Annotated in this window: 40 protein-coding genes and 1 pseudogene (2 of these 41 only partly in view); 15 read left to right on the top strand and 26 right to left on the bottom strand. The window is 61.4% G+C overall.

Going from position 1 to position 57671, the window contains the following annotated elements; all coding sequences use genetic code 11:
* Positions 1 to 427, top strand: the 3' portion of a protein-coding gene (locus tag G5V57_RS33675; RefSeq protein WP_165173605.1) for a cupin domain-containing protein. Its footprint begins 56 nt before the window's first position; the window shows 427 of its 483 coding nt (coding positions 57-483); its start codon lies off the left edge, out of view; its stop codon occupies positions 425 to 427.
* Positions 428 to 690: 263 nt separating this feature from the next.
* Here the strand turns inward: G5V57_RS33675 and G5V57_RS33670 are convergent, their stop codons facing one another.
* Genes G5V57_RS33670 through nthA form a run of 3 tightly spaced genes read right to left on the bottom strand, consistent with a single transcriptional unit; the run spans position 691 to position 2377 of the window.
* A complete protein-coding gene (locus G5V57_RS33670; protein WP_165173604.1) occupies positions 691 to 1098 on the bottom strand; it encodes a nitrile hydratase accessory protein in 408 nt (135 codons plus the stop codon).
* Positions 1095 to 1754 (bottom strand): nitrile hydratase subunit beta, encoded by a 660-nt coding sequence (nthB, locus tag G5V57_RS33665; RefSeq protein WP_165173603.1) that lies wholly within the window; start codon positions 1752 to 1754, stop codon positions 1095 to 1097. The genes G5V57_RS33670 and nthB overlap by 4 nt, the downstream gene beginning before the upstream one ends.
* Positions 1751 to 2377 carry a nitrile hydratase subunit alpha gene (gene nthA / locus G5V57_RS33660; protein WP_165173602.1) on the bottom strand — a complete coding sequence of 209 codons (627 nt, stop codon included), beginning with the start codon at positions 2375 to 2377 and terminating at the stop codon, positions 1751 to 1753. Before nthA ends, nthB begins: the two co-directional genes overlap by 4 nt.
* A 310-nt stretch (positions 2378 to 2687) precedes the next feature.
* Here nthA and G5V57_RS33655 point away from each other — a divergent pair.
* Positions 2688 to 3448 (top strand): IS5 family transposase gene (locus G5V57_RS33655; RefSeq protein ID WP_206530147.1). Its coding sequence is split into 2 segments (ribosomal slippage): positions 2688 to 2793 and positions 2793 to 3448, totalling 762 coding nucleotides; the frame shifts between segments, so codons are not numbered across the junction.
* A gap of 237 nt (positions 3449 to 3685) precedes the next feature.
* On the opposite strand, the gene G5V57_RS33650 is transcribed toward G5V57_RS33655, so the two are convergent.
* A complete protein-coding gene (locus G5V57_RS33650) occupies positions 3686 to 4642 on the bottom strand; it encodes a transcriptional regulator GcvA (protein WP_165173601.1) in 957 nt (318 codons plus the stop codon).
* A 433-nt stretch (positions 4643 to 5075) separates the two neighbouring features.
* Here G5V57_RS33650 and G5V57_RS33645 point away from each other — a divergent pair, with 433 nt between their 5' ends.
* From G5V57_RS33645 to G5V57_RS35500, 3 genes are all read left to right on the top strand, one after another.
* On the top strand, positions 5076 to 5441 hold the full coding sequence (locus G5V57_RS33645; protein WP_165173599.1) for a hypothetical protein: 366 nt from the start codon (positions 5076 to 5078) through the stop codon (positions 5439 to 5441).
* A gap of 21 nt (positions 5442 to 5462) precedes the next feature.
* Entirely contained in the window at positions 5463 to 7409 is a 1947-nt protein-coding gene (locus tag G5V57_RS33640; protein WP_165173597.1) for a pyrroloquinoline quinone-dependent dehydrogenase, read from the top strand.
* A 125-nt stretch (positions 7410 to 7534) separates the two neighbouring features.
* Positions 7535 to 7963: an alpha/beta hydrolase fold domain-containing protein gene (locus G5V57_RS35500; protein ID WP_165174383.1), complete on the top strand. Its 429-nt coding sequence runs from the start codon at positions 7535 to 7537 to the stop codon at positions 7961 to 7963.
* 87 nt (positions 7964 to 8050) lie between these two features.
* Here G5V57_RS35500 and G5V57_RS33630 read toward each other — a convergent pair whose 3' ends face one another.
* The 12 genes from G5V57_RS33630 to G5V57_RS33575 form a co-directional block, all read right to left on the bottom strand.
* Positions 8051 to 9454 carry a hypothetical protein gene (locus G5V57_RS33630; protein WP_165173595.1) on the bottom strand — a complete coding sequence of 468 codons (1404 nt, stop codon included), beginning with the start codon at positions 9452 to 9454 and terminating at the stop codon, positions 8051 to 8053.
* A complete protein-coding gene (locus G5V57_RS33625; RefSeq protein WP_165173593.1) occupies positions 9451 to 10584 on the bottom strand; it encodes a DEAD/DEAH box helicase family protein in 1134 nt (377 codons plus the stop codon). The genes G5V57_RS33630 and G5V57_RS33625 overlap by 4 nt, the downstream gene beginning before the upstream one ends.
* 122 nt (positions 10585 to 10706) lie before the next feature.
* Positions 10707 to 12047, bottom strand: coding sequence for an FAD-binding oxidoreductase (locus G5V57_RS33620; RefSeq protein ID WP_165173591.1), 1341 nt, complete (start codon positions 12045 to 12047; stop codon positions 10707 to 10709).
* A 52-nt stretch (positions 12048 to 12099) separates the two neighbouring features.
* On the bottom strand, positions 12100 to 13269 hold the full coding sequence (locus tag G5V57_RS33615) for an acyl-CoA dehydrogenase family protein (protein ID WP_165173589.1): 1170 nt from the start codon (positions 13267 to 13269) through the stop codon (positions 12100 to 12102).
* Between the two features lie 15 nt (positions 13270 to 13284).
* Positions 13285 to 15438 carry an acetate--CoA ligase family protein gene (locus G5V57_RS33610; RefSeq protein WP_165173587.1) on the bottom strand — a complete coding sequence of 718 codons (2154 nt, stop codon included), beginning with the start codon at positions 15436 to 15438 and terminating at the stop codon, positions 13285 to 13287.
* A 141-nt stretch (positions 15439 to 15579) separates the two neighbouring features.
* On the bottom strand, positions 15580 to 16542 hold the full coding sequence (locus G5V57_RS33605) for a LysR substrate-binding domain-containing protein (RefSeq protein ID WP_165173585.1): 963 nt from the start codon (positions 16540 to 16542) through the stop codon (positions 15580 to 15582).
* 187 nt (positions 16543 to 16729) lie between these two features.
* Positions 16730 to 17287: a cupin domain-containing protein gene (locus G5V57_RS33600; protein WP_206530146.1), complete on the bottom strand. Its 558-nt coding sequence runs from the start codon at positions 17285 to 17287 to the stop codon at positions 16730 to 16732.
* On the bottom strand, positions 17274 to 18383 hold the full coding sequence (locus tag G5V57_RS33595; protein WP_165173581.1) for an ABC transporter ATP-binding protein: 1110 nt from the start codon (positions 18381 to 18383) through the stop codon (positions 17274 to 17276). Before G5V57_RS33595 ends, G5V57_RS33600 begins: the two co-directional genes overlap by 14 nt.
* Complete coding sequence (locus G5V57_RS33590; RefSeq protein ID WP_165173579.1) at positions 18380 to 20017, bottom strand: amidohydrolase; 1638 nt, start codon at positions 20015 to 20017, stop codon at positions 18380 to 18382. Before G5V57_RS33590 ends, G5V57_RS33595 begins: the two co-directional genes overlap by 4 nt.
* Positions 20018 to 20038: 21 nt before the next feature.
* On the bottom strand, positions 20039 to 20836 hold the full coding sequence (locus tag G5V57_RS33585; RefSeq protein WP_165173577.1) for an ABC transporter permease: 798 nt from the start codon (positions 20834 to 20836) through the stop codon (positions 20039 to 20041).
* Positions 20833 to 21654: an ABC transporter permease gene (locus G5V57_RS33580; protein WP_165173575.1), complete on the bottom strand. Its 822-nt coding sequence runs from the start codon at positions 21652 to 21654 to the stop codon at positions 20833 to 20835. The genes G5V57_RS33585 and G5V57_RS33580 overlap by 4 nt, the downstream gene beginning before the upstream one ends.
* Before the next feature lie 147 nt (positions 21655 to 21801).
* A complete protein-coding gene (locus tag G5V57_RS33575; protein WP_165173573.1) occupies positions 21802 to 22902 on the bottom strand; it encodes an extracellular solute-binding protein in 1101 nt (366 codons plus the stop codon).
* Between the two features lie 277 nt (positions 22903 to 23179).
* Here G5V57_RS33575 and G5V57_RS33570 point away from each other — a divergent pair, with 277 nt between their 5' ends.
* Positions 23180 to 25126 carry an autotransporter assembly complex family protein gene (locus G5V57_RS33570; RefSeq protein WP_246737464.1) on the top strand — a complete coding sequence of 649 codons (1947 nt, stop codon included), beginning with the start codon at positions 23180 to 23182 and terminating at the stop codon, positions 25124 to 25126.
* 2 nt (positions 25127 to 25128) lie between these two features.
* Positions 25129 to 32409, top strand: a complete 7281-nt coding sequence (locus G5V57_RS33565) for a translocation/assembly module TamB domain-containing protein (protein ID WP_165173571.1) — start codon at positions 25129 to 25131, stop codon at positions 32407 to 32409.
* Here G5V57_RS33565 and G5V57_RS33560 read toward each other — a convergent pair.
* The 4 genes from G5V57_RS33560 to G5V57_RS33545 all read right to left on the bottom strand — a co-directional run bounded on the left by G5V57_RS33560 (position 32403) and on the right by G5V57_RS33545 (position 39066).
* The gene (locus tag G5V57_RS33560; RefSeq protein WP_165173569.1) at positions 32403 to 33707 is read right to left on the bottom strand and encodes a glycoside hydrolase family 15 protein; all 1305 of its coding nucleotides are present in this window, start codon (positions 33705 to 33707) and stop codon (positions 32403 to 32405) included. The two genes, G5V57_RS33565 and G5V57_RS33560, sit on opposite strands and share 7 nt — an antisense overlap.
* Positions 33708 to 34041: 334 nt before the next feature.
* Positions 34042 to 35316, bottom strand: a complete 1275-nt coding sequence (locus tag G5V57_RS33555) for a glucoamylase family protein (protein ID WP_165173567.1) — start codon at positions 35314 to 35316, stop codon at positions 34042 to 34044.
* Entirely contained in the window at positions 35313 to 37139 is a 1827-nt protein-coding gene (locus G5V57_RS33550; RefSeq protein ID WP_165173565.1) for an ABC transporter ATP-binding protein/permease, read from the bottom strand. The genes G5V57_RS33555 and G5V57_RS33550 overlap by 4 nt, the downstream gene beginning before the upstream one ends.
* 73 nt (positions 37140 to 37212) lie before the next feature.
* Positions 37213 to 39066, bottom strand: a complete 1854-nt coding sequence (locus G5V57_RS33545) for an ABC transporter ATP-binding protein/permease (protein WP_165173563.1) — start codon at positions 39064 to 39066, stop codon at positions 37213 to 37215.
* A gap of 237 nt (positions 39067 to 39303) precedes the next feature.
* Between G5V57_RS33545 and G5V57_RS33540 the strand changes: the two are divergent.
* The 4 genes and pseudogenes from G5V57_RS33540 to G5V57_RS33530 all read left to right on the top strand — a co-directional run.
* A pseudogene (locus G5V57_RS33540) lies at positions 39304 to 40962 on the top strand (glycoside hydrolase family 3 N-terminal domain-containing protein); the annotation flags it as partial.
* A 49-nt stretch (positions 40963 to 41011) separates the two neighbouring features.
* Positions 41012 to 41485 (top strand): fibronectin type III-like domain-contianing protein, encoded by a 474-nt coding sequence (locus G5V57_RS34710; protein ID WP_246737759.1) that lies wholly within the window; start codon positions 41012 to 41014, stop codon positions 41483 to 41485.
* A gap of 381 nt (positions 41486 to 41866) precedes the next feature.
* Positions 41867 to 42292, top strand: a complete 426-nt coding sequence (locus G5V57_RS33535) for a hypothetical protein (RefSeq protein WP_165173561.1) — start codon at positions 41867 to 41869, stop codon at positions 42290 to 42292.
* Positions 42293 to 42472: 180 nt separating this feature from the next.
* Positions 42473 to 42790: a hypothetical protein gene (locus G5V57_RS33530; protein ID WP_165173559.1), complete on the top strand. Its 318-nt coding sequence runs from the start codon at positions 42473 to 42475 to the stop codon at positions 42788 to 42790.
* A gap of 52 nt (positions 42791 to 42842) precedes the next feature.
* On the opposite strand, the gene G5V57_RS33525 is transcribed toward G5V57_RS33530, so the two are convergent.
* Entirely contained in the window at positions 42843 to 43754 is a 912-nt protein-coding gene (locus tag G5V57_RS33525) for a carbohydrate-binding domain-containing protein (protein WP_165173557.1), read from the bottom strand.
* A gap of 473 nt (positions 43755 to 44227) precedes the next feature.
* On the opposite strand from G5V57_RS33525, the gene G5V57_RS33520 reads away from it, so the two are divergent.
* Positions 44228 to 45844 carry a hypothetical protein gene (locus G5V57_RS33520; protein WP_165173555.1) on the top strand — a complete coding sequence of 539 codons (1617 nt, stop codon included), beginning with the start codon at positions 44228 to 44230 and terminating at the stop codon, positions 45842 to 45844.
* 58 nt (positions 45845 to 45902) lie between these two features.
* Here the strand turns inward: G5V57_RS33520 and G5V57_RS33515 are convergent, their stop codons facing one another.
* A complete protein-coding gene (locus G5V57_RS33515) occupies positions 45903 to 46955 on the bottom strand; it encodes a hypothetical protein (RefSeq protein WP_165173553.1) in 1053 nt (350 codons plus the stop codon).
* Between the two features lie 260 nt (positions 46956 to 47215).
* Between G5V57_RS33515 and G5V57_RS33510 the strand changes: the two genes are divergently transcribed.
* From G5V57_RS33510 to G5V57_RS33500, 3 genes are all read left to right on the top strand, one after another.
* A complete protein-coding gene (locus G5V57_RS33510) occupies positions 47216 to 48712 on the top strand; it encodes a CapA family protein (protein WP_165173551.1) in 1497 nt (498 codons plus the stop codon).
* 317 nt (positions 48713 to 49029) lie between these two features.
* Complete coding sequence (locus G5V57_RS34045) at positions 49030 to 50061, top strand: hypothetical protein (protein ID WP_206530145.1); 1032 nt, start codon at positions 49030 to 49032, stop codon at positions 50059 to 50061.
* A 30-nt stretch (positions 50062 to 50091) separates the two neighbouring features.
* Positions 50092 to 50982, top strand: coding sequence for a hypothetical protein (locus G5V57_RS33500; RefSeq protein ID WP_165173549.1), 891 nt, complete (start codon positions 50092 to 50094; stop codon positions 50980 to 50982).
* Between the two features lie 514 nt (positions 50983 to 51496).
* Here G5V57_RS33500 and G5V57_RS33495 read toward each other — a convergent pair.
* The 4 genes from G5V57_RS33495 to G5V57_RS33480 form a co-directional block, all read right to left on the bottom strand.
* Complete coding sequence (locus G5V57_RS33495; RefSeq protein ID WP_165173547.1) at positions 51497 to 51763, bottom strand: hypothetical protein; 267 nt, start codon at positions 51761 to 51763, stop codon at positions 51497 to 51499.
* Positions 51764 to 52139: 376 nt separating this feature from the next.
* The gene (locus G5V57_RS33490; RefSeq protein WP_246737758.1) at positions 52140 to 53036 is read right to left on the bottom strand and encodes a glycosyltransferase family 2 protein; all 897 of its coding nucleotides are present in this window, start codon (positions 53034 to 53036) and stop codon (positions 52140 to 52142) included.
* The gene (locus G5V57_RS33485) at positions 53036 to 54937 is read right to left on the bottom strand and encodes a glycosyltransferase (protein WP_165173543.1); all 1902 of its coding nucleotides are present in this window, start codon (positions 54935 to 54937) and stop codon (positions 53036 to 53038) included. Before G5V57_RS33485 ends, G5V57_RS33490 begins: the two co-directional genes overlap by 1 nt.
* 33 nt (positions 54938 to 54970) lie before the next feature.
* Positions 54971 to 57671: the 3' portion of a DUF6212 domain-containing protein gene (locus G5V57_RS33480; RefSeq protein WP_165173541.1), read on the bottom strand. 464 nt of this gene lie beyond the right edge of the window; the window shows 2701 of its 3165 coding nt (coding positions 465-3165); its start codon lies beyond the right edge, outside the window; the stop codon is at positions 54971 to 54973.

Below are 57671 nucleotides of genomic sequence, written 5' to 3'. Positions count from 1 at the left end.
GCGCGTCATCCCGGCCAATTCACTCGACACCAACACGGCGCAGACGCCCGGCATGGACCGGCGCACGGCGATCAATTTCGCCCGCGTGGGGGCGCAGAAGCTGTGGGCGGGCACTGTCACCATCCATGCCAATGCCAAGACCGGCGCCCATCATCATGGTCCGCTCGAAAGCGTGATCTATGTGGTCAAGGGCAAGGCGCGCATGCGCTGGGGCGAGAAGCTCGAATTCGTGGCGGAAGCGGGGCCGGGGGATTTCATCTATGTTCCGCCCTTCGTGCCGCATCAGGAGATCAATGCCAGTCCCGATGAGACGCTCGAATGTGTCCTGGTGCGCAGCGACGGCGAAGCGGTCGTCGTCAATCTCGATATCGAGCCAGTCGAGAAGCCGGAAGCGGTGCGCTGGATCGACCCGATCCACAAAGCCTAGAGCCTTTCCCATTTTGATCGAATCAAGAGATTCGATCAAAACGGGATAAAAAGGCTCGATTACATATATTTGGAGCGCTTCCTTCTCGCGAAAGTCGAGCAACTTTCGCGGGAAGCGCTCTAGGGCGTGAACTCATAAACGCGGATGCTTCGACTATGGGCGAATGTCTGCTCCCGAGACGAAAGCAGCCATTATCAATAACGGTCGCCATGTCGCAGAAGGGCCAACAACCGACTTGAACATCGTCAAGGGCTGACACGATCCTATGGCAGGCTTGGAGTTAGTTGTCCGAAATCCTCATGCCTCAATTCAATCGGTTGGCCATGAGGAGTTCTATCTGCAGCAGCATCCCACGCATCGTGATAATGCCTGAGCGTCGCATCGGTCGTAATGCCTTTAGACGTTACGATCCGTTCTAACGCCGCGAGCCAGTGGTGGTAGTACGTTTCGCCAGTGTCCGGATCCCCGGCAGCCTGCGCTCGGTTGATCTCCTCGGCAAGTGTCGCTGTCCACTCCTTCCAGCTGAACACACCTTTTTCGCCCAATGCAAGCGCGATGGCGAAGGCTTGCGCTTCCCAAGGCTCGCGGAATACTGGTCCGTCCCCATCGCGTGGAATGCTTGGTCCCACATTCGCGAGGAGCTGCACCGGGTTGGGTTCTGTCAGGCTCATGCCGGCTCCAAATAGGGCTCAAATGCCTCGATAGAGACCTTCAAGGCAGGGTCTCCATCCGCTCCCCATAGCTCGCGGCCAGAAATAACTACCGTGTATAGCCATTGTGGGTCGTCTCCGCGACCGAGGGCCGAACTATCCGGATAAACGTGACATCCGTGAATTCGTTCGATCGTCCCCACCTTATCACGGGCGTAACGGGGCAACCGCGTGTGGGTTGCAGGATTAATATTTCTGGTTCGAACCTTGTCACCGATTTTGAATAAGGCTGCCTTTGGTGCGGGCCTGCCATAGGAAGCGCGCTTGAGGCATTGGGGGACGTCTTGTGGCTTGACTGAAGGCCGATGCAAAGGCTTTGGTGGATGCAGGGAGTGGCCAGACTTGATCTCTTCGGCAGTGACCAGTCCGTGATCTAACAGAAGTGTCTCGATGGTCTTCTCCCAGCTCTTGTAATAGGAAGCCGTTAGGTAGTAGGCGGCAGGCTGGTGTTCGCGGGCGTCGCGAAACATGTCGAAATTCCAAGCTCCTGTTGCCCCCATCGCGCGCATCATGGCAATGACGCGGCCTTCCCATGGTGTGTGGAATGCGGGCTCATTGGCCTCCGGTTCGACCTTGCCGAAGCCATCCATTCCACCCATGTCGTGAACGCCATTCATGAGCCCAGGTCCTCAGGCTTTTTCGGGAGGCCTGTTCCGATCATAGAGTCCCGCGTCACCAGAGCCGCCAATCTCTCTTCATCCCATCCGTCTGTCCCGCTGGGGCGCATGGGAACAACAATAAAACGGGTTTCAGCAGTCGAATCCCAGACCCGGATTTCTGTGTCAGAGGATAAACTCACTCCAAAATCGGCCAATACTCCACGTGGATCTCTGACCGCGCGAGATCGATAGGGAGCCGACTTGTACCAAACAGGCGACACACCAAGAAAGTCGGTCGGATAGCAGGAGCAAAGTGTGCACACGACCATGTTGTGCAGCTTTGGGGTATTCTCGACAGCTACAAGATGGTCACCGACATGGCCAGCGTGACCAAACGACGTCACTGCTCTGGTCGCGTCTTCGAGTAGGGATCGCTTAAATGCAGCATCGTTCCAAGCTCGCGCTATTACCTTTGCCCCGTTGCGCGGGCCTATCTTCGTCTCATAGGCCTCAACGATCGAATCGAGTACCGAGGGATCGACATAGCCTTTTTCGGTGAGAATTGTCTCCAATGCACGGACCCGAAGTGTCATTTCGGACAGCTCTGAACCGTGGCCTTCGTGCTCGTCGTGCTGCGACATTCCATACCCCCGAAAATTTACAGGATGGCTACGGCCGTCTGATCCACCCACAAACTGGTGCCCACCCACCTTATCTCACCATTTAAACGAGGTATAGTCATCGGCACTCGTGATAGCTGCCCTCCACCCCCAGGTTCATAGGTCGGCATTGGCAGCATTATGTCAGGACAGATGCCCGCTTTGGGTCATCCACGTCGGTTTTGCCGAGTCTCTGAGATGTCCGGTTAGGGGATACTTCCGGACATGCCGGTTTGCCATTGAAAGTATCGGCCCGGACGTGATTCAAGCTCCCAAACTGGAGCTGCGAATCATGCGCTATGAACTCAGTGACTATGAATGGACGGCGATCAAGCCGATGCTCCCGAATAAGCCGCGCGGCGTGCGGCGTGTGAACGACCGGCGTGTCCTCAACGGTACTTTTGGGTCCTGCGCTCAGGTGCGCCTTGGCGTGATCTGCCGGAAAACTATGGACCTCGCACGACCTGCTACAACCGCTTTGTCCGTTGGCGCCGTGCAGGGGTTTGGGACCGGATCATGGAAGCACGGGCAACCGCTCACGATAAGGCGGTGCAGATGATCGATACATCCATTGTACGGGTGCACCAGCACGGAGCCTGCATTGCCGGGAACCGAGAACAGCAGATGGGCCGTTCGCGCGGCGGACTGACCAGCAAGGTGCACGCGGTAGTGGACGCCAATGGTCTGCCGGTGCGCGTTGGGCTGTCGCCGGGCGAGGCTCATGACAACAGGCTCTGCCCGGTACTTCTGGCCGGATTGCTTCCAAAGACGATGGTGCTTGCAGACCGTGGCTATAATGCGGACTGGATCAGGACGCTCGTTAGCGAGCAAGGCGCATGGGCCAACATCCCGCCCAAGCGCAATCGCAGGGACCCCATCTGCTTCAGCCCTTACCTCTATCGCTCGCGCAACATTGTTGAGCGGTTCTTCAACAAGATCAAGCAGTGCCGACGGATCGCTACCCGATATGACAAGATCGCAGCAAACTATCTTGCCTTCATAAAGCTAGCTTCGATCCGCATTTGGTTACGCGCTTATGAGTCCACGCCCTAGATAACGATGAGTTTGGATCGAATCGATCCAAACTCATAAACGTGATCGATTCTTATATGTTAGCGCGGGATTCTCGCGAAAAACCGGTGCCCACTTTTTCGCATCCCGCGCTAGAAGCTCCGGACGCGCCACCTCGAGCTCTCACGAAGCCGGCCTTATCAGATACAGGGTAGATACAGGGTAAGATGTGAAAAGCGCTCCTTTTCGAAGCTTTGTCTATTTTAAAATCCGCATCCGTCAGGAGGCCCGGGCGTGCAAGGTCACGCTCGGACGGCCGAGACGGAGATGATCCTTGCGGGTGATCTCCTCCTGCAGCCAATCGCGGAAGTAGGAGACCTTGGGCAGGTTGAGCTTCGCTTTCGGCGCTACGAGGTAATAGGCGAATCCGACCGGGCTGTGGCCGGGCAGCGGCCGCACCAGCCGGCCGCTGGCGATATCGGCGGCGGCGAGGGTAGATTTGGCAAGAGCTATGCCGCGTCCGAGCATCGCGGCTTCGAGCACCAGGCTCGACTGGTTGAAACGGGGACCGCGATGGGCGTCGGGCATGTCCACCCCGGCGGCGCGCAGCCACATTTCCCAGTTCGGGCAGGAGGGGTCATTATCCGGACTGTCGTCATGAAGCAGGGTAAACGCCTTGAGATCCGCAGGCGCACGCAACAGTGGGCCGGAGCTTAGAAGATCGGGACTGCAGACGGGTATAAGCGATTCCTGGATCAGCTTCTCGGCGACGAGGTCTGGATAAGCGCCGGCGCCGTAGCGGATGGCGACATCGATGCCCTCCCTGGCGAAATCACACAGCTGCATCGAGGCATTCACCTTCACGTCGATATCCGGATGGCGTGCCTCGAAGCGCGAGAGACGCGGCAGAAGCCATTTCGCCGCGAATGACGGGGTGACGCTGATCGACAAGGCGCCGGTCTCGCCCAGCGAATCGATCGCGTCCATGGCGGCGGAGAATAATGCGAAGCCCTCGCGAATGGCGGGAAGACCGGCCTGGCCGGCATCGGTCAAGGCAAGGCTGCGGCCATTGCGCTGAAAAACCGGCATGCCGAGATGATCCTCGAGATGCCGGATCTGATGGCTGACCGCGGCCGATGTAACACTGAGCTCGTCAGCGGCGCCGGCCACGCTCAAATGGCGCGCCACGGCTTCGAAAGCCCGCAAGGCATTGAGAGAGGGCATGGGACGGGACATGGGGCGTCTCGCAGAAAATTAATCTCTACTAATTTTATAGAGTAAATATAATAAGACGCCAACCAAAAAAATGCACCCGGCCGAGGGCACGAACCGGGTGCAAGTCTAGGGAGGAATGACCCGCGGGAAAGCGCGAGACATTCACCGCAGGACCAATCTAGTCGGTCTGCTCCCCATGCGCTGTGAGGAAAGTCACAACGGGGCTCAGAAGTCCCATAATATTCTGATGGCGGGGATGGATTAAGCTCGCTGAAAATCTCCCCATCTCGCCCCAATTCTGCGCGCGCCAAACGACCCACAGACTCAAGCTTCGCTGGCGATGTAATGGGGCGTCGATGATCCGGATCGTCAGACATAGGGCGATCCTCGGGCCGGCGCGTTGGACATTTGCGGTTTTTCGCCCGATACTCAAACCGTCTCGGAGAGAGAAACGATGGCCCGGCAGGATTTCAGCGCATCGTCCATTGGCGTCTGGTTGATCTTTGCGGCTGCTCTCGCCGGTCTCGCCGTATCGAGCTTCAATTACCTCGATCCGCAAAGCGGTATTGCCGGTGAGCCCGGAACAATTCTGGTGATCGTATCGACCGCCATCCTGACCGTCCTCGCCTGGCTGATGAAAGGTGGCGGGCTGCGCTCCAGGTTCCTGCGCCGCTTCATAGCGCTCGCGGCCATCCTCGATATCGCGGGAACCGCGCTCGCCGGTTATCTGCTGCACAGCCAATCCCTGGTGATCCTCATGTTCCTCGCGTTTCTCGGCTGGATTTTCTACGCGTTCTCGTCGAGGCCCGCCGTCGCATGATCGAAGGGAAGGACCCAATCGATGTGGACCAGATCGCTACCAGTCTGCCTCTGTTTGCTCGTTGCCGCGATGGTCGGCACTCGCGCTCATGCCGAGGATGGCTGGACGACGTTCAACGGTGATCTCGCGGCGCAGAAATATTCACCGCTGACTCAAATCACACCGGATAATGTCGGGAAGCTGAAAGTCGCCTGGCGCACACATACGGGCGATGTCTCGTCCGGCGGGCCGCCGCCCACCGGCATGCATATGAAGCCCGACGCCAATGGCAAGATTCCAAATATCCCGGCGACGGTGTGGTCGGCAACGCCGCTCTTCGTCAATGACACGGTCTATCTCGGAACTCCCTTCTATCGCATTTTCGCGCTCGAGCCCGATACGGGAAAGGTGAAATGGACCTATGACACCAAATCGACGCTCGAGGCGCTGACGCAGCCCGATCTCAAGAATCGTGGCGTGGCCTATTGGCAGGCTGATGCGCCGGTCCCAGACCAGGCCTGCCAGAAGCGTGTCTATATCGGGACGATGGATGCGAAGCTTCATGCGGTCGATGCCGATACGGGTGCGCCCTGCGCCGATTTCGGCAGCAATGGCGTGGTCGACATCAACCAATGGAATACCCAGAATGCCAAATGGCCGCTGTCGATCCTGCAGCCGCCGACCGTATTCGAGGATTACCTGTTCGTCGGCTGGGCCGGTAAGGACTGGGCCGAGAGCCAGGATTCACCGGGCACGATCTATGCGCTCGATGCCCGCAGCGGCGCCCTGCGCTGGACATTCCATTCACTGCCGCCCGACATCGCGCCCAAGACCGGCACCGCCAATGTCTGGGCGAGCATGTCGGTCGATCGCGAGAGGCGCATCCTCTATATCCCGGTCAGCTCGCCGAGCCCGAATTTCTTCGGCGGCGCCTATCCCAATGATCTGCCGATCGTCACCTCGGTGACGGCTCTCGATGTCGGCACCGGCAAGGTTATCTGGAGCCGGCAACTCGTCCATCACGACATCTGGGATCTCGACACCAACGCGGCACCGACGCTGGTCGATATCAGCAAGGACGGCAAGGTGATACCGGCGCTGGTCCAGACCTCGAAGCAGGGCTTCCTCTATGTGCTCGATCGCAGCACAGGCGAACCCGTCTATCCGATCGAAGAGCGCCCGGTGCCGGCCTCGACCGTTCCCGGCGAGAAGGCGGCGCCGACCCAACCCTATGTCGCTTTGCCGAAACCGGTCACTGAAGATGAATGGCCGGGGATATTCGATCTCGCTGACTTGGCCAGCTTCGGCTATTGCAGCCGGACGCTGAAGAAACTGCGCTATGAGGGCCGTTTCACGCCGCCCAGCCTCGAAGGCTCGCTCATCTATCCGGCGACGATCGGCGGCACCGAATGGGGCGGTGGCGCGGTCGATCCAAAGACCCAGATATTCATCGTCAACAGCTCGAGCGCCGTACAGATCTATCAGCTGCTGGCGCGCGCCGACTACGACAAGGCGGCGAGCGGCGGATCGGAAACGGGCGGCTTGTTTCCGATGTCGGGCGGACCCTTTGGCCTCAATCTGACGACCTTCCTCAACCCGCTCGGCATGCCTTGCTGGAAACCGCCCTATGGAACGATCGCGGCCTATGATCTCAAGACGGGAGAGCGCTTGTGGAACCGGCCCTTCGGCCAGGTCCAGAAATGGGGATTCTATATGCCCGAATCCTGGGGAACGATCACCATTGGCGGACCCGCCATCACGGCGAGCGGCCTGATCTTCATCGGCGCTTCGATGGATTCAATGGTGCGGGCGCTTGATGTGAAGACCGGCGAGGTCCTGTGGAAGGCGTTGGTGGCGGCTCCCGCCGTCGCCCTGCCGGCAATCTATCAGTACAAGGGCAAGCAGTATGTGGTGTTCACCGCAGGCGGCAATTCGATCCTCACACCGAGGGTGAGCGACGAGATCGTAGCCTTCACCTTGCCTGATTGAGATAGTCGGCCTCGTTGCGCATCCGGAATGTCCGAAGGCGGCTTCGAACCCGTCGCTACGATGCTCCGTTTGTGCATCGGATTGCCTGAAAACCGCTTCACACTTCTCGGGCTCGCCGCCACGTTCTGGTTCATCGAACATGCGAAGCACTCGGTCTTCCACGAGATCGCTTCTCGCTAATCGCCGACCACGCGGGTGCCAATATCGCGACAGTTGTGGCGGCGCCCAATCGGCACGGCGAATGTGGAGAGCGTTTCAGGCACCAGGAGTTGATCTATCCCTGCCCCGATCTCACGGCGAGCTATCTTTCGCTTCGCGAGGTGGCGGAAGGATGCGTCCTCACCCGCGAACTCTATGCGCGGTATCGCCGGAACCACATTCGGATCACGATTCGACCGACTGGCGTCTCGCCGTTGTTCGCGTCCGCATCAAGGGAGCGGCGCCGGCCGTCATTCTGCGCGCCCGCTTCGATCCACTGCGCGACGAGGCCCTCGCCTATGCGCGGTGCTCCGGCGGAGGAGAGCGTCTTTCCCGAGATGTTACAGGCTTCGTGATTATTGGGAGTGGTGATTTCCATAACCCGACAGCGCTGTCGAAGAGATAAGATGGTGTATCTGCGGCCTAGTGGCTTAGGAGCGCGCTCAAGTTCTGAGCGCCTTCAATGGGGCCTGTGCAAGTACCTTAAACCAGCCGTCTAACTGCCATTCTGGTAGACCGCCGAACGCATTCAACGCTGTCCATCTCTCGATGACTGTTCGACCTCTTGTGTCCTCTATTTTGGCTACAAATTCCTCCATCCGGTGAACAATTACGGCGGTCTCCACCAAAAAGATATCGTCGGAGGGACTTGCATCCTTACTACAGGTACCAGGAGGGCCAACTATCAGTACCCCCTCGCATTTGTGTTCGGGATATTCGTCTTTTAGCCATTGTTGATGGTTGTGGACTTGCCCAACATCTTCCTTCTTATAGTTGGCTGGCGCATCCTTCTTGGTTTTCATCTCAAAAGGTATCATGTACTTTGTATGTTCATCTAGCCACATTACATCCGGCCCGGCGCCCACCTCATTATCTGGCCTGCTAGCGCTAAAGCCCATCAACTCGCCAAACATTCGGAGGGCTTCTTCATGTTGGTTTGAAGAGGCTCCTTGATCCCTTAGTATTTTTGCTTGGCCACGTAGCTTCGTAATTAAATTGCCTAACGATTGAGCGCCATGGTGGTTTATTGTAAGTAACTGTTCCTGGAGTTTTGTTTTGGGGTCGCCCCTAGTGGCTTGCAAATCACCATCGCTTCGGAATGGGATATTGAGCCAGTGAGATAAGCGTGATCTCGCTCTTTTGTAATGAGCTATAGCTGTTTCAGTGTCTCCTTGAACATCGTACGTCATGCCAAGCCAAAGCGAATACCATCCGGCCAATCGCGCGTCCGCAATAGCCGTGCTATCGAGGACATCTAGTAGGGCTTTTCGCGCCTCTTCAATATCTTCTTGCCATAACCTGGTCATGAATGAGCATTCCGCAATCGCTGAGGTTGCAAGGGTCGCTTCGCGCTTGCGCACTCTGTCTAGCGCTTCCGACGAAACCTCTAGCCCATCAATGGTGTCGCGGTAGAAGTTTAGCCATCCCTCGTCACGTGCCAAGACTTGGTCCACAAGTCCGGCGACATCGCTCGACTTACTCTTCCCAATATCCTTCTGCAAGGACTGACCAAGAATGATCTGTTTACGTATCAGCGGAGGCAAAAGAGCGATATTAGCCTCACGCTTGATCCAGACGTTGATGTCTTTGCCATAAATGACAAATGCGCCGTAGTCGCTCCGCCCTCGATTTATGCGGCCAAGAAGCTGTGTTATTCGTCCTGCCAGTTTTGTTGAGAATAAGTTGCTTAGTTGCAACTGATAGAGTAGGTACTTTTCCATTAAACTGGATCCGGATGGGGCGCCATCGATAATCATAACTCTGCATGTGTCTTGCGGGAGATCGATGCCATCAATTCTGGACACGAGAATGAATGCTCCGGAGCTCGCCTGTCTGAAGTTGTTCAATTGCTGGCTGAATGTGGCCTGATCAGGAGGCGTTGCAGTTTCTTCCCAGGCTTTGGCCTGGTGTATGATGGGACCGAAATTAGCAGTTTCCGCTTAGCCAAGATCGATTTTGCCACAGAGAGTTTAGTCGACTTCTCATCGAAATCACTTGCCAGCAGAACCAGCCGCTCTCCGTTGCCAGCATCATTATCTGGCACAATAGGATTCGGAATTTTTCTTCCAAACCCCCGAACGAAATCAGTTTCATATTCCAAGGTTGCCGACAAATACACTCGACGTACTCCTTCGCCGAGAAACGGAAAGACGCCAGTTGGAATGAACGGGGGCGTAATCTCTATGTGAGTGGAGGAGACAAAAATGGCGCAATAGTGAAGGTGTTCGTAAAGCTGGACGGTGGGGAAGAACAAGGAGCTAGCTTTGTAGTTTGCATCCTTTAGGGCTTGAATTATTTGTTCTCGACAGCGGTGTGATGTGGCCAGCGGACAAAGAGTGACTGATTGTTGTCCTACTTCACTCAAGATGTAGCTCAGATGCGCACCTTTGCCTAAGGCTTGGAACTCGGGCCTCACAATCTGAGTAATCTTGTCGAACAGATCTGGAAACTTGTGCTTCGAAATGCTCAGAGTGAAGGAGTCCCGTATGAGCCTTTCAGCAACATGAGCGTCATCAAAAATAAGGCACTTGGGGGCGTTCTGTCCCTTGAATGTGCTTATGGATGCAAAAAGCGCTTGATAAGTGGTTATGCAGAACGCACGACCCGTTTCAAATAGGTCGTTGCTGAATTCCTTCTGTATGCGAGTTGAGTATTTTATTCCAATTCGATCGCACTCTCTAGATGTCTGAGAAACGAGATCAATTGTGCTACATGCGAATACAACAGGGCCAATTTGCTCGTTTACTAGACTTTGCGCTACTAGAATACCGACAAGCGATTTCCCAGCGCCCGTGTTTAGGATAATAGCGTTATCGCTCGCATCACGGTTGTTATGCCACCTCGCCAGCGCTTCTGCTTGACCTTTCCATAAGTCGTTTGGTGCGTCTTTGAGATTGGGTGTTCTCTTGAATATTTCAACGGGATCTAAGGGGGCAGAGGTTGAGGTCGGCCGCGTTAGCTTGTCGAAGTTGATCACATACCGCTCCGTTGAAGTAGGACGATTCCTCCGATATTTACCGAATCTTGCGTGTAGTCGCTAGGACTACGTATTGGTTCTGCTACTACGATGTTGGGTTGTGTGTACAGGAATTAAGTCATCTACAAGCCGGCTTCCAGTCGATCGAGCAGGCGATAATACTGGCTCATCGCGAAGACCCCGATTTTGCGGAACTGGTGGAACGGGAAAGCGTTCGGCACCGTCACCGGAAAGGCGAGATCGGCCGGCGCCACGCCGGAAGCGAGATCGGCGATGATCCTGCCCATCATGGTGCACATGGCGACACCGCGGCCGTTGCAGCCAAGTGCTGCGATGAGGCCCGGGCCCAAGAGATGCAGATGCGGAAGCGAGTCCCTGGTGATCCCGACCTTGCCGCTCCACACATAGTCGATATGGCTCGGATCGATCATCGGGAACAGGCGCCTTATCGCGGCTTGAAGCGGCGCGCCATCGGCTTTGCTCGGATTGTCGTCGACCGGCGAACGGCCGCCCATCACGAAGCGGCCCTGATGATCGAGCCGGAAATAGAGCAACAGGCGTCTCGTATCGGCGACGCCCTGACCGCCCGGAAGAATTCGCGCCCGTGTCTTCTCGTCGAGCGGTCTTGTGGCGATCTGGAAACTCGAAACCGGGATCACCGTCTGGGCGAGGCCCGGCCACAGGTCGCCCGTATAGGCATTGGTGGCCATCACCACCTGCCTCGCGCGAATGGCCGTCTGCGCGAGCTTCAGGATCCAGTGATCACCGTCGCGCGACAGGGACAAAACGGGGCTGCGAGCGCAGACTTTCGCGCCCTCAGCCAGCGCCGCTTTGGCGAGGCCGCGGGCGTAGCTCAAGGGTTGCAGCAGGCCGCCGCGCGGATCGAACCAGCCGCCAAAATAGGCCTCTGGCGCCGAGCCGATCATCGCCGAAATCTCAGCGCGATCGAGGAGGCGGGCATCGACGCCGCGCGCCTGCCATTGCCGGCAGCGCGGCACGACGAGATCCTCATAGGGCTTCGGCCCGTGGGCGGCCTGGATCCAGCCGCTCTGCTGGGCGTGACAGTCGATGCCGTAGCGGTCGATGAGGGAGAAGACGAGATCGGCGGCCCCACCCATGGCGCGGATGACGCGATTGCCCATCTCGTCGCCGAGAGCGGCGATGAGGTCGTCAGGATTGTGCTTGAGGCCGGTGATGATCTGGCCGCCATTGCGCCCCGAGGCACCCCAGCCCGGCTCGGCCGCATCGAGGACGATGACCTTGTGGCCGCGCTCAGCCAGGTGGATCGCGGTGCTCAGGCCGGTGAAGCCGGCGCCGATGATGGCAACATCGCAGGTCTCGGATTCCGACAGGCGGGAGTAGTCCGCGGGTGCCGTGGCGGTCGCCGCCCACAGGCTTTGCGGCAGAGAGGAGCTCGTGAACGCTGCGTCAGTAGAGCACGAGCTGGTTCCGTTTTTCTTCATAGTCATCATAGCTGCTTATTGGCTTCCGTATCAGTGAGAATGCGCGCCATCGTCACAGCCACTCGCTGAAGACACCGAGGCCGCGTTTGCGGATCTGGCCGGCGATCACGACGCGCTGGATCTCGGAGGTGCCTTCCCAGATGCGATCGACGCGGATGTCGCGATAGAGACGCTCCACCGGATTCTCGCGCATATAGCCGCGCCCGCCCAGCACCTGCAGCGCCTTGTCGATGACGCGGCCGGCCATTTCCGAGGAATGAAGCTTCAAGGCGCTCGCATGGGCATGGATCTGCTTGCGGTCGAGGCCGTTGTCGATCTCCCAGGCGACACGATAGAGTATCGTCTTGGTGGCGAAGATCTCGACCGCCATGTCGGCCAGCATGAATTCCACACCCTGGAAGTCGCGGATCGGACGGCCGAACTGATGGCGCGTCGTCGCATAGTCATTGGCGAGCTCGGCCGCGCGGATGGCGGCACCCAGCGCATGGGAAGCGATCTGCAGGCGGGCCTCGACGAACCAATCCTTGGTGAGCTCGAAGCCCTGGCCGATCTGGCCCAGCATGCGGTCTTCCGGCACGCTCACGTCGTCGAAGCGCAATTCCGCATGGTCGAAAGCGAAATTGTGCATGAATTTAGGCGAGCGGAGATGCACGAGATTGCGGGCCGGCTTGTCGACGAGGAAAAGCGTAGGCTTGTCGGGGTCATTGTCGACATGGGCGTGGACGATAATGAAGTCCGAGGCGTTGTAGGACGTGACGAACCACTTCTCACCGTTCAGCTGCCAATTGCCGTTCTTGAGCGTGGCGGTGGTCTTGACCTGGCGCGGATCGGAGCCCGCACCTTCCTCGGAGATGGCGAAGCAGCCGCGACGATGGCCGGCGCAAGATGGCGCCAGATAGTCATGGATCTGTTGGGGGGTTCCGAATCTGAGGCTGACGGGCGGGCGCCACACGCAGCTCCACAGGCCGTTGGTGACACGGCCGAGCTGCTCCTCGATGGCGGTCTGCTCCAGCATCGTCAATCCGAGGCCGCCATGCTCCTTGCTGTGATTGATGCCAGCGAGGCCCCAGGCGCGCACCTGATCCTTTACCGAATCGCGCCGGTCCATCGGCAATTCGCCATGCTCGTCGGCAATCTGTTCGAGAGGCACGAGGACCTCATCGCAGAATTTGTGGCCGAGTGCGGAAAGCTCCTTGAGCCGGGGTGTCAGCTCGAAATTCATGATTTCCTCTGTTTCTTAATTGCGCGCTTCCTTATCGCCAAAGCCGGGTAACTTCGGCGGGAAGCGCTGTGTTACGACGAGCGCATCGACGGCGAAGGCGCCCGATGCGGAAACGATCAAAGGATTGACGTCCATCTCGGCGATGAGATCGCCGAGCTCTCCGGAAATGTCCGAGAGGCTCAAGATCGCGCGCGCGAGGGCGTCGATATCCGTCGGAGCGGCGCCGCGCTTGCCGTCGAGCAGGGGACGGATGCGCAGACTGTCGATGAGGTGCTGCGCCCACCTATGATCGAGCGGCGCCACGGCGACGGCGCGGTCCTTCAGCACCTCGATCCAAATGCCGCCCGAGGCGACCATCAGATAGGGGCCGAATTGCGGATCGCGGATGAGGCCGAGAGCGATCTCCACGCCCTTGGGCGCCATTTCGGCGACGAGCACGGCGGGACCGAGGCGCGAAGCCATGTCCTGATAGGCCGCACGGAGCTCGTCTTGGTTGCGCAAGCCCAGCAAAACGCCCTGCGGGTCGCTCTTGTGCTGAATGCCGGGCGCCGCCGTTTTGAGCGCCACCGGGAAGCCGATGGCGCCAGCAGCGGCGAGAGTGTCTTCGAGAGTTTCCGCCCTGTAGTGGCGGGGCACGCGGATGCCGTAGTCGGCCAGGAGAGCGAGGCCTTCGCTCTCGTTCAATGCGCCCTTGACGAGACGGCTGCGCCATTGATCGCGCTTGGGGTTCGCCGGACGGAGCAAGGGCGCAACCGGCGCGTGATCGCGAAAGGCGAGGAGATTGCGGATGGCGCCAAGGCCTTCCTCGGTGCCGTCGATGACCGGCACGCCCGCCTCGGTCACCTTGAGCGCGACGTCGCGGTGATCGAGGGCGGAATAATTGGTGACGAGCGCCACCGGCTTCGCGCTGCGTTTCGCCACGCGGATGGCGGCGGCGGTGAAGCCTTCCGTGATATAGGAACCGTTGCGGATGTCCTCGAACATCACGCCGATGGCGGTGTCGGGGTCATCGACCAGCGCGTCAAGGCAGGCTTCGACATGAGTTTCGAAGTCGCGTCCGGTGCCCCAGACATCGAGCGGGTTGTCGGGCTTCAGCCCATCGTCGAGATGGCGGGCGAGGCGGTCTTGCGTGTCCTTGCTGATGCGCGCGAAGGGAATGCCGAGCTTCGTCGCGAGGTCGGCCACCATTTCGCGCTCGCCGCCCGAGTCATGGATGCTGGCGAGACCGCCTTGGCCGGCGGGTTTGACAGTCGAGAAGAGCAGAAGATTGGCGGCGAGGCTGTCGAGCGTCTCGACGGTCAGCACGCCGTGCTTGGCGAATAGCGCTTCATAGGCGGCGTTGTCGCCGGCAATGGCGCCGCTGTGGCTCGCGGCGAAGGCGGCGCTCATCTCGGTGCGGCCCACCTTGAGCACGACGACCGGGATACGGAGCCGTTCCGCCTTGGCGAGGCTCGCTTTGAAGGCTTCCGGATCCCGCGCGGTTTCGAGAAACAAGCCGATGACGCGTGTCTCGGGCTGGTCCAGCGCCCAGTCGATATAATCGGCGGTGGTGACGGTGAGCTCGCGTCCGCTCGAAATGGCAGCCGAGAATTTGAGACGCTGGTCGTTGTAGGCAAGCGCGCTGAAGGCGGAGCCCGACTGGGTGATGAGGGTGGCGCCGCCCGGCGCCAGGCGGTGCCTGGCCATGTAACCCGAGACGACGAGGCCAAGGGGCGGATTGACGAAGCCCATGCTGTTGCCGCCGCAGATGACGATGCCGGCTTCGCGCGCAACGGCCTGGAGACGGTCGGCAAGCGTATCATGGGCGCCGGGCAGGTTGCAGCTCGCAAAAATGGTTACAGCCGCGGCGCCGTGCCGGATCGCGTCGTTCAGGCCTGCTTCCAGATGCTCATTGGCAAGACCTAGGACAACATGGTCGACGCGTTGCGGCAGGGCGGCGAGATCCGGAAAGCAGGCGACGCCCTCGACCTCATCGTATTTCTGATTGATGGCATAGAGGGCGCCTGAGAAGCCGTCGCGCCGCGCCGCCCGTATCATCGAGTTGCCCGGCGTGTTGGGGCGGGTAGAGGCGCCGACAAAGGCGATGGAGCGCGGCTTCAGCAGTGGATCGAGACGATGCGCGGGCGCAGTCTGGGAAAGGCGCGCAGTCATCGAGTCAGGCGTATTCAAGTCTGTCCTCCCGGGACGGCTTGTGTCTTTGCCCGGAGAGTAGGGGCTCAGGGTGCGCGACGCACGCACGCAATGATCAAGTCGGCATGATCTGCGGGAATACCCCTTGCCGTAAGGAGAGTGCGCTATTTCTCGTCTATGCTACTGATTTTCATGATTTAATTTAGGCTGAACTGGGATTTCCCCCAGCACTTCGTGGCGCAGGCTAGCCATTTCGCCGAGCAGCCAGTCGCGCACCAGCGCGGCCGGCTTGCGCAAGGGCCGGCGCGATGTCGCCACGAGATAGTAGAACTGTCCGGTCTTCAGCGGGTTGCGAGCAGCCGGCACCAGTTCCTTCTGAAGCAGTTCGTGAGCGACGACATGCCACCAGCCCAAGGCGATGCCGCGGCCGGCGACAGCGGCCTGTATCACCAGCGTGTAGTCGGAAAAAGTAAGGCTGCGGCTGCCGGCGGGCGAGGGGTAATTGAATTCGGAGAGATAGCGCGACCAGGGAATGCGGATCGAGCCCGAGAGATGCGCCAGCGTGTGGCCGCTCAGGTCGGGGCAGTCATCGAGCCCGCCATGGGTGCTAAGATAAGCGGGGCTGCAGACGGGAACGACGAGTTCCTCCATCAGCGGCCAGCGCTGCTGGTCATCGTCCTCGGAGAGATTGTAGCGGATCGCGAGATCGACATCCTCGATCGGGCCGGTCGGTTCGCCGCGCACCAGCTGGAAACGCAGATCGATATTCGGAAAGCGACTCTGGAAGCGATCGAGGCGCGGCATGAACCAATGCATCGCGAAGGCCGATGAGAGCGACAAGGTGACCGTGCCGGCGTCGCCATGACGGGCGCGGATGTCCTCGATGGCGATCTCCATATGCTGGAAGCTGCCGGTCACCGCATTGTAGAGATGGCGGCCGTCCTCGCTGAGCTCAAGGCCGGTGGTGGTGCGGATGAAGAGCTTGGTGTCGAGATGCCCCTCGAGCCTGGCGATCATTCGGCTCACCGCCGATTGCGTGACATTGAGCTCAGCCGCGGCACGGGTGAAGCTCAGATAACGCGCCGCCGCCTCGAAGACGAAAAGCGCGCCGGCGGAGGGCAGGAGGCGGCGAAGCGATGTCATGGTCCGGGAGGATAGAGCCAGGAGAAACGAAAGGGTAGCTGCTGTTTACGCCGTCGCTAGATCACGTTGAGTTTGGATTGAGTCAATCCAAACTCATAAACGTGATCAGCTTCAATATTTTAGCGCGTGATTTTTGCGAAAAACCGGTACCCACTATTTCGCATCACGCGCTCGCAAAGCGCCTCGATCAGAGATAGGGCGGGGTGCAGGAGGCCACCATGACGCAGTCGACGTCGCCGACGTTGCGGAAACGATGCGGCTGATTGGAGCGGAAGAGATAGCCGTCGCCGGGCCCGAGGATCTCGGTGCGGTCACCGACGGTGAGCTCGATCTGGCCCGACAGGATGACGCCGCCTTCCTCCGCTTCGTGCTTCAGCATTTCAGGGCCGGTCTCGGCACCCGGGCGATAGCGCGTCTTGAGGACCTGCAGCTTGGCGATGCCACGGCCGGGACCCACCTGCATGATCTCGCAGTCGCCGGAGGCCAGCTGCACGAAGTCGCTCTTGCGGTAGAAGACCTTGTCCATGCTCGGCAGGTCGGGCGTGAAGAATTCGGAGAAGGTGAGCTTCAGGACGTCGAGAATGCGCGCCAGCGTCGCCACCGATGGAGCGGTGCGGTTGTTCTCGACATTGGCGATGGTTACGTGGGTGAGCTCGGCAAGTTCGCCGAGCTGTCGCTGTGACAGTCCGGCCTGCTCGCGCTTGAGCCTGAGCGCCGTCCCGACATCGAACTCACTGTTGATCAAGGGCGGTGTCATCCTCGCTTACGATCCGGCCGGCGTGCACAGGCCAGGAGGCCCGCACAACGGAGCCGGGAGTCGGTTTTATGCCCAGCCGGCTGGTCGGCATCTCGGCCCGCAAGGGACCAATGGCCGTCCTGAGATCGAGCGCCGTGGTCCCCCCATGATATACACAATTCTCGATATGAGCGTCCATGGCGACATGCCGTCCGGTTGCGCCGTCCTTGTCCGTGGCCCCGATCTCGATCATTTCGGGCCGGAGCGACAGAGCCGCCTTGCCGGTGATGGCGGGATTGCCGGTGACCGGCAGCCATTTGCCGGCGATCAAGGCGGAAGCCGTGTCGCCTTTCGCCTCCAGCCGCTCGATCGCAACGACATTGCTGCGGCCGATGAAACGGGCGACGAAGCGCGTCGCCGGATTCTCGTAGATGTCGTCGGGCGTGCCGTATTGGACAATCCGGCCACCATTGATCACCGCAATATGGGTGGACATGGAGAGCGCTTCGTCCTGGTCATGCGTGACATTGACCACGGTCACGCCGACCTTCTGATGCAGACTCTTGAGCTCGTCCTGGAGGCGGGCGCGCAACTGCCGGTCGAGGGCGGAAAGCGGCTCGTCGAGCAGAAGGAGGTCGGGCTGGTAGGACAGGCAGCGGGCCAGCGCGACGCGCTGCTGCTGGCCGCCCGACAATTGCGCCGGGCGGCGATCGGCGAGACGGGCGAGATCGACCATCGCCAGCGTCTCCTCGACCCTTCTGGCGATGGCGTCGGGCTTCCATTTGCGCAATTCGAGCGGGAAGGCGACATTCTGCGCCACCGTCATATGCGGAAAGAGCGCATAGCCCTGAAACACGATGCCGAGGTCGCGCTCCTCGGGCTCGAGCGGCACCAGATCGCGTCCCGACAGCACGATCTCGCCCGTGGTCGGCTTCACGAAGCCGGCAATCGCCATGAGGATGGTCGTCTTGCCCGAGCCCGAGGGCCCGAGCAAGGTGAGGAAATCCCCCTTGGCAATCGACAGTGAGGCACCGTCGACGGCGACCGCCGACCCATAACGCTTGACCAGGTTGCGTATCTCGAGGAAGCCCGTCGACACGGTCATGCTGCTCCGCTGCGCCGGAAGACCGGTTCGCCGCCGACATAGGTTTCGCGAATCTTCAGTTGATCGAGTCGTTTCTTGTCCATGGTGAAGATGTCTTCCTCGAGGACGATGAAGTCGGCGAGCTTGCCAAGGCTGAGATCACCCTTCATGTGCTCTTCCTTGCCGCAATAGGCGCCGAGCGTCGTATAGGCCTCGATCGCCTCATAGACGCTGATCGCCTCGCTCTGGTCGAGATCGGCGCCGCTGTCGGTCACGCGATTGACGAGCGAATGGATGGCGCGCAGCGGATTGGGATGGCAGACGGGCGAATCCGAATGGCCGGGCGCCACCACGCCTGCATCGATCATACTGCGATGCGGCCACATATAGCGCATCGCCTCGGGCCCACGATTGCGGCGATAGGCGTCGCCGAGGTCATAGGCGAAGCCGGTGGCGGAGGAGCAGATGACCTTGAGACGCTTGAGCCGCTGCAGGATCGATGGCGTCACGTTGCAGCAATGCTCGACGCGCAGGCGATGATCCTCGACGGGGTGTCGATCGAGCGCGTGCTCATAGGCGTCAAGCACGAAATCGATGCCGCGGTCACCGACGCCGTCGGCGCCGACCAGAAGTCCGGCCTGATGCGCCTGCAGGACGCGCCGCTTGAAGTCCTCGAGCTCGTAGAGAAGCATGCCGCGATTATCCTCGGGCTCGCCCAGCACCTTCGGCCCGACATAGGGATCGTAATAGGCGGCGGTGCGGCCGCTGGTCGAGCAGTCCGGGCACCATTCGACGCCGGTGAGCCGCACCCATTCATCGCCGAAGCCGGTGCGCCAGCCGGAGCGGATGATCGCCTGGATGAGCTCGTCCTCGCGACCGGAGGCCAGCAGGCCGACACGCATCTTGAGATTTCCGGCCTCGCGCATCTTCTGATAGGCGACGATGCCGTGGGTCGAGCACAGGCTGTTGTGCACCGACGTGATACCGTAGGTGGCGAAATCGGCGAAGACCTTGACGAGACCCGCGGCGAAATCGTCGGAGGTGAAATCCGCCTGGTTGTAATTAACCACCTCATGCGCGGCCGTCTCACGCAGCAGGCCCGTCAGCTCGCCGGTCGCAGGGTCGCGGTCGAGGCGGCCGAAGGGCGGATCCTGGCTATCCTTCGTGTAGCCGACGATCTTCAGCGCGGCGCTGTTGGCAAAGCCCAGATGCGCATCGCGGCGGTAGAGGAAGGCCGGCCGGCCACCCGCGGCGGCGTCGAGCTCGTCCCGCGTCGGATAGCCGCCGAGGCGCAGATCGTCATAGCGGAAGCCGACGAACCAGCGGCTTTGCGGCGTGCCTTCGGTCGCCTTGCGGACGAGTTGAAGCACTTCCTCCTTGCTCGAAAATCCCTCCGACAGATCGGTCCAGCGGCCGAGCCGGGCACCATGCATGTCGGGATGGCAATGGCTGTCGATGAAACCCGGCAGAACGGTGCGGCCGCCGCAATCGATCACCTCGGCATGCGGCGCCAGAGCGCGCATATCGGCCGTCGAGCCCTGCGCGGCGATGTGGCCGTCACGAATGGCGAGCGCCTCGACGAAGACACCATCGCCTTCCATGGTGGCGATCTTGCCATTGATGACGATCTGCTGGATGGGCCGGCTCTTGACCATTTGGCGCTCCTAGTTTGGTTCTCAGGATTGTGCGGACGCTCGCCTCGCGAGCATGAGCTTGATGATGACGGCCGCGAGCGTCGCGGCGATCATGACCGAGGAGACGGCAGCGACCGCGGGATCCACACGTTCCATGATGCTCGACCATATTGTCTGCGGCAATGTGCGGATCTTGCGGGCGGTGATGAAGAGGACGACGATGATCTCGTCCCAGGAGGTGATGAAGGCAAAGATGCCGCCTGAGACCACACCGGGGATGATATTGGGCAGGATGATGCGGCGCAGCACCGTGGAAGGGCGGGCGCCGAGCGAGCGGGCGGCATATTCGAGCCGGTAGTCGAAGCTCGACAAAGCGGCGGAGACAGTGATCATCACCAATGGCACGCAGATGGTCGTATGGGCGATGATGACGCCCCATATGGTGTCGAGCCAGCCGAGGTCGATCCAACTCTTGTAGAAGGCCAGCGCATGGACGATCGAAGGAACGATCAAAGGCGCCAGGATCATCAGGCGCAACAGCTGCATGCGGCGACCGCCGATGCGCCACATGCCGACGGCGCAGAGGGTGCCGATGACGACGGAGAGCACGGTGGTGACGCTGGCGATCAACAGGCTTGTCAGTATCCCGCCCGACCAGCGCCGGTCGAAGATCAGCGTTTCGTAGTGGCGCAGGGACAGCGCCTCATCCGGGAAAGACAGATAGCGCTCGGGCGTGAAGGAGACAGGGATCACGACCAGAAGCGGCGCGATCAGGAACAGGACACCGGCCCAGGCGAGGCCGCGCAGAACGTTGCCGGGAAGAGACTTGGGCAGTGTCATCGACGGGAGCCTCCGAGCACCGCATCCCAGTCGGCGAAACGGCCGGCGATGAAGACGACGGCGAAGACGACGGAAAGGAGCATGGTGGCAAGTGCCGCGGCGATGCCCCAGTCATAGCCTTGCGAGATCAGGAGCGCGATATATTCCGCGATCATCACGATGCGGCCGCCGCCCAGAATGGCGGGCGTGACATAGAAGCCGAGCGAGAAGATGAAGACGATGACGAAGGAGCTGTAGAGGCCCGGTATGCTGAGCGGCAGGAATACCCGGCGGAAGGCAGTGAAGGGACGAGCGCCCACGGCGCGTGCCGCCGAGATGAGCCTGGGATCGATGCCCTTCATCGCGGCATAGAGCGGCAATATGCCGAAAGGCAGCATGTAATGGACCATGCCAAGCATCACGCCAAACTGGTTGCGCACGAGCTGCACCGGCTCATCGACAAGGCCCGACCATTGCAGCAGGCCGTTGACCGGGCCGTTGTTGTTGAGAACCGCGATCCAGGCGAAGGCGCGCACCAGCACCGACACCCAGAGCGGCACCAGGATGCAGAGCATCATCCAGGTGCGCGTGCGCTCTGATGCCTGCACCAGCACATAGGCGATGAGATAGGAGATAAGAAGAGTCGCCGCGGTGGTGATGGCGCAGATCTCGATCGTCGTCCAAACCATGCGATGGATGGGTTCTGAGGTGAGCACCGCGCCGTAATTGGCGGCGAAGCCCTGGCCGTCGGTGGCGCTGATCACCAGGATGCGCGCCAACGGCACGAGATAGAGAAAGAACAGCAGGAACGCCGCCGGCATTACGAACAGCAGATACATGGCGGCGCTCCCGGGGCGTTAGAGCCTTTCCCGTTTTGATCGAATCAATAGATTCGATCAAAACGGGATAAAAAGGGCTCGACTACATATATTTGGAGCGCTTCCTTATCGCGAAAGTCGAGCAACTTTCGCGGGAAGCGCTCTAGATCAGGAAGAAACCACGTCGAGGAAGCGCTTCTCCGCTTCCTGATGGTTCTTGGCGTACCATTCCTCATTTTCGAAGACCTGGATCGCCAGATTTTCGGGCGAACCCGGATTGCGGGAAGCGAGCTCGGGCGCGAGCTTGGCCGTTTCCGGATTGGCCGGCCCCTGGCTCAGTTCCTTCAGGAGGATGAGCTGCTTCTCGGGGTCCTGCATGGAAGCGAGGAAGTCGAACACCGCTTTGCCGGCGGGATTGCCCTTCGGCACGGCCCAGACGCCCGGCTGCACGACCCCTTGATTGAAGGTGTATTTGAAACGGCCTTCCGATTCGTCCGCCAGCATGGTGGAGCGCGTGTGCCAGATCTGGCCCATCGTCACCTCACCATCGCGGAAGACCTGCTGGCTGCTGGCGCCACTGTCCCACAGAACCAGATGCTCCTTGATTTCCTTGATCTTGTTCAAGGCGCGATCCATGTCGATCGGATAGACTTTGTCGGGCTCGACGCCATCGGCCATCAGGGCGGCCTCGAGCACGCCGACCATGTATTTCCACACGACGCGCTTGCCCGGGAATCGCTTCAGGTCCCAGAAATCGGCCCAGGTCTTGGGTTCCTCGCCGCCAAAGGCCTTGCTGTCCCAGGTCAGCACCGAACTATAGATGTAGCCGGTGGGGCCCCATTTATAGGCGAGGCCGGGAATGATCTTGTTCTTGTCGACGATCGAGTAGTCGATGGGCTCGAGCATGCCCTCGAGGCCGAGAGAGGCCTGGGTCCCGAGACCACTGTCGCAGACGTCCCAGGTGACGTTCTTTGATTCGACCATGGCGCGGATCTTGCCGCGGGTCGGGCCCGAACCGTCGAGATGGATGGCGACGCCGGCTTTCTCCTCGTAGGGAGCGCCCCAGGCCTTGCGGTAGACTTCCTCAGCGTCGCCGCCCCACATAGCGAAGACGATCTCCTTGGTCTGGGCATCGGCCTCGCGCCAGGTCGGCAGGGCGCCGGTGGCGCCCAATGCCGCCAGGACCTGCATGAAGCGCCGGCGCGACATCTTGCCGGTCCGCACCTTTTCCGCAACGATCGCCAGACTGTCTTGAATAAATGATGTCATTGTTTGCTCCCTTGCGGCCCTGTTGGCGGGCCGTCTTACCGTCACCTTGACCAACAAGCCGGTGACTGGCAAGTATAATTACCAATTGGACACTAAAATGTCCGCAGGAAACGGCATGACTCTACGGAAGGGGGCTGGGAAATCACTCTGTATCCAAAATGAAACAGATGTTTCCTCGTTGTTTTCCTTAATTTTCCGGAATCAGACGGAACACATTTTAACCGGATTTTTGCCTCACCGTACTATGGCACACGGGGAAGTAAGTGAGTGGGGCGTTGTGCGGGCTGATAATAAATTCAAGAGCAATCTCTGGGTGTTATTCACCGCGAGTGCGCTCTTCACGGGTTTCATGGCTGCCCCCGGGCACAGCCAGTCGTTTTTTGATGGAATAACCTCCTGGTTCACGGGGAAAAAGGCCGATGAGCCGATGGTCGATGCGCTGCCTTACAAGGTTACGATCAAGGTCGATCACGGCGACAGCGACCTGCGCTCGGCGATCGAGGACAGCTCCAATCTGGTGACATTGCAGGAGAGTTCGGCTCCGGGCGTGGCGGGGCTCGTGCAGCGGGCGCTGTCGGACCAGGAGCGAATCACCGCCGCGCTCTACGAGAAGGGCCATTATGCCGGGGAGATCGACATTCTGATCGCCGGCGTCGATGTCAATGATAGGGGCGTCTACGATACCGCAGAGGCGGCGCGCAAGCGCGGGCCTGTGCCGGTGCAGATCAATGTCGATGTGGGGCCGCTGTTCCACTTCGGCGATATCCGCGTGCTCGACGCCAAGACGCGACGGCCGTTGACGGATGTGCCCGATCTCGAGGAAAGCGACCTCGTCGAAGGTGAGGTAGCGGCGAGCTCGGCCATTGCGCGCGCCGAGCGCCTCATCGTCGCGGATCTGAGAAAGCGCGGCTATCCCTTTGCCCGGATCGACGGCAAGGATGTCGCCGCCAATCATATTACGCGACGGCTCGAGGTCTCGCTCTTTGTCGAGAGCGGGCCCAAAGCAGGCTTCGGCCGCTTCACGGTGTCGGGGACGGAAGGACTCGACCCCGAATTCGTCGAAAGCCGCATCAATATAGAAGAGGGCGACCCCTATACGCCGGAACGCCTCGACAAGCTGCGCCGGCGGCTCACCTCCTATCCGATCATCGCCGGCGTCAAACTGCTTGAGGCCGAGACGCTCGATCCGAATGGACGGCTTCCCGTCGATGTCGAAATCAGCGAGCGCAAGCCGCGCTATTTCGGCTTCGGCACCAAATATTCGACGACCGAAGGCACCGCCGCGAATGCCTATTGGGGGCATCGCAACCTGTTCGGCGGTGCTGAAACCTTGCGCATCGACGGCCAGGTGTCGTGGTTCGGCGGCGAGCCGGACTCGGTACCCAATGCCGATCCCTTCGGCTACATGCTGAAAGCCACCTTCACCAAGCCGGGCATATTCACCGTCGATGACGACTTGCTGGCCGAGGCGGCGGTGCTGCGCGAAGTGACGAATGCCTATGTGCGCGACGCCGTGACCTTCAATGCCGGCGTCAGGCGCCGGATCAGCGATACGCTCTCTGTGCAAGTGGGCGTCGACTTCGAACAGGGCCATGTCGAGGACGCCGACGGCAAGCGTCGCGACTTCGTGGCTGGCCTTCCGATCGATGTCATCTATGACACAACCGATTCACTCCTCGATCCGACGCGGGGCATCCGCTCGTCCGCCCGTATCGAGCCATTTGCCTATCTTGGCGAGGCCGGCGCGGGACCGGTGCTCGCGCGGGGATCGCTCGCCGCCTATCATGCGGTAGACGACCGCAACCGCTTCATTCTTGCCGGCCGCGTGGCGAGCGGCAGCATGATCGGCGCAAATCTCAGCGACGTGCCGGCGCAGCGGCGCTTCTACGCCGGCGGTGGCGGATCGATCCGTGGTTATGAATATCAATCGGTCAGTCCGCGCAACGACAACGGCGATATCATCGGGGGCTTGAGCTTTTTCGAGGCCTCGGCCGAGTTGCGCGTGCGCATCACCGACACGATAGGGCTCGTGCCCTTCGTCGATATGGGAGCGGCCTTCGAGGACGAAGTGCCTGATTTCTCCGGTCTCAAATATGCGGCGGGCCTCGGCTTGCGCTATTACACAGCGATCGGGCCGATCCGCTTCGATGCGGCGGTGCCGCTCAATCCACGCGACAGCGACATAGGCTATGGCATCTATGTCAGCGTCGGTCAGGCTTTTTGAACATGGCGCGCGGAATCATACGTTATACCGCCCATGGGTTGCTCGGTCTTGCCGTCCTCGGCGGGGGGCTGTTCGGCTTCATCCAGACGCCGCCCGGCAAGAGCCTGCTTGCCAGCACCGCGAGCTGGCTCGCTTCCGGCAACGGGCTCGAGGTCAGGATCAGTGACATCGATGGTTTCGTGCCGTCGGACTTGAAAGTCGGACGCATCGAACTCGCCGACAGCAAAGGCACTTTCGCCACGATCGAAGGCATTGATTTTACCTGGGCGCCCATGGCGCTGATCAGCGGTCTCGTTTCGGCGGACAATATCGCGGCGCGCAAGATTTCGCTGCAAAGGTTGCCGGAATTGCCGCCGGCGCCAGAGAACGCATCGGGCTCGGCCTTGACGCTGCCGCGAATTGATCTGAAGCGGCTTGCCTTCTCCGAGATCGATATCGCGGCCCCGGTCTTCGGACAGGCCATGCAATTGTCCTTCGCGGGCTCGGCGCATGTCGTCGATCCGGCGCAAGGCCTGGCACTCGACTTCGGGCTCGACCGCACCGATCTTCCCGGACGCATCGCCGGCAAAGTCAACTACATCCTGGATACGCGCGTCCTCGATATCGACGTCGTGGCCGATGAGCCGAGCGGTGGCCTCATATCCGGCCTGGCGCAGATCGAAGGCCGTCCGCCCGTCAATCTTGCCCTCAAGGGCAAGGGATCGCTTGACGACTTCAAGGCGACGCTTTCCTTGGCGGCGGGCGAAGCGATCACGGCGCAGGGCAGCGCCAGCATCGAGCGAGATCAGATGGGGCGGGCCGTCCTGCTCGATCTGAAGGGAGCGCTCGCGGGATTGCTGCCCGCCAATCTGCGTCCGCTGTTCGAGGGCGACACCACGCTGAACGCACGCCTCCATGTCGATGACGCGAAGGTTGTGCGCGTCGATGACGTGAAGCTGCAGGCGGCGGGTCTCGGCGCCACGCTCAAGGGCAGCGTCGATACCAACGGCAACACGGCTCAATTGCGCTTCAGGCTGATCGGCGGCGATGCTGCGCGCTATGCGACATTGGCGCCCGGGGTCCAATGGCAGGACTGGTTCGTCGATGGCTCGCTCACCGGGCCGCTCGGCCAGCCGGCGGTCAAGGCCGCCGTCACGCTGAACATGCCGCGCGCCGAAGGCTATGGGGCCGAGGTGGTCAGCGCGACGATCGAGGCCCTCCCACAAACGGACGGCGCCTTCGCGATCACCGCCGACGGCAATGCCAGAGGGCTCGAGGCCGCCGATCCGAAAGTGACTGAGGCGCTGGGCGACACGCTCGACTTCGTCATCGCGGGCGCGCTCGGCAGCGACGGCAAGCCGCAATTGACGGGCGCCACGATCAAGCTGGCACCGCTTGCCGCGGAATTCACCGGGCGTGCGACGCCGGTAACCGCGCAAGGCAAGCTGCGTCTGAACCGGCTCGATCTCGCAGCCCTTTCGCCACTCGCCGGACGCAGCCTCGGCGGCCAGATCACGGCCGAAGCCGATCTCGACATGACGGCCGATATATTACGCGTGACGGGGAAAGGCAGTTCGACCGGCATCGTTACCGGCATCGCGGCGGTGGATGGTCTGCTCAACGGAGCGACCGAGCTCACCGGCAGTGTCGAGCGCGGCAGCGACGGCGTGCTGGTGGTCAAGGACGCCAATCTCAGCGCGAAGAATCTGGCGCTCGCGGTGGGCGGGCGCATCGACCGCAGCACCGCCGATCTCAAGGCCGATCTCACATTGGCGGATATGGCGCTCATCGATCCGCGGGTGAGCGGCAAGGTGCAAGCGACCGCCGCCTTCTCCGGCACGCTCGACAAGCTCGCCCTCAATTCCAAGCTCAGCATCGCGTCGGGCACGGCGATGGGCAAGCCGGTCGAAGGCCTGGAGGTGATCGTAACCGCCGCCGATCTGACCGGCGCGCCGCAAGGCGATCTCAGTTTCGACGGCCGCGTCGCCGGCAAGCCGGCAAAGGGGCTGGTGCGCTTTGCCACGCTGCCCGAAAACGCCTATCGGCTCGATCCGATCGACATCACGGTCGGCGCCAATCAAGTGAAGGGCACACTCAGCACCGCCGGCAGCCTGATCACTGGCGATCTCGTCGTCGATGCCCCGGATCTCTCTGATCTCTCGGCCTTGGCGCTGACGCCGATGGCGGGTTCGCTCAAGGGCACGGTCAAGCTGTCGGCAGAGGACGGCAAGCAGGCCGCGGTCGCGAATGCGACGCTTTCCTTGGCGGCGGGCGAGACGATCACGGCGCAGGGCAGCGCCAGCATCGAGCGAGATCAGACGGGGCAGGCCGTCCTGCTCGATCTGAAGGGAGCGCTCGCGGGATTGCTGCCCGCCAATCTGCGACCGTTGTTCGAAGGCGACACCACGCTGAATGCGCGTCTGCATGTCGATGACGCGAAGCTCGTGCGCGTCGACGACGTGAAGCTGCAGGCGGCGGGTCTCGGCGCCACGCTCAAGGGCAGCGTCGATACCAACGGCAACACGGCGCAATTGCGCTTCAGGCTGATCGGCGGCGATGCCGCGCGCTATGCGACACTGGCGCCCGGCGTCCAATGGCAGGACTGGTTTGTCGACGGTTCGCTCGACGGTCCGCTCGGCCAGCCGGCGGTCAAGGCCGCCCTCACGCTGACCATGCCGCGCGCCCAAGGCTATGGTGCCGAGATGTTCGGCGCGACAATCGAAGCCCTCCCGCAAGCGGACGGCGCTTTCGCGATCACCGCCGACGGCAATGCCAGAGGCCTCGAGGCCGCCGATCCGAAGGTGGCTGAGGCGCTGGGCGACACGCTCGACTTCGCGATCGCGGGCGCGCTCGGCAGCGACGGCAAGCCCGCTCTGACCGGCGCCACGATCAAGCTGGCACCGCTCGCCGCAGAATTCACCGGGCGTGCGACGCCCGAAGCGACGCAAGGCAAACTTCGTCTGAGCCGGCTCGATCTCGCAGCCCTTTCGCCACTCGCCGGACGCAGCCTCGGTGGCCAGATCACGGCCGAAGCCGATCTCGACATGACGCCTGACGCGTTGCGTGTGGCGGGGAAAGGCAGTTCGACCGGCATCGTTACCGGCATCGCGGCGGTGGACGGTCTGCTTAATGGACCGACCGAGCTCGCAGGCAGTGTCGAGCGCGGCAGTGACGGCGTATTGGTGGTCAAGGACACCAATCTCAGCGCCAAGAATCTGGCGCTCGCGGTGGGCGGGCGGATCGACCGCAGCACCGCCGATCTCAAGGCTGATCTTACGCTGGCGGATATGGCGCTGATCGACCCACGCGTGAGCGGCAATGTGCACGCGACCGCCGCCTTTTCCGGCACGCTCGACAAGCTCGCTCTCAATTCCAAGCTCAGCATCGCGTCCGGTACGGCGATGGGCAAACCGATCGAGGGCCTGGAGGTCATCGTGGCCGCCGCGGATTTGACCGGCGCGCCGCAAGGCGATCTCAGTTTCGACGGCCGCGTCGCCGGCAAGCCGGCAAAGGGTATGGTGCGCTTTGCCACGCTGCCCGAAAACGCCTACCGGCTCGACCCGATCGACCTCACGGTCGGCGCCAATCAAGTGAAGGGCACGATCAGCACCGCCGGCAGCCTGATCACTGGCGATCTCGTCGTCGATGCCCCGGATCTCTCCGATCTCTCGGCCTTGGCGCTGACGCCGATGGCGGGTTCGCTCAAGGGTACGGTCAAGCTGTCGGCAGAGGGCGGCAAGCAGGCCGCAGTCGCGAATGCGACACTTTCCTTGGCGGCGGGCGAGACGATCACGGCGCAGGGCAGCGCCAGCATCGAGCGGGATCAGACGGGGCGGGCCGTCCTGCTCGATCTGAAGGGAGCGCTCGCGGGATTGCTGCCTGGCAATCTGCGTCCGCTGTTCGAGGGCGACACCACGCTGAACGCACGCCTCCATGTCGATGACGCGAAGGTTGTGCGCGTCGATGACGTGAAGCTGCAGGCGGCGGGTCTCGGCGCCACGCTCAAGGGCAGCGTCGATACCAACGGCAACACGGCTCAATTGCGCTTCAGGCTGATCGGCGGCGATGCTGCGCGCTATGCGACATTGGCGCCCGGGGTCCAATGGCAGGACTGGTTCGTCGATGGCTCGCTCACCGGGCCGCTCGGCCAGCCGGCGGTCAAGGCCGCCGTCACGCTGAACATGCCGCGCGCCGAAGGCTATGGGGCCGAGGTGGTCAGCGCGACGATCGAGGCCCTCCCACAAACGGACGGCGCCTTCGCGATCACCGCCGACGGCAATGCCAGAGGGCTCGAGGCCGCCGATCCGAAAGTGACTGAGGCGCTGGGCGACACGCTCGACTTCGTCATCGCGGGCGCGCTCGGCAGCGACGGCAAGCCGCAATTGACGGGCGCCACGATCAAGCTGGCACCGCTTGCCGCGGAATTCACCGGGCGTGCGACGCCGGTAACCGCGCAAGGCAAGCTGCGTCTGAACCGGCTCGATCTCGCAGCCCTTTCGCCACTCGCCGGACGCAGCCTCGGCGGCCAGATCACGGCCGAAGCCGATCTCGACATGACGGCCGATATATTACGCGTGACGGGGAAAGGCAGTTCGACCGGCATCGTTACCGGCATCGCGGCGGTGGATGGTCTGCTCAACGGAGCGACCGAGCTCACCGGCAGTGTCGAGCGCGGCAGCGACGGCGTGCTGGTGGTCAAGGACGCCAATCTCAGCGCGAAGAATCTGGCGCTCGCGGTGGGCGGGCGCATCGACCGCAGCGCCGCCGATCTCAAGGCCGATCTCACATTGGCGGATATGGCGCTCATCGATCCGCGGGTGAGCGGCAAGGTGCAAGCGACCGCCGCCTTCTCCGGCACGCTCGACAAGCTCGCCCTCAATTCCAAGCTCAGCATCGCGTCGGGCACGGCGATGGGCAAGCCGGTCGAAGGCCTGGAGGTGATCGTAACCGCCGCCGATCTGACCGGCGCGCCGCAAGGCGATCTCAGTTTCGACGGCCGCGTCGCCGGCAAGCCGGCAAAGGGGCTGGTGCGCTTTGCCACGCTGCCCGAAAACGCCTATCGGCTCGATCCGATCGACATCACGGTCGGCGCCAATCAAGTGAAGGGCACACTCAGCACCGCCGGCAGCCTGATCACTGGCGATCTCGTCGTCGATGCCCCGGATCTCTCTGATCTCTCGGCCTTGGCGCTGACGCCGATGGCGGGTTCGCTCAAGGGCACGGTCAAGCTGTCGGCAGAGGGCGGCAAGCAGGCCGCGGTCGTCAAGGCGACGGCATCCGCCGTGCGCGTCGCCGAGCAGGGGATCGGCAGAGCGACGGTCGACGGAACGGTCAGCGACGCTTTCGGTACGCCCGGCTTCGTCGGAACCATCGTGGTCGCCGATAGCACAGCGGGTGGTGTCCGGATCGAACGCGCGAACATCGACGGAAGCGGCACTGCCGCCGACAGCACGATCCGTCTCGCCGCGCGCGTCGAGGGTACCGACGTCACCAGCGAAGCGCGCGTCAGGCCATCAGGGGCCACGACGGTCGTGGATCTGCGCTCGCTTGCTCTGGCGAAAGGTGGAGTGCGCGCCAATCTCGCCGGACCATCCCGGATCGAGATCACGGGCAGCGATGTGGCGATAGACAATTTCGTGCTCGTGACCGGCAGGGGCCGCGCCGCGGTATCCGGCCGGGCCGGCAAGGACAGGCTGGCGCTCGATGTGAGGCTTGCTGCCCTGCCTTTATCTCTCGCCAGGCTCGGCGGCTATCAAGGCGAGCTCAACGGAACGCTTGAGGGCACGATCACGGTGGCGGGCTCGCCGACATCGCCCACCGGGCGCTATGACATCAGGATCGCGGGCCTCAGCAATCCCGACATTGTGCGCAGCGGCTCCGGGCCCTTTGACATATCGGCCAATGGCGATCTGCGCGATCAGCGCGCCATGATCAACATGACGATCAGGAATCGGCAAATCCAGGATGCACGGGTGACCGGGTCCATCTCGCTACCGCAGATGTTGCTCGACCTCAGAGTTGTGGGCGGAGTGCAACTGTCGCTCGCCAATCCTATGCTGGCCGCGTCCGGTAACCGGCTGGCGGGCAGGGCGCAGATCAATGCGACTGTGACAGGCAAAGCGAGCGAGCCTAATCTTGGTGGCACGATACGGCTCGTCGATGCGCGCTTCGACGACGTGGTCAACGGCGTCAGCATCTCGAAGATCAATGGCGACATCGTCGGCAGCGGGCGGTCGCTGGTCCTGCAGAATATCAGGGGCCAGACGGTGAATGGCGGCAGAGTCACGCTGACTGGCAGGGTGACCGTCGATCCGGCGGCCGGCCTTCCCGCCGATATCGCCATCGCATTCGACAAGGCCACCCTCATTTCGAGCGATACGGCGCGGCTGGTGGCCGATGGGCGTCTGCAGGCGAGCGGACCCCTTATGTTGCGTCCCAAGATTGCGGGCCGCGTTCAGGTGCGCCGTCTGGACATCAATCTCCCAGACAGACTGTCCGGCGCCGCCAGGCCGATCGAGGTGCGCCACATTGGCGCCCCACCCGGCAGGAGGCTCGCCGGCGCCAGGCCCGGAGCGGCGGCGAAGGCAGGGCCCGCGAGGCCGGCGCGGGCTTTTATCGCCGATCTCGACCTGACACTCTCGGCCCCCAATGGTATCTTCGTGCGCGGCATGGGGATTGAAGCGGAGCTCGGCGGCAATCTGTCGCTCAGGGGCACCAGCGCCGAGCCGCGCTCGCTGGGCGGCTTCGAGTTCCGGCGCGGCCGCTTCGACGGCTTCGGCCAGAGGCTCGATTTTTCGCGAGGGATCATTTCCTTCAACGGCTCGCTCGATCCCGAGCTTGATTTCGTCGCGCAGACCGTGAGCGGCGGCATCACCGCCAAGGTTCTGATCACGGGGCCGGCCTCGCAGCCCAGGATCAGCTTCGCCTCGACGCCCACCTTGCCGCAGGACGAGGTGATTGCCCGGCTCCTGTTCAATCGCGGCGCGAGCGAACTCACCATGAGCCAGGCGGCGCAGCTTGCGCAGACGATCGCGCAATTGTCGGGCTCCGGCCCCGGCATGCTCGACAAGTTGCGCCAGTCGCTCGGCGTCGACAGCCTCGATGTCGACACCGAAAATGGTGGCAGCGTCGGCATGGGCAAGCGGATCAATGACCGCGTCTATCTCGGCGTGAAGCAGGGGGCGCAGCCCAATTCGAGCAAGGTCACGATCGACCTCGACATCACCAGAAATATCCGCGCGCAAGGGGCGGCGGGGGCCGACGGCAGCACCGAGGTCGGCGTCGGCGCCGAATGGGATTATTGAACCTCATCACATGAATTGCGCGCCGCGATCGCCGTGATGAAGGCGGCATAGCTCCAGGCCAGCTTCTTGGCCGAGGTCTGCCGGCCGGTCTGGCGGTCGAATTGCTCGGAGAGCTCGCCGCTTTCGGGTGTGAAGGCGCGCACCGTTTCGAGAAAGGCATCGCCTTGCGCGAAATAACCACGGGCGATCTCGCCGGTGCATTCGGAAGCCAGGCGGAAATAGAACTCGGCGGCGGCCAGTGTCGAGAAGTAATAGGCGCCGCCTGAGAAATAGATATCACCGGCATACCGCCCCATGGCCGGGGCGCGTTCCCTGGAGCGCCCGTGATTGATCGGATAGTCGCGATCGAACAGCGCCTCGAGCTTGCTCTGCGTCGCGAGCATGCGCACATCTCGCAGCGTGTGCAGGGGGCCTTCATCATCGGCGTGGATGACGGCGAAGATGACAGACATGTCGAGATACTTGCCGGGATCGCCGTCAAGCCTGGACCGATAGAAACCCTCCCGCTCAAGCCAGAAGGAGTCGAGCTCATCGTTCAGGCCGGACGCCGCCCGGCGGCAGGCTGCAGCCTTTGCTTCATCCTTGCTCCCCAGCCAGGACGCGGCTTTGGCGAGCGCCGTCGCTTCCACCCTCAGCGTGTAATAATGCTGACCCTGTTCCTCCTCCCACATGTCGAAGGCCGGCTCGCCCAGATGGCGCAGGAGGAAATCGACATCTTCGAGCAGGAGGCGCGCCGCGTCTTCGCGGCATGCGGCAGTGAGCGGAGCGTCGCTCGAGAGCCAGCGCAAGACAGTCAGGAGGCGCAAAGCCGGTCCGTCATGCTGCGGCCTGGACCAGCGCGATATATCGAGCGTGCCGTCCGGATTGACGCGCGTCTCGGCGGCGACGTCCTGCGGCCGGACCGAGGCGAGCTCGGTTTCGGGTCTCAGATATTGCAGGAAATCGGGACGCGTCTTGGCGCGGTCCGTCACCGGTGTCCGGCGCGGCAGAGACAGGGAGAAGCGGACGAAATCGTGAAAATGGCTGAGGGCCTCAGGCCCGAGCGTGCCGTCCTCGTGCAGCAGTCTGAGGGCATCGATGACGATCGCCGAATCTCTGAACCAATGGAAGAAATAATCGGGATCCGGATCCCAGGCGGCGAGCACGGGCGACGCCACGACTGAGCCGGGCACGGGCGTCACACTCTGGCCGAAGCCCGGACGTATCTGGGTGATGTGCGACGCGGAGACGACCTCCAGAATGGACCGGGCAGAGAAGCGATATTGGCGGGAGATCCAGTTTTCGAGTGTTTCAGACATGAGCGCTCCAGGCAGGATCACGTGCCAGACGAGTTCTCTCCCTCATTTCCCTTCTCCCGCTTGCGGGAGAAGGTGCCCGAAGGGCGGATGAGGGTGTTCTTGCAACGTCGGTGATTTCCCAGAAAGTCGAGGGATCCACCGTGCTGATATCGGAACTCGTCAGCCGAAGCTTGTGATCGTCGTCCCAACACCCTCATCCGGCCTGTCGGCCACTGCCGGCCTTCGCTTGCGCTCCGGCGCTCGTCGCTCAAAAAGGACCACTGGACCTTTTTGTCGGCTTCGCCGCCGCGCCTCGCCCCGCAAGCGGGAGAAGGGAAAATCATTGGAAACCGGTTCATGCAATCTTGCCGTCGCAATGCGGGCTCTCGAAGCCGAGCTTCCGGAGGCCCGTCTGGATCTCCGGAATGCTCATGAACAGGTTCCACAGGAGACCGCTGCGGTGGTTCTCGATCATGACGATGATGGGGCCCTGGTCGATCGCGAGGAAAGTGTCGGCATACCAGTCGCGTGTCTCGTTGAAGGCGTCGACGAAGCCGAAGCGTCCCCACAGCCTGTCCCTCGCTTTGAGGAAGTGGCGCAGTGCCCGCATCGATTCCTTGGGCGTGTAGGGCATGCTGGCGAGCGCCGCGGTCGGTGAGATCGTGCCATTGTCGTTCTCGGGCGCATGCGCGCTGTAGCCGTCTGGGTCATCGCTCGCGGTCAGTCCCCAGCTCGAGGGGCCATAGCCCTTGTGACCTTTTGGATTGCGCCGGCAATGCTCGTAATTGATGCGGACATGAGCAAGGTTCTGGGCCCAGTAATCGGCATAGCGGTCCTTGAGTCCGCGGGGATCGAGGCCGCAGAAGGAATAATGCGCGAAGAACAGCGGGCCGCCATAGGAAGGCCCCAACGGCAACTCGATGCCGTAATAGCTTTTGCCGTTCAGGAAGTCGCGGCTCGCGGCGAAGCCCTCGTGATAGGTGTCGGGCGAAATCGCGTAGCGGGGTGCTGAGACCGCCAGCACATAAGTGATGAGGCACTCGCTCCATCCGCGGATGCCGTGGTCGAGAGCCCAGCCATTATTCGGGCTCCAGTGCCAGTAGAGCAGCTTGCGCCCGTCGCGCGTATACCAGTTCCACTCGATCTCGCTCCACAGCCAGGTGATGCGTCCGCGCAGGCGCCTTTCCACCGACGTGTCGCGGCTAAAGTATTGCCGGGCGCATAGCAGGCCCTGGAAGAGGAGCGACGTCTCGACCAGATCGCCGCCGTCATCCTTGCGCCAGAAGGGAATAGTGGCCCCCGTGCGGCCGTTGATGAAATGCGGCAGGGCGCCGTGATAGCAGGGGCCGCGCTCCAAGATCTCGAGCATGTGGCTGAGTCGCTCGATCGCCGCTTCGCGCGTTACCCATTTGCGCTCCACCGCCACGATGATCGCCATGACCGCGAAACCGGTGCCGCCGATCGTTACCTTGTCGTCGTCAGGCGTCCTGTCGCGGTAGGTTCGGTCGAGCGCCATGAAGCTCACCGGATGAGCGCCCTCCCAGAAGTAGCGGAAGGTCTCACGCTGGATGGTTTCGAGCAGTGCCTCATCGGCGAGCTTTCGGTCGGGCGTCGTGTCAGTCTTCTTCATTTAACGGCTTCCAGAGGGCGAACGGTCTTGGGTCTGATATCGGGCATCTGCTTGCGCGGCGCCAGGCAGCGGGTCTCCGGATCCTTCACCAGATGCAGGACGCGCGTGAAGACATGGTCATGCGCTTCGGCCTTGCCGACGTGGATGATCCCGGTTTGCTTCAAGTCGCGGGCCAGCATGGCGACGATGCGCTCATGGGTTTCGTCATCGATCGAATCGAGCACTTCGTCGATCAGCAGCCATTTTGGATTGTGCAGCCGAACGCGGGCGAAGGCGAGGGACTGCTGTTCGTCATCGTCGAGCTTCTTCTCCCAACGTTTGCGCAGATCGAGCTTGGCGACGAGATTGTCGAGGCCGACGCTTTTCAGGGCCTCCTCGAACTCTTGGGGCTCGAAGTCGCCGACGGCAGAAGGATAAGCGAGGACTTCGCGCAGGGCGCCGGGCGGCAGATAAGGGATGCGCGGCATATATTGGATGCTCTCGCCCTTGGGCCAGGTGATGCGCCCATCACCCCACAGCCACAGGCCAGACAGGGTCCGGAACAGGAGCGTCTTGCCGGCGCCGGATTCGCCCACCATCAGGACGCGGTCGCCGGCTTTGATCTCGACATGGCGCTCCTGGAGCATGGTGCAGCCGGTCGGCGAGGCGATCTCGAGGTTGTCGATGGTCAGTTTTCCGGGCGCGCCCTCGGAGAATTCGATGCGGCTTTCGACGGTGTGCAGCACATCGGTCCTGAGCACGGCGCTGCGGAAACTCGCGACACGCAGCAACGTGGCGCGCCAGTCCGCGATGGCGCTGAAATTATCGATGAACCAGCGCAGCGAGTTGTGCACCTGGTTGAAGGCGCCGACCGCCATCATCAGGCCGCCGAAGGAGAGATCGCCGGCGAAATAAACGGGTGCCGCCACCAGGATCGGCGCCACGATGGTGAACCATCCATAGCCGGCGGTCACCCAGGTGAGGCCGGTGATACGCGCGATGATGGCGCGCGTGGCGTCGAGCACCGACTGGAGGTCGACCTCGACACGGCGCTTCTCGTCGGCCTCACCCCTGTAAAGAGCGACGGCATCGATATGCTCGTTGACGCGCATCATCGAGAAGCGCAGGTCGGCCTCACGGGCATAGCGCTCGGCATTGCGCTGGACGAGTGGCCGGCCCACCCAATAGCTGATCAGCGAGGCCGAGCCCGCATAGATGATCGCGGCCCAGACCATGTAGCCCGGAATGTCGAAGGTACGCCCGCCCAGCGTGAAGATGAAGCCGGAAGAGAGCGACCACAAGACGCCGATGAAGCTCGCCAGCAGGATTGTCGCCTGGAACAGCCCGATGCCGAGATCGGCCGAAAGCTCGCTGAGATGGCGGGCATCCTCATGCAGGCGCTGGTCCGGGTTGACACCGATCGGGCCGGCGCTGGCGAGGCGGAAAGCGCGCAGAGGCTGGAGCCATTGTCCGACCAGGTCGAGAACCAACCCCTCGCGGAGCTTGAGCTTGATCATCTGGCTGAGCCAGGTCTGCAGGACGTTGAGGACCAGGAGGCTACCGGCGATGATGCCGAAGACGCCGAGCTGGGTCATGAAGTCGCCGAGGTCGCGTCGCGCCAACGCGTCATAGAAGGGCTGATTCCAGCTGTTGAGGCGGATCTGCCCATAAGCGGTGATGAGGATGACGGCGACGAGACCGAAGCCCAGGAGCAGCAGGGTGTTGCGCACCGGGGAGGCAAAGAGCGCGCCGATCATCATGGAGAGCTGTGGGACGAGGCCCTGATGGGCCGCCTCGTCAATGTCAGTCGCGGCATCGGCGAGCTGGGCGGACTGATCGGTCATGGCGGACTAACCTTTGGAATCTAGAGGACGAAACACCATCCTCGCATTCCTGACCGGCGGGCGGGAGTAAAAATTATTCGGCGGCTTCGAGGCCTGGCCGCGGACGCGCTGTCCCAGCGTCAGCTGTTCCCGCGTCATAAGTCACCGGCGCTGGGGCGGTTTCAAGCCTGCGCGACAGGCGCAGCTTGCGGCCGAAGAACCCATTGAGGGCGGTGCAGGCGCCGATGCCGATGACCGACGTGCCGACAAGCTCGCGCGCGAAGATTGAGCGGAACAGCCGCAGATCCTGATCATTGGCGGTGGCGGCCATATCCTCGAACAGCACCCAGGCCGGGCGGTGGAGAATGAAACGCGCCAGCATCAGGCGCTGCTGGTCGAGGACCGGAAGCGTCCGGTCCCAGCGCTCCTTGTCGTCGAGCCGGCCAAGCAGATGGATGAGGCCAGCGCGCACGAGCGCGGCCGAGACCAGGGTGTCGTCGAGCTCGGCCGGACTCGCCGGATAGATCAGCGCCTCGCGCAAGGTGCCGATGCGGAAGTGGAGCCGCGCCGGGACGAACATGACATCGGCTGCCGCCGGAAAAAGAATAGTGCCCGAGCCTTGTGTCGAGAGCCCGACGAGCGTGCGCAACAGCAGGGAGCGGTCGCCATCGGTGGCGGCGTCGACCGAAACGCGCTCACCCGACCTAATCTCGATTGATGCCGTGGCGAAGGTCAGCGGGCTGTCACTCGGGCCGATCGCCACATTGTCAAAGCTCATGGCGCCCTGCGGGTGCGACTCGAGGACAAGGCTGCCCGGGCCGGCCGTTTCGGGAGCGGGATCGAGATGGGACAGGCCGTTGCGGAAGCGCGATACGCGCAGCAGCGTTGCCCGCCAGTCTGCGATACCTGGGAAATTGTCGACGAACCAGCGCAGCGAGTTCTGGACCTGGCTGAAGGCGCCGACCACCATCATCAGGCCGCCGATGGTGAGGCTGCCGCTGAAGAAGCCCGGGGTGGCGAGAAGGATCGGCACAAGCAACGCCAGCCAGCCATAGCCCGAGGTTATCCAGGTGAGGCGCGAATGACCATTGGCGAGCTTTTGCCCGAGATCGATGACGTGGACGATGGAGCCGTTGGCGGTACGCCGTTCATGTGCCTCGCCGCGCCCCAGCGCGACCGATTTCACCGTCTCGTTGATGCGCATGATGGTGAAGCGCAGATCCGCCTCGCGGGCATAGCGCTCGGCATTGAGCTTGATCAGGGGCCGGCCGATGAACCAGGTAAGCCAGGACCCGGTGAACGCATAAGCGAGCGCGCACCAGACCATGTAGCCCGGGACGGTGAAGGATGTGCCGCCATGGCTGAACACGACCTGGTTCGAGAGGGTCCACAGCACGCCTACGAAGCTGACCAGCAGCAGGGACGCATGGAACAGGCCGATGGTCAGGCTCGCCGACATTTCGGCGAGATGGCGGGCATCGGCCTGGATGTATTGATCGGGATTGGCGCCGTCTTCGCCGGCCTGAGAAAGGTGATAGGCACGCCCGGGCTTCAGCCATTTATCCATGAGATCGTGGGTCAGCCACTCGCGCAGGCGGACCTTGATCGTCTCCTGGAGCCAGGTCTGTGCCACCACGAGACAGAGCAGGCCGCCGACAATGATGAGGAAAGTCACGACCTCATTGACGAGGAGAGAGACCGATCGCTGGAGCAGCGTGTCGTAGAAAGCGCCGAACCAGGCGTTGAGCTTGATCTGTCCGAATGTGTTGACGAGAATGACCAGGACGAGGCCACCGACCATCAGAAGCAGCCTGTTGCGCTGGGGCGAGATGTTGAGGTCTCGCAACAGAGGCAGTGCTTGCGCCCAGAAGCGGCGCTGATTATTTTCGACACAGAATTTCTTCCACGCCGGAGTCTGTGCCGTCTCCGACGTTTTATTAGCAACCATGGGTCCGTTACAGCCCCTTGTGCGTTTTCTGTCTTTCTTCTTGTCGTTGATTCCTGCCCATTTTGAATCTTAATCGAAGATCATCGGCCTAGCTAGTAAACGCTTTATGTAAATCTGGTGCGCAAGGCCAAAATCTCGATTATTCAAGCCACTGTGACGGTAAAGCCACAGCCAGACCGGTTCCATTATTGGAACTCTAGTATTTGTCAGGCAATTAGCATGCCGTAGTTGATGTGAATGGCCGCTGAACAACCCGGAGATATTATGTCAATGAGATTGACCGATCGCGTGGCGCGGCTTCTTAGCACCATGAGTGTCGATGAAAAGATCGGCCAGCTGAACATGTTGACCGCCGGCCAGGTGGTGACCGGCCCCGGCGACCCTGCGAATTATATGGCAGCGCTCAAGGCGGGGCGCCTCGGCGGGGTGTTCAATATGTTCGGGCGCGGGCAGGTGCGCGATCTGCAGCGCGTTGCGATCGAGGAGACGCGCCTCGGCATCCCGCTGCTCTTCGGCTATGACATCATCCATGGCCATCGGACGATATTCCCGATCCCTCTCGCCGAGGCGGGCGCCTTCGATGCCGAACTGTGGCAGCGCACCGCCCGCGTGGCGGCGCTCGAGGGCGCGGCCGAGGGACTGAATCTCACTTTCGCGCCTATGCTCGATGTGGCGCGCGATCCGCGCTGGGGCCGGATCGCCGAGGGAGCGGGGGAAGATCCCTGGCTCACGGAACTTTTCGCCAAGGCGAAGACGCATGGCTTCCAGGGCGACGATCTGAAATCGCCCCTGTCGCTGGCTGCCACCGCCAAGCATCTCGCGGCCTATGGCGCCTCGATCGCGGGGCGCGACTACGCGCAGGTCGAGGTCTCGGAACGCACGCTGCACGAAGTCTATCTGCCGCCCTTCAAGGCCGCGATCACGGCGGGCGTGGCCGCGATCATGCCGGCCTTCACTGATATGGACAGCATGCCGCTGACCGCACATGTGCCGATCCTGCGCGACCTGGTGCGCCAGAAGTGGGGTTTCGAGGGCGTCATCATCAGCGACTACAACGCCATTTCCGAGCTCATCCCGCATGGCATCGCAAGCGATCTCATCGAAGCTTCGGCGCTGGCGCTGAAGGCCGGCGTCGATATCGATCTTATGGGGCTGGCCTATGTGCAAGGCCTGGCGCCCGCCCTGCAACAAGGTGCGATTTCCGTCGAAGAGCTCAACCAGGCGGCTTCGCGCGTGCTCATGCTCAAGGAGAGACTGGGGCTGTTCGACGATCCCTATCGCGAGGCGGCGGCCACCTTCGATCACAGAGCGAGACGTGTCGAGCATCGCGATATCGCGCTCGATGCCGCCCGCCGCTCGATCGTGCTGCTCGCCAACCGCAACAAGCTGCTGCCCGTCACCACGCCGCCGCAGCGCGTCGCCATCCTGGGACCGCTCGCCAATGCCCAGGCTGAGATGCTGGGTCCATGGTCGGGAGCAGGGCTCATCGAGGACATGGTGCCGTTCCTGCCCGGCATCCGGGCCGCGTGGCCCAGAAGCGAGATCCTGCACGCGCCGGGTGTTGAGATCGAAGGCGGTGATACAAACGGTGTCGCGGCCGCGGTTGACTTGGCGCGCCGTTCCGACCTCGTGCTGCTCTGTCTCGGAGAGCAGCGCTTCATGAGCGGCGAGGCGGGGAGCCGGGCGGTGCCGGATCTGCCGGGGTTGCAGGCGGAATTCGCCAAGGCCGTGCTCGATACCGGCAAGCCGGTGGTCGTGCTGCTCTCCTCAGGGCGCCCGCTGATGGTGAGCTGGCTCTTCGAGCGTGCCGATGCGGTTCTCGCCACCTGGTTCCTCGGCAGCGAGGCTGGACATGCGGTGGCCGATGTGCTGACCGGCAAGTGGAATCCGTCCGCCAAGCTTGCGGTTTCCTGGCCGCTCGACGTCGGGCAAGTTCCCGTCTTCTATGGGCAGAAGCCGAGCGGCCGGCCGGCCGCGCCGGACTTCCGCTATTCGAGCAAATATCTCGATCTGCCGAACGAGCCGCAGTTCCCCCTTCGGGCACGGCCTCTCGTATACCCGCTTCACCTATGGCGATCTGACCGTCAGCCCGAGCGAAGTGCGCGCCGGCGAGAAGATCATCGTGGAAGCGACCGTTACCAACGATGGCGAGCTTGTGGGCGAGGAGACAGCACTCCTCTTCATCCGCGATCCGGTGGCGAGCGTGTCGCGCCCGGTGCTCGAGCTCAGAGGTGTGGTGAAGCTCATCCTCGACCCCGGACAGTCGAAGCGAGCGCGCTTCACGCTCACAACCGACGATCTGAGCTACCCGGACGCCGATTTCATGCCGAAGCTGGAAGCCGGCGTCTTCGAGATTTTCGTTGGACCATCGGCCAAGCACGACACGCTGCTGAAGATGCAGATCCATCTCGCCGATTGAGCCGCGTAGACCGGGCGCTTCGTCTTGCCTTGACGCAAGGGATCGGTCGCAGTCATGGGGGCGGGTCGATCCCGATAAGCGCAAGCACCATATCGTTGACCGTGTCGATGGTCTTTACGGTCTTGTTTTCTCCACTTTGATGGAGAAAGATAATTGAAAATTTCCGGCAAATTTGAGCGCGTACGGCAAGCGCCTCTTAAGTACGGACGTTCCTGCATTCGGGATTGCCTTGAATTTTAGCGGTTTTTCTAACTCCAAGTACCGACGGCGCGACTAAGTTTTGGCCCATTCGGAAGAGGGGAGTTGGATATGCTTTGTCATAGAGTCGTGCCTACTCTGCTATTCGCGGCCTGCGCCATGGCATTGGTCAGTGACTTGGCCATGGCGGGACCAAAAAAATATGCGAGCCTCGCGCCGAATAACGATCTGTCACCACGCACGGTGTCGATCGGCTCGGATCGGGGCGGTTATGTCATCAATTACGGCCTGCGCATGCTGCGCTGGCGCCAGAATGGCACACAGGTCAAGTTCAGCGGAAAATGCCAGTCGGCCTGCACGCTCTATCTCGGGCTCGCGTCGCGCCAGACCTGCATCAGTCCGGGCGCTTCCTTCAGCTTCCACCTGCCCTATGGCTCCTCGAAGCGCGGGAACCAGATCGCCGGGGACTTCATGATGCGGAATTATCCTGGCTGGGTGCGTTCCTGGATACGCTCGCAAGGCGGCCTTTCCGGCCGGATGAAGACGATGGGCTATGGCTATGCCAGTCGTTTCATCAAGCCCTGCGGATCGGTGGTCGCCCGGCGATAATCCCGCCCGGACGTGGACGGCTAACCAGTCCGGCAATTTCACGAGTGGGCTCCCGCGAGACCCAAAAGCTCGCGCGTTTCGCTTCTGGCCTGCTGCTTGCAGGGTCGGCCCGGTAACCATGACTTTACCTTTGGGTAGAATTTTGGTTAATAGAGGGTTAACCGGGCAGGAGTGATTGGCGTGACGGCGATGATGGCGAGAAATTCCACCCTATGGATACTCTGTGCGTTGACGCTTAGCGTCAGCGGAAGTGTCTTGGCAGCGCAGGCGGCGAAACGGTCCTGCGCGAGCGAGGAATGTGCCTGTGAAGAGGCGTTAAAGCAGAATACGATCGAGGCGCTGGAAGCATTTCTCAAGAAATATCCGCAAAGCACAAGCGCCGGGGGCAGCACCACCGCCTGCGCCGCTCTGGGTGTGCCCAACGAGGAAGGGGGGGCGGAGCAGAACAGCATGGACGATGCCGAGCCCCTGTCCGACGGCGTCTCTGCCGGCGGATGAAGCCTGCAGACTCCTCCAAGCGGCGGTTCTTCGGATTCCCGCGGGCGAGCGATCAGTGGAAGGTGACGACTATGCGACGGCCGTACCCTTTTTGACTTTCCATTGTGATTTTTTCGGCACCTATCCCCAAACCGGCCAGTTCCTTGGCGACCGCCTGCATACGCGCCTGCGAGAGAGAGTGACGAAAAGCTTGCGACGGACCGCCGCCGGTAAACGCCGTCACCCGCGCTCTGCACGACGTGCCCGCCAAGCTGCCCTTCAGCCGAGCCAGTTGCTCCCGCATGGCCTCCGAAAGCTCGCTTGCATTCTTTTCGAAACCGGCGAGTTCCAGCGGCGGAACATTACACGCCGCCGATGATTTCTCCGCCTTGGGCGCGTTCGCAATTTCCGGCATCTTGGATCCCGCCGCCTTCTCCCCCAAAGTCTGCCAACCACCGGCCGGCCGATCGAGTCTCAGCCGTCCATTCCTGAAAAGCGCCGCGTATCTGGGCCTGATCCTGGCGCCCTTGCTCGTTGGCATTACCGGTTCAAGTGCCGTGGGGCGGAACTCGTGGATCGTGACAATCGAGTCGGCCGGACCTTCAATCACGGTGCGGAGCGAAAGTGCCAGAACATAGAGATTCCTGTTGCCCGGCTTGCCGTCACCGGCGAGGGTGTCATTGATGAACTCGACATCGAGGCGGGAGACCGCGTCAATATTGGGGATGTCGAACGAAAATCTCTCGGAATTCCTGCGCTTGCGAAGCTTCTTGAGATTCAGCTTCTCGCCCTTGGCCGTGTCGAACGCGCGGGTAAGTTCTCCCGATCCGATCAGCTGATCATCGGCATAGAGACGAAATTGCGGCGCTCCGTCATAGGCCTCGCCAGCCATCGTGACGACGACGACAGCATCCCTTGCCAGTGCCGCCTGGCCGAGCAACACAGCGAACAAGAGCAAAAATGTCACGCGCAGGCAGCTATTCATTGGCGCGTATCTACAACCTGTGAGTTTCAGGGGCGTAATCGCCGCAAACATCTCCGCGAGGCTACTGAAGGGGCAGAGCAAAATCAATCGCTCAGGCATATTGGCTGGCTAATGAGGATGTGGCCGGGGCATGGACCTCGGCCGAGCGTTTTGCCTCGCGCGCTTTTGTTCTTATTCTTCCGCCGCCCGTCGGTTCATCACCCCCTGCGGTTCTTCGGCGGCCGCCGGACCGGGTGGTCGAAGACGTTCGCTGGCGAATGGCCGAACGAATTCACTATTTTTAACAGTGGCTTACACGGGTGGCCGAAAGGTCACGCTGAATTCGCGGCCCAAGTATTTACTCGCAAGTATTTACTCGGATGACGGCCTTGCCGGGACGACAGAAAATCCGGCAGCCAGTAGCCCAGATATTACAATCTGAGAAAAACGTGCCAAGCTGGCATGGGACATAGCCTCAGGATGTCTTCGCGGCAATGCAACTCCAGACAAGCATGCTTGAGAATCAGATCGGCGCGGTGCTCTTCGGCAAAGGCGATGGGCCCCGGCTCGGCAACCCGTTCTGGCTGGTCTGGCGGGAAAACGGCAGGGCACTGCAATCGGGCTGGCATGAGGTCGAAACGCTTCGCGCCGCCATCGCGCAGGCGGAAGAAGGTGTTCGCGCGCAGGCGACTCATCTCGAGCTCTGCCTGACCGATGGCTACCGCGAGGTATCGGGTAAAGATTTTGACGTCCGATTTCCGGCAAGCGCGCGAGGTCGTCTTGGGCTGGAGATCCGACACCGCGAGGCGCTCCTTCGGATTGCGCCCACCCGGACTATCGCAACCAATCGGGGTTTCCGTCGAGAGCTTGATCGCTTTGCCATGCGATCCGGCGAAAGTTCCGCAAATCTGCTTCAGGCAGCGCGGATCCGCAGTTTCGAAGCAAGACAGTTCCTGATTACGCTCTCGGCACCAGGCAAGGTACATGAGCTGTATCGGGGAAGCAGGATTGTTGCCTTTCAGGAGGTCGATCGCGACTTGCTGCAGGCGACGATTTCGGATCTTTGCACATGGCTCAGGGAGAACCTGAAGCGCGATGGCCGGATGACCTATAAGTATTGGCCAAGCAGCGGAGAGGAATCTCAGGCCAATAATACGATCAGGCAGTTCATGGCGACGGTTGCCTTGGGCAGGATCGCCGCGCGATCCCAGAGTGCATCTGATGCCGAAGCGGCGCGGCGCAATCTTGGCTATAATCTCTCGGCCTTCTATCGCGAAATCGAGGGCGTGGGGGTGATCATCTGGGACGACAAGGCAAAACTCGGTGCCATCGCCTTGGCCGCGCTCGCGATCCTTGAATTTCGTCAGGCCGGCCTGATTGATCCCCGACATTACAGAGACGAGTTTGATGGGCTTTGCCGGGCAGTCGATGCGCTATGGCAGGCAAACGGCAGTTTCAGAACTTTCCTGGTTCCGGCTGAACGGAACGACAATCAGAATTTCTATCCCGGTGAAGCGTTGCTGTTCTGGGCCAGTCTGTACAGGGCCAACCAAGATGATGCGCTCCTCGGAAAGTGCATTCGAAGTTTCAGCTATTACCGGGACTGGCATCTGAGGGAGCCGAACCCGGCCTTCGTCCCGTGGCACAGTCAGGCTTATGTCATGCTGTATGAAGATACCAGTAATGCGGAGCTGGCGACGTTCGTGCTCGACCGGAATGAGTGGCTTCTGGCGATGCAGCAATGGGATATGACGATCGCGCCCGATTTTCGCGGGCGATTCTATGACCCCCGGCATCCGGAATACGGTCCACCTCATGCCTCGGCGACCGGCGTCTATATGGAGGGGCTCGCCGATGCCTGGCGACTTGCCAGATCCCACGGAGACAGGCGGGAGGAGAATTTCGCGCTAGCCTTGCGGCGTGGGTTACGGAATGTCAGGCAGTTGCAGTTCGTGGATCCCGAAATTGATGCATTCTACGTGCACCGTAAGGCGGCTGTCATGGGTGGGCTGCGAACGGAAACCTACAACAACGAAATTCGTGTCGATAACGTCCAGCATTGTCTCATGGCATTGCTGAAGATTGAGCACGAATCCGATTTTCCCTGGTGAGGTGGCGCCGATCGTCAGCTGGCGAGCCGAGCCCCAGTGCGCTTCCCGACCCGCTGCCTCATCGGCTTCGCTTCTTTCCGGTAATGAGTGGTGGGGAGTTTGGCATAAGGCCGTATGCCAGGAAGGACGAAATATTGTGTTGAATATAGTCGATCCGTACCTCGTTGCTGTCGCTGCCCCGGGCAAATCCGCCATCGGACAGCCGATAGGCCAGTTGAAGCTGCAGGTTGTCGCGCACTACCGCGAGGCACTTCTCGATCTCGTCCTCCGTCGATGCGGATGCCGGCAGGTGACGGCAAATCCGCACATAGGCCAGAAGACCTGCCGAACGGCAGGCGAGCGGCGTGCTGAGACGGGTGTCACGGTAGCCGGGCGAGTGAATGATATTGTCGACGATCCGCCGAGCGTGCTCGCGGTAGACTGGCTGCGGATCCATGCGGTGAAACTGCTCGAGCGCATAAAGCATCCAGTGACTGTGCTGCGCTACGCCATAATCCCGTTCGGCCAGGCGAAGTTCACTTGATTTCGCTTCGTCGAACCAGCGTCGATCACCGGTCGCTTCACAGAGCTTCAGCAGCCCAAACAGCGCCTCGCCGGTATAATGGTCCGAAACGAAGGCATCGGGTTTATCGGTCCAGTAATTGCGCTTGTGGATGAAATCCCCGTCGGCCTTGCGCTGAAGGAGAATATAATCGCCGAGGTCGCGCGCCAGTTTGATAAAGCGTTCCTCGGACTTCGCTTTGGCAAACTCGACCAAAGCTAGGATGGCGAGGCCGCCGCCGCCAAGCTTGACACTGTCTTCTTCCACCATGCAGCGGGCCTGCCCGTCACGATAGGGCAGAATCTTCTCGGCTATCAGCCATTCCATTGCCCGGGTGGCGGCATCGACGACATGAGGCATCGGGCCCAAACTGTTCGAGACCTCGGTCATCGCCCAGATCGCCCCGCAGTGACGCAGCAGACTGTAGCCGCTGGACACTTCCATCGTGTCCGACTGGTAGCGATAGGTGAAGCGGCCATTCTTGCGGGTGAGCTGAGCAAGGCGGTCAGCGGCTCTGCGTGCCACCGACAATGGGTCTATTGTCGTGGGGTTGCGCACGGCTGGAACCATGGGTTTTACCTCATAGAACGAAGACACTCCGTAACAGCCCCAGGGTCCCGAATCCAGAAGGAGGGTCTTGTTCAGTTAAGGACTGGTCAGCCAGAGCCTTTCCCATTTTGATCGAATCAATGGATTCGATCAAAATGGGATAAAAGGCTCGACTACATATATTTGGAGCGCTTCCTTGTCGCGAAAGTCGAGCAACTTTCGCGGGAAGCGCTCTAAGGACGAAATGTACATTTGCCGATGTTTGCTATGGGACTGGCAAGATGGATGGATCCCAAGTCGAGATCATATGGGGTGGTGACGTCAATCTGGGCAGGCGTCAGCATTTCCGTGCCGTCGAGCTCGGTTTCGAGAATGTGATCAGGATCCCCCGGCTCAGAGAGGCGGATCTGAGAATTTTCAACCTCGAATGTGTGGTGGCACTTGCCGGTGAACAGGGCAGTCCGAAGGGGGAGGGCGGACCCTTCTACTTCCGCGCCAGGCCGGACATGCTGCGACTTCTGGAGTTGGCGGAATGCAACATCGTCACGACGGCGAATAACCACAGCGGCGATTATGGCCCGGACGCCATCGCGGAACAAAAGATGTGGCTCGATTCCGTCGGTATCGGGTCAGTGGGCTCGGGCGAAACCCAGGAAGAAGCATTTCGCCCCATTGTTCGTCGTGTCGGCAATTCAAGGATCGCCGTGTTCTCGGTTGATGCCACTCAGCCGCTCTTTGCCGCATCCGCGACGCGTCCGGGAAACGCATTCCTTCCGCTGAAGGATCCGGATGCATGGACCAAAGTTTTCGTGCCGCGCATTGCCTCAGTGCGCAGCGTCGCCGACCATGTCCTGGTCGCGGTCCATTGGGGGGCGAACGGTGAGGAGGTCCCGGGAGCCGCAGAGGTCAAGGTAGGTCACAGGCTGATCGATGCCGGGGCCGACGCCGTTCTTGGCACGTCGGCGCACAAGCTGCAGGGGATCGAGGTCTATCGAGGCCGCCCGATCATTCACGATGCCGGCGATCTTCTGTTCGACCGCGTCAGTCAGTCACTGGAACCGAGCGGCATCTTCGCGTTGCGCCTGGGAGCGGGCGGGGTAAACAGCGTGGAATTCGTTCCCGTCGGCGCGGGTTACGGCTTCTGCAAACAGCTGGAGGGTGCAGAGGCCACGGCAGCGACCCGAGCCTATGCGGAAAAATGCGCGAAGTTCGGAACGACCCTCGCGGTGACGCCGGAGGGACATGGGCTCGTAGAGGTCCGCCCGGATGCCCGCACCGCAATCAAACCGTCGGCTTTGCCGGTCGGATGCACGACAGACAGGGTACCGCCGGATGCCGAAATTGAACCCTTGAGGCTCGGGCCGCTGCGGCTGCTGGGGATACGGCTCAATCCAAGGCGAATGACCGAACGCCAGATGCTCTGGGTGGAGAGTTTCTGGGATGCTGCCGAACGGCCGGATGCCGACTACAGGATCGGCTTCCTGGCCGAGCCCGTGATCAAGGGAGCCATGCCCGCCTGGGGGCGAAGCATGGACCATGATCCCTGCGATTGGCGGGTTCCGACCAGCGGCTGGTCTCCCGGGACGATATACCGCGACTTCTATGGTCTGCGCCCGCCGCCCATCTCGCAGCTGAAGAATGTCGAACTTCAGCTTTCGGTGATGCTACTCGGTCCCGAAGGTAAGGTGGCGCGGCATCGCCTTCCTCATTTCACACTGCTGATCCTGCAATCGAAGAGTGCGGCTGCCTTCTCGAGCGAAGCTCCCCATGGCACATGAGCTTCACGAACGCCCTGCGGATCTGGTCCTGACGAACGGAGACGAGATGTTGCACCTTCGCGCGCGCCTTCCTGGGAATTTCCTGGGGCCTCATTTCAGCGATGCGGCAGAACTCGCCGCGCATCTCCTCGCGATTGCCCGCTCGGGTGATGTCGTGTTGGTGAAGGGATCGCGTCGGGACACGGATTTCGGAGAGATATGCTCGCACCTTCGTCGCGGGCAAGCTCGGTCAGACGGGCTGGAAAGCTGAACTCTGCCATCCAGGACAACTATCCATCGGCGAGTGGGGCGAAGTCGTCGTCGCTAAACGTGCTTCTTTGCGATTCCGGTGTTCATTAAATGAAGAAGCAGGCCCCGATCTTACGCAGGGCCTGCTCCAGGTTCAAAAGGCGCCAATCAGTTCTGCTGACGGCATTCTAAAACGTTCATTACTACGAGTTGCCGCCGTCGCCGCCGCCGCCGCCACCGTTGCCGCCGCCTTCGCCGCCGCCGCCGCCGTTGCCGCCGCCCTTGCCGCCGGAGTTGCCGCCTTCGCCGCCGCCCTTGCTGCCGGAGTTGCCGCTCTCGCCGCCGCCCTTGCTGCCGGAGTTGCCGCTTTCGCCGCCGCCCTTGCTGCCGGAGTTGCCGCTTTCGCCGCCGCCCTTGCTGCCGGAGTTGCCGCTCTCGCCGCCGCCCTTGCTGCCGGAGTTGCCGCTTTCGCCGCCGCCCTTATTGTCGGAGCCGCCGCCTTCGCCGCCGCCCTTGCTGCCGGAGTTGCCGCTTTCGCCGCCGCCCTTGCCGCCGGAGCCGCCGCCTTCGCCGCCACCCTTGCCGCCGGAGCCGCCGCTTTCGCCGCCACCCTTGCCGCCGGAGCCGCCGCTTTCGCCGCCACCCTTGCCGCCGGAGCCGCCGCTTTCGCCGCCGCCCTTACTGTCGGAGCCGCCGCCTTCGCCGCCACCCTTGCCGCCGGAGCCGCCGCCTTCGCCGCCGCCCTTACCGCCGGAGCCGCCGCCTTCGCCGCCGCCCTTATTGTCGGAGCCGCCGCCTTCGCCGCCGCCCTTATTGTCGGAACCGCCGCTTTCGCCGCCGCCCTTGCCGCCGGAGCTGCCGCCTTCGCCGCCGCCCTTGCTGTCGGAGCCGCCGCCCTTGCCGCCGGAGCCGCCGCTTTCGCCGCCGCCCTTACCGTCGGAGCCGCCGCTTTCGCCGCCGCCCTTACCGTCGGAGCCGCCGCCTTTGTCGTCAGAACCGCCGCCTACGCCGCCACCCTTGCCGTCGGAGCCGCCCTGGTCGTCCTTGCCGCCCTTGCCGTGGTTACCGGAGTCGCCTTGGCCGGAGTGTTCCGAGTTCTCGGCGTTGTTGTGGTCGCCTGATTTGCCCGGCGCGTCCTGATCGCCGTTGCCGTGGCCATTGTTCTTGCCGGATTTGCCGTGGCCGTCTCCGTCGCCGTCTCCATCACCGTCGCCGTCTCCATCACCGTCGCCGTCTCCATCACCGTCGCCGTCTCCATCACCGTCGCCGTCTCCATCACCGTCGCCGTCGCCGTCTCCATCACCGTCGCCGTCGCCGTCTCCATCACCGTCGCCGTCGCCGTCTCCATCACCGTCGCCGTCGCCGTCTCCATCACCGTCGCCGTCGCCGTCTCCATCACCGTCGCCGTCGCCGTCTCCATCACCGTCGCCGTCGCCGTCTCCATCACCGTCGCCGTCGCCGTCTCCATCACCGTCGCCGTCGCCGTCTCCATCACCGTCGCCGTCGCCGTCTCCATCACCGTCGCCGTCGCCGTCTCCATCACCGTCGCCGTCGCCGTCTCCATCACCGTCGCCGTCGCCGTCTCCATCACCGTCGCCGTCGCCGTCGCCGTCTCCATCACCGTCGCCGTCGCCGTCGCCGTCTCCATCACCGTCGCCGTCTCCATCACCGTCGCCGTCGCCGTCGCCGTCGCCATCACCGTCGCCATCACCGTCGCCGTCGCCATCACCGTCGCCGTCTCCATCACCGTCGCCGTCTCCATCACCGTCGCCGTCTCCGTCTCCGCCGCGGGGGGTAGCCGGAGTGCGATCATCGTGATCACTGGTGTCATTGCCGTCCGGCGCTGTCGCCGGCGCCTGCGCCATGGCGTAGCAAGCTATCTCGTTGCGATATTGTTCATCGGGAGGAAATTCACGGAGAAAGGCCTCGATCGCCTCCACGGTATTTGCCTTCAAGGCATCGTCGCAAGCCTTCTCAATCTGGGCGAGAGTTACCTCCTTCGCCTGTGCAGGCATCGCAACCAAGCTTGCACAAGTGAATAGGCCCGCGGTCAAAATCCATTTTTTCATCGCCGTACCCTTGTTGGGAAATTTCAGTTGAATGGTGAAATCCGCTTCGTTCCGGGTTCTTAAAATTGTCCGTTTCTGGAACGGATAGGAGATCGAACACCGGTGTCGCCTATGGGCTATTCAAGCGCTGTGCCAATGCGCGAGGCGCGGCGTTTCACCGATGTCGAGCAGGATGGGGGAAGCCGTTTTCCGGAAAGACTTTTCTCGCGCGCACATAGACCGTCGGGGTCTGACATCGCGAAAACCTGTCGTGTAACGAGCCGACAAGTCTTATTTGGCTAACACACATTACCTTACCTTCCCGCGAGGGACACTACCCAAGGTTATTTCAAAATTCAATAAAAATTAACGAAAATAAGACCTTTAGGCTACAAATTGGGACTTCGGCTAAAGGCATTCTGAACTGAGTGTTTTAGGTAAATCACTTAATTTTCAATAAGATAGAATGATCGCGGCGTGCTTCTGTCTCATCAGGTGGCAGGGGGCATCAGATTAACTTTTTGTAACATCCTTGGATTGCGACATAGTCGGGACCAATTCGGGAGAAGGATTCGTCCGAACTGGCTGGACAGAGGACTTCAATGAATGGCTTAGGCGCTGGACTGGTGGGTGTGGCCGTTCCTTTCGGGCTAATTTGGCTCAAACTCGGCATTGCTTTCACGCGGATGGCGCAGCGGAAAAGCACGAACACCAAGTTGGCGCTCATCGGCGCCTTTCCCCTTTGGGCGTTACCTTTTGGGGTATGGCTGTTCATGCGCTCAGATGCCTCCATTCAGGCTGAGGAGGAATCGTCTGATGACGCGGTAGACCCCTTAGCAGCGGATAGCGCTGTTGGACCTGTGTCGGGCGCAGTTGGACCTTTGGCAGACTAATGTGTCAGACTGAAACGACACGAGGGGGAGGCGCAAGCGCCAAGGCGCGAAGCCTCGCCACTGGGTTAGCCCTGTCGAGAAATTCGGCGTTGCCTGCCCTTCAGGAAAGTCCCCCTGATTGAAAGTTCCCGGCCTACGGCAACATGGCAATGCATGCAGGAACCATGACCCGAAGGCGGTTGGACGCTGGTGCTAATCCTCCTAGTGTTCCGAATCCTGTCAGGAAGTTCGCGTTCCGCACACTAGCGAGTTGGTGCTCTAAACTCCACGCAGGCGATCATCGATTTCCGAGTATCCTTGCCGAAGCAGATTGGACAATCTCAGGAACTTGTCCGTGTCGCCCGCCTCGATCATTCCGTTCCGTCTGAGCTTCCGGGCATGAAAATCGAACAGGCCTTCATAAAAGGATCTGAATTCCTTGAGTTCCGCCTGATAGATGCCTCTGGCGATCATAAAATCCTTGATATTGTCGATGGCGAGGAGGAGGTCGATCAGATGCTTCTTGCCGCCCGAATTGGTGATCGAACCGCTCCGGTTGAAGTAGTGGTAGAGTATCTGACCACAGCATCTCACATGTCGCGCGTGATAAAGCAGCGAGGGAATGCTGTGGACATCCTCCCAGTAGCAGTTGGTCGGCAGGGTGATGTTGTTGTCGACGAAAAGCGACTTCCGCCAGATTTTATCGCAGAAGTGCGGGTGGGTGGTGCCCCATAGCATCGACTTGCGGGTGGAATTGTCGACTAGCCGATCTTCCGGCGAATACTCCCACTCGGTCAGGCCGGAGTCATCGAGCACCCGGTAGCCGCAACTGGCGATGTCGATCCGACCACCATCCGTCGCCTGGCGAAGGGTCTCAACAAAATTTGGATCGACATAGTCGTCGCTGTCGATAAAAACCAGATACTCGCCTCGGGCGATCTCGATTCCCGAGTTTCGAGCGCCGCCAGGACCGAGATTGGTCGCGTGACGAATGAGCTGTATGCGCGCGTCGTTGCGAGCGAATGCCTTCACGACGTTCGCGCTCTTGTCCGAGGAACAATCATCGATGCAAATGATCTCGATGTCCGAAAAACTCTGGCCAATGATCGAGTTGAGACTTTTCGCGATGTACTTTTCCGTGTTGAAGATGGGGACTATGACACTGATCTCTGGCATCATATTGCTCCCGCAACCTTGGGCCGGGCCTCGCTCCGTGGCAGCAGCCGGTCCGCATCCACCCACTCGACACCCTGCGCATCCAGGGCGCGGATGACATCGGCCAGCGTCTTCCAGTCATCGTCTGAGAAATAGCGATGATGGGTCACAAGGCCGATGTAGGAAGAGCCGAGTTCACGAGCGGTATCCAGTTCGTCGGCAATGTGCGTTTCTATCTGGGTACGGCCGAGAACCTGCCGGTTCGTCCACCAATCGACGAGATCCACATGAGTATTGATCCGAGGTATGGCCTCGTCCATACGTGTCCAGCCATGTGTTGAAAGGCCCTCGAAACCCAGGCTCTCGGATCCGTCAGCGACCGCATCCGAAATCTGATTCCATGGTGGAACCAGAAGTTTCGAGACCCGGCCACCGAAGACGTCGAGCAGGATATCGCGGCCCTTGGCTAGCTCGTTGAGCACGACATCAACCGGCCGATCGCTGCCCAGCTCGGATGCGTCGTTGCCTTCCGGCGCATAATTCCTATGGCTATAACCGTGGACAGCTCCAGTGACGAGCTCTGTCATGCCAAGCGTGCGGGCGAGCGACCTGTCGCACCGCTCAGGTATGGTTGCCAGCAGCAGGGGCACCGACAGCCAGTGGCTCATACCGATCAGGCTGCGCAATGACGGGTGGTCGATATCGGCGTCATCGTCGCGGATGAAAATCCTTGGACGCAACCCATTTGCTCGCCAATCCTCCAGGGCACGGGAAACGTCCGGGCCGAGAGGCCGATAGGTCACTGAGATCTGCCGCAAGGCGGAGGGTGAGGCGACCCTGCTCCTGCGGGGAAGACGCTCGCCCGGGACTGGCTTGAGGACGGTCACCTTGTTGGGTTCATTCCTTGGCTGCCGGGCGAGTTCCGCGCGTAGATCCTGCACGAGCTGATTATGCGAAGGGAATACCTGCTTGATGCCCAGGAACGGCTTGATCGACCCGAAGAAATTCCGATCGCCACTGAAATCTTCCACGATGCGGTTGATGGCCTTGAGGAAGTTGGCTCTTTCGAAGACAAGGGACCGAATCAGCTTGTTTCTGACATCCAGTGCCGAGTAATTGCGTTCGATCAATTGCTGCACCGCCGCCGCCACGGCATCCTCGTCATCCTCGACGATCCGGCAATATTCGTTCCCATAGTAACGATCCCTGCCGCCTATGCTGGCCGTAGACACGACGGGCAGACCGCACAACATGTACTCGGTCGACACTCGTGAATAACCTTCTTCTCTTGAGAGGCAGAGTCCTACCCTCGCGCGAGCGTAGAGTTGGGCGATTTCCGCACTCCTCAATGGCGTATAGGTGCCGGCCCCCTTGATCTCGTTGGCGAAATGAGACCCGGGCAGGATGATCCGCATTTCCTCGGTTGCCTCCGCTATGGGCTTATGGATGGTCAATCCGTAAATCAGCAGGAGATTGCTGACCTTGCGCGCAAGCTCGTGCCTTTTCATGGCGTCGAAGCGGGCATTGTAGACGGCATCGAATACCCGAAGGGTCTCGATCGTGGTGCCACCCGGCCGCCAGACATTCTCGTCAATGAACATGCTTTGGTGCGCGAGAAGGGCCGGAATCCCCTCAAGACCCAAAAGATGGGTTTCATATTCGGTACTGCAGATCGCCAGAAACTCATGCCCTGGCATGCCCGTGGAGGCCGTCTCGAGCGCGTTCCGCAGTTGCGTGGCAAGCGATCCTTCGAGATTCCAGGTCGGCAAGAGGAGATGGAGTCCCTTTCTGCCTTTGAATATCTCGGGTAGGTCCCGCGCAAGATCCGCAATGAAGATCATATCAGTCTGACATCCGCTGATGGTGATGAGCGGATCGAAGGAGAGGATTCGAAAGGCGTAATTGGGATTCTCGTAGGTCATGGTCGGCATTCCTTAGCCGCTGCAAAGTCGTTCTCAGTCATCCCAGCAGAAAACCAGCTTCCGGAAGAACGCGTTGGCCGGCGCTGCTTTCGATCGGCGGGGCAAGCGGACGGCGAGGGCAATCGACAGCGCCTCCGGGACCTTTTCCGGAAGTTTCGCCACAATGTCCTGCATGGTGAAGCGCTCCGATACGGTGACCCAGCCCGAAAAGGCGAGCGCGTTGCGCGGGCCTGAGTTCTGCCACTGCCCTTCTGTGCCCGGCAGGCAGGCGGCGACGGCGAATTCGAAGGGACCTGCCTCATCGTGGCAGATTTCCACGCGCGCTATGACAGAGCGGCCGAATGCCGGAAAGGCTCGTTCGAGCGTGGCGACCACAGGGCCAGCTTCCGACGGACGCAGGAAGATTCCCTCGTCAACCTCGTTGGGCAGGAGGAGCAATGGAAGGGTCGAAGGATAGGCGGTGGCAAGCCTGGCGCTCCGGCGCTGCGCATCCGTCCAGGCCCTGGCACGCTGACTCTGTGACGCGGCGCGGTTTGGCGGGCGCCTCATCACTTGATCCTGCGCCGAGATCCGGACCGCCGTCTTCGTGAAGCTGGTGAGCACCGTTCGGCTTTGCCCGCCGGCGGCACGGACGGCGAGAACTAGATTCATGGGGCGCTGGCTCGGCGCAGCGAGCTTCGCCTCAATCGCAAGTGGTGCCTGCGAGCGGGGCACGGCCGTCCAGCCGCTGGAGCCTTCATTCGGATCCCGGCCCGCCGCCAGAACGGAAATGACAGGGTCATCATGCATCGGGCACAACATGAGCATGAACTCCGCTGCCGCGGCGTTGCCCTCCAGGAACGTTATGTTGGTCACGGCCGACACAGTGGATGTCGGACATAGGGCAGGAAGCACCGCAAGACAGACAGACTCTCCCTTTGCTTCGAGAACCAGGGTACCGTCTTTCTCGATGGCGGAAACCGGTCGTTGCGATACGGGCGGTGAGCTCGTGACGAGCGCCAACTTCAGGTCGCATTCCTTGACAACCCGCGTCGTCATCAAAGTCGGGCTGAGCTCGAGCAGGCCATTCGCGTGCTGATCCGCGATAAGCGCCTGCTTCGTCAGATCGGCGAAACCGGCAAAGCGGCCGGCGGCCAGAAGGCCGATGGCGGTCTCGGGCCGGGCTTCACTTGCCGCAATCTCGGCAAGCAGCTGCAGCGCTTCCTGGCTGTTCGGCTCGAGGTCGCAGAGCCTCAGATAGTCGTGGTCGGAAGGGGAGTAATAGAGGTTGGAACGGAAGCTCTCGGCCTGCCACTGGCCTATATTCTGGCCCAGGAACAGATTGTAAAGATGATCGAGCCCCTTGTAGCCGTGGCGGCGATAGGCGTCGATGATGGGGATCTGATTGTCGTAATAGTGCGATGACCTGTATCTGCCACGCGTGCTCACCCGGTACCAGAAGAGGCACTCCGGGATCAGCCGCATCTTCAGTCCGGCGAGAAGGATGCGGACGAAGAATTCATGATCCTCAACCATGTATCCGAATTTCTCGAACTGATAGCCGATCGTGTCGAAGATGCTTCGCCGGTAGATGGAGATCGTGTCGCCGAAACAATTGGTGAGGAAACCCATGTCGAGGGAGCCGCCGAGCGGGACATAGGACACGTAGGCGTCGTCGGGCGCGCTCGGCACATGAACGTCGTAGAATGTCTTGGCCAGTGCCGTGCATACGTCCGATCGGGAGTGCTCGATCGCGTGGACGAAAGTGGATATGGCATGCGGGAAGAGGGCGTTGTCATCATCGATGAAGATGATGTATCCACCGCGCGATTCCTTGACGCCGCGGTTGCGGGCCGCTCCGACATAGCGGTTTTCACCGCGGATGATCTTCCAATCCTTTTTGACGAACGGTTCTTCGAGACGATCGAGGGTGGCATGCGACTCGGGAAGCTTGCTTCCGTCATCGACGAGGATGACTTCGAAGTTCCGGTAATCCTGCTCCTCGAGGGAAGCAACGAGCTGCATCAGATATTGCGGCCGGTCATGATGCGCGATGATGACGGAGACGAGCGGCGCCTTGTGACGGACGGGCTTGCGCCCGGCCGTCGCGAGTTGCTTGGTACATTTCTCGTGATGGATCAGCCAGAGCGACACTTTTTCATGCTCATCGATACGCGTGGTGAGGCGATCCGTACTGGCGAGGACATGTTTGATGCGGGCGGCCAACTCCTTGGCGTTCGGCGGTGCGAGCAGCGCTTTCTCCTGGTCGGACCGCAACTGGCCGAGATTGCCGCCGACGGATGTGGCCACGAAGCGAGCACCGAGATGGAGGCACTCGCTGACAAAGAAACCGGTCGCCGATGCAAGGCTCGGAATGATGGCGACGCCGCCCGTTACAGCGGTCTGCCGGATTCCCTCGAGGAGCGTCGTTCTCGGCTTCATGTGCAGCCGGAACGGCCAGTGCCGCGCCCGGCGAACGAAAAGGCCGCCCGAATGCTCGCCGAGAATCTTGCCGAAGCCGCCGACGATTGTCACGTCGAGGTCGGCCGCTTCACTCTTGGCGAGCTCGTCCAGCGCATCACAAAAGAGAGTGACTCCGTCGCGGTAGCGGCTACCGGCGATCAGCACGAGCTCACGCTTTCCCAAGACGGCGGCATTGGCGGACGGGTTGTCGGGTCGCCATTCCTGCGGCGCCAAGGCGGGCAGGACCGTCGTGGCCTTGGTCAGATTCCAGCCGTGATCCTTGAACCAGTCG

The organism is Nordella sp. HKS 07 (genome assembly GCF_011046735.1).
GTDB lineage: Bacteria > Pseudomonadota > Alphaproteobacteria > Rhizobiales > Aestuariivirgaceae > Taklimakanibacter.
Note: the sequence above shows the minus strand (reverse complement) of the source record. Positions and strands in the feature narration are given on the sequence as shown.

Excerpts from the sequence above, each read along its gene's own strand:
- nthA (WP_165173602.1), bottom strand. The coding sequence starts at position 2,377 with ATGTCGCAGCACGACGAGCACGAAGGCCACGGTTCAGAGCTGTCCGAA.
- G5V57_RS33545 (WP_165173563.1), bottom strand. The coding sequence starts at position 39,066 with ATGGTTGCTAATAAAACGTCGGAGACGGCACAGACTCCGGCGTGGAAG.
- G5V57_RS33590 (WP_165173579.1), bottom strand. The coding sequence starts at position 20,017 with ATGGTCAAGAGCCGGCCCATCCAGCAGATCGTCATCAATGGCAAGATC.
- G5V57_RS33535 (WP_165173561.1), top strand. The coding sequence starts at position 41,867 with ATGGCGGGACCAAAAAAATATGCGAGCCTCGCGCCGAATAACGATCTG.
- G5V57_RS33490 (WP_246737758.1), bottom strand. The coding sequence starts at position 53,036 with ATGCCAGAGATCAGTGTCATAGTCCCCATCTTCAACACGGAAAAGTAC.
- G5V57_RS33510 (WP_165173551.1), top strand. The coding sequence starts at position 47,216 with ATGGATGGATCCCAAGTCGAGATCATATGGGGTGGTGACGTCAATCTG.
- G5V57_RS33525 (WP_165173557.1), bottom strand. The coding sequence starts at position 43,754 with ATGAATAGCTGCCTGCGCGTGACATTTTTGCTCTTGTTCGCTGTGTTG.
- G5V57_RS33645 (WP_165173599.1), top strand. The coding sequence starts at position 5,076 with ATGGCCCGGCAGGATTTCAGCGCATCGTCCATTGGCGTCTGGTTGATC.
- G5V57_RS33560 (WP_165173569.1), bottom strand. The coding sequence starts at position 33,707 with ATGTCTGAAACACTCGAAAACTGGATCTCCCGCCAATATCGCTTCTCT.
- G5V57_RS33605 (WP_165173585.1), bottom strand. The coding sequence starts at position 16,542 with ATGACATCGCTTCGCCGCCTCCTGCCCTCCGCCGGCGCGCTTTTCGTC.
- G5V57_RS33615 (WP_165173589.1), bottom strand. The coding sequence starts at position 13,269 with ATGAATTTCGAGCTGACACCCCGGCTCAAGGAGCTTTCCGCACTCGGC.
- G5V57_RS33565 (WP_165173571.1), top strand. The coding sequence starts at position 25,129 with ATGGCGCGCGGAATCATACGTTATACCGCCCATGGGTTGCTCGGTCTT.
- G5V57_RS33640 (WP_165173597.1), top strand. The coding sequence starts at position 5,463 with ATGTGGACCAGATCGCTACCAGTCTGCCTCTGTTTGCTCGTTGCCGCG.
- G5V57_RS33595 (WP_165173581.1), bottom strand. The coding sequence starts at position 18,383 with ATGACCGTGTCGACGGGCTTCCTCGAGATACGCAACCTGGTCAAGCGT.
- G5V57_RS33620 (WP_165173591.1), bottom strand. The coding sequence starts at position 12,047 with ATGAAGAAAAACGGAACCAGCTCGTGCTCTACTGACGCAGCGTTCACG.
- G5V57_RS33485 (WP_165173543.1), bottom strand. The coding sequence starts at position 54,937 with ATGACCTACGAGAATCCCAATTACGCCTTTCGAATCCTCTCCTTCGAT.
- G5V57_RS33575 (WP_165173573.1), bottom strand. The coding sequence starts at position 22,902 with ATGACATCATTTATTCAAGACAGTCTGGCGATCGTTGCGGAAAAGGTG.
- G5V57_RS33670 (WP_165173604.1), bottom strand. The coding sequence starts at position 1,098 with ATGAGCCTGACAGAACCCAACCCGGTGCAGCTCCTCGCGAATGTGGGA.
- G5V57_RS33650 (WP_165173601.1), bottom strand. The coding sequence starts at position 4,642 with ATGTCCCGTCCCATGCCCTCTCTCAATGCCTTGCGGGCTTTCGAAGCC.
- G5V57_RS33580 (WP_165173575.1), bottom strand. The coding sequence starts at position 21,654 with ATGTATCTGCTGTTCGTAATGCCGGCGGCGTTCCTGCTGTTCTTTCTC.
- G5V57_RS33515 (WP_165173553.1), bottom strand. The coding sequence starts at position 46,955 with ATGGTTCCAGCCGTGCGCAACCCCACGACAATAGACCCATTGTCGGTG.
- nthB (WP_165173603.1), bottom strand. The coding sequence starts at position 1,754 with ATGAATGGCGTTCACGACATGGGTGGAATGGATGGCTTCGGCAAGGTC.
- G5V57_RS33555 (WP_165173567.1), bottom strand. The coding sequence starts at position 35,316 with ATGAAGAAGACTGACACGACGCCCGACCGAAAGCTCGCCGATGAGGCA.
- G5V57_RS34710 (WP_246737759.1), top strand. The coding sequence starts at position 41,012 with ATGGGCAGAAGCCGAGCGGCCGGCCGGCCGCGCCGGACTTCCGCTATT.
- G5V57_RS33585 (WP_165173577.1), bottom strand. The coding sequence starts at position 20,836 with ATGACACTGCCCAAGTCTCTTCCCGGCAACGTTCTGCGCGGCCTCGCC.
- G5V57_RS33550 (WP_165173565.1), bottom strand. The coding sequence starts at position 37,139 with ATGACCGATCAGTCCGCCCAGCTCGCCGATGCCGCGACTGACATTGAC.
- G5V57_RS33520 (WP_165173555.1), top strand. The coding sequence starts at position 44,228 with ATGCAACTCCAGACAAGCATGCTTGAGAATCAGATCGGCGCGGTGCTC.
- G5V57_RS33495 (WP_165173547.1), bottom strand. The coding sequence starts at position 51,763 with ATGAACAGCCATACCCCAAAAGGTAACGCCCAAAGGGGAAAGGCGCCG.